Here is a 57,671-nt window from a genome sequence, read left to right on the forward strand (position 1 = left end):
ATCCACCTCGACATTGTCATACAGCCATTGCAACGGGCGCTTGCCGCTCCAGGCCAGGCAGTCGTCGACTTCTTTTTGCTGTTCAGCGATGTGGATATGCACCGGGCAGGCCTTGTCACTGGCGGCCAGCACGGTGTGGATTTGTTCGGGGGTGACGGCGCGCAGGGAATGGAAGCACAGGCCCAGTTGCTGCGCTGGTTGTGCCGCCAGAATGGGCTGCAAGCGGGCTTGCAGGTCCAGGTAGTGTTCTGTGCTGTTGATAAACCGTCGCTGGCCTTCATTTGGCGCCTGGCCACCAAAGCCTGCGTGGGCGTAGAGCACCGGCAGCAAGGTCAGGCCGATCCCGCTGCTGGCGGCCGCCTGGCTGATCTGGCGGGACAGTTCCGTACGGTCGGCATAGGGCTGGCCGCTGAGATCGTGATGCACATAATGAAACTCGGCCACTGAGGTGTAGCCGGCCTTGAGCATTTCGATATACAGCTGGCGCGCGATGACCTGTAACTGCTCGGGGTTGATCTTGCCGACCATGCGGTACATCAAATCGCGCCAAGTCCAAAAGCTGTCATTGGGGTTGCCAGCCACTTCGGCCAAGCCCGCCATGGCGCGCTGGAACGCGTGGGAGTGCAGGTTCGGCATGCCCGCCAACACCGGGCCTTTGAGCCGTTCGGCGCCTTCTGCACTGGCATTGGGCTCAACCTTTGTCAGCAGGCCATCGGCGCTGACTTCAAGACGTACATCATTGGCCCATCCATTAGGCAGCAGTGCGCGTTCGGCAAAGAAAGCGGACATGATCAAGGCACCCCGGTCGTGTGTTTATTTGTATATACATATACAGACGTTTGCCTGCTCGGTAAACTCCGGCAATCTATGCATCTTTTTTCCCCCGCAAGGATTCCCTGTGCCGACTCCGCCCGCCAACTCTTCGCTGGCTGCCCACATGGACGAAAGTCCGGCGCCCTTGTATGCCCGCGTCAAACAGATGATCAGCCAGCAGATCCTCAACGGCAACTGGCCGCCCCATTACCGCGTGCCGTCGGAAAGCGAGCTGGTCAGCCAGTTGGGCTTCAGCCGCATGACCATCAACCGCGCCCTGCGCGAGCTGACCGCTGAAGGTTTGCTGGTGCGCATGCAAGGCGTCGGTACGTTCGTGGCTGAGCCTAAAAGCCAGTCAGCCCTGTTTGAAGTGCACAACATCGCCGATGAAATCGCCTCCCGCGGGCATCGGCACACCTGCCAGGTGATCACCCTGGGCGAAGAGGCCGCCGGCTCCGAGCGCGCCGTCGCCTTGGAAATGCGCGAAGGCGGGCGGGTGTTCCACTCGTTGATCGTGCATTACGAGAACGACATTCCCGTGCAAATCGAAGACCGTTTCGTCAACGCCCTGGTCGCGCCGCAATACCTGCAGCAGGACTTCACCCAGCAAACCCCGTATGCCTATTTGAACCAGGTCGCGCCGTTGACTGAGGGCGAGCATGTGGTTGAGGCGATCCTCGCCGATGCCGCCGAGTGCAAGTTGTTGCAGATCGAGCCGAGCGAGCCGTGCCTGTTGATTCGCCGACGCACCTGGTCGGGTCGCCAGCCGGTGACTGCGGCGCGGTTGATCCACCCCGGTTCCCGTCACAGCCTCGAAGGACGCTTCAGTAAATGAGTAAGATCAACGTCTGGCGTGCCGCCGACTACGTGCGCATGCCGTGGAAGAACGGCGGCGGCAGTACCGAAGAAATCAGTCGCGACGCCGGCACCGGCCTGGAGGGCTTTGGCTGGCGTTTGTCGATTGCCGATATCGCCGAGTCGGGTGGGTTTTCCAGCTTTGCCGGTTACCAGCGCGTGATCACGGTGATCAAGGGCGCGGGCATGGTGTTGACCGTAGACGGCGAGGAACAGCGCGGGTTGTTACCGTTGCAGCCGTTCGCGTTCCTGGGTGAAAGCCAGGTTTCGTGCCGCTTGATCACCGGGCCGATCCGCGACTTCAACCTGATCTACTCGCCACAGCGTTACCATGCACGCTTGCAGTGGGTGGATGGTGTGCAGCAGTTTTTCAGCTCCGCGCAGACGGTGCTGGTGTTCAGCGTGGCGGATGAAGTGAAGGTGCTGGGCGAGAAGCTCGGCCACCATGATTGCCTCCAAGTGGACGGTAACACGGGCCTGCTGGATATCTCTGTCACTGGCCGCTGCTGCATCATCGAACTGACCGCGCGCGGTTAAAAACTGTGGGAGCAGGCAAGCCAGCTCCCACATTTGTTTGTGCGCTGTTCCCAAGACCGCGCACCAATTTGTTACCGAACGCCCCAGCGTGACGCAAAGCCACGCTGTCGTGACAAATCCTCTCTGCTGTAAAACGCCTCCGTAAGAAATTTCATCAAGCCGCCAAGCCTTGATTATCAAGGCGTGTGCGCACCTGCGAAAAAAATCTGCAGAGCTCATTTCAAAAGTTGGCCGCTCGATTGCATATGCTTGTACATACAAGTAAAGATGTGTGCGTAAGACCTCGCACCATCCATGTCCGCGCATCGTTCGCCGAGGAGTCCTAGCTGTGACCAAGCCTACAAAATACCGTGACGTCGAAATCCGCGCCGCCCGCGGTAACAAGCTCACCGCCAAAAGCTGGCTGACCGAAGCGCCGCTGCGCATGCTGATGAACAACCTCGACCCCCAAGTGGCCGAGAACCCCAAGGAACTGGTGGTGTACGGCGGTATCGGCCGTGCGGCGCGTAACTGGGAGTGCTACGACCAGATCGTCGAGAGCCTCACCAATCTTAACGACGACGAAACCCTGCTGGTGCAATCCGGTAAGCCGGTCGGCGTGTTCAAGACCCACAGCAACGCCCCGCGCGTGCTGATCGCCAACTCCAACCTGGTGCCGCACTGGGCCAGCTGGGAGCATTTCAACGAACTGGATGCCAAGGGCCTGGCCATGTACGGCCAGATGACCGCCGGCAGTTGGATCTACATCGGCAGCCAAGGCATCGTTCAAGGCACCTACGAAACCTTCGTCGAAGCCGGCCGCCAGCACTACAACAGCGACTTGACCGGCCGTTGGGTGCTCACCGCCGGCCTCGGCGGCATGGGCGGCGCGCAGCCATTGGCCGCGACCCTGGCCGGCGCCTGCTCGCTGAATATCGAATGCCAGCAAGTCAGCATCGACTTCCGCCTGAACAGCCGTTACGTCGACGAGCAGGCCACCGACCTCGACGACGCCCTGGCGCGCATCGCCAAATACACCAAGGAAGGCAAGGCCATCTCCATCGCGCTGCTGGGCAACGCCGCAGAGATCCTGCCAGAACTGGTCAAGCGTGGCGTGCGCCCGGACATGGTCACCGACCAGACCAGCGCCCACGACCCACTCAATGGTTACCTGCCGGCCGGTTGGACCTGGGACGAATACCGCGCCCGCGCCAAGACCGAGCCGGCCGCTGTGATCAAGGCCGCCAAGCAGTCGATGGCCGTACACGTTAAAGCCATGCTGGAATTCCAGAAGCAAGGCATCCCGACCTTCGACTACGGCAACAACATCCGCCAGATGGCCCAGGAAGAGGGCGTGGAAAATGCGTTCGACTTCCCAGGTTTCGTACCGGCCTACATCCGCCCACTGTTCTGCCGTGGCATCGGCCCGTTCCGCTGGGCGGCGCTGTCCGGTGACCCACAAGACATCTACAAGACCGACGCCAAAGTCAAAGAACTGATCCCGGACGACGCCCACCTGCACAACTGGCTGGACATGGCCCGCGAGCGCATCAGCTTCCAGGGCCTGCCGGCACGTATCTGCTGGGTCGGCCTGGGCCAGCGCGCCAAGTTGGGCCTGGCGTTCAACGAAATGGTGCGCAGCGGCGAGCTGTCCGCGCCGGTCGTGATTGGCCGTGACCACCTGGACTCGGGCTCTGTCGCCAGCCCGAACCGCGAAACCGAAGCCATGCAGGACGGCTCCGACGCTGTGTCCGACTGGCCACTGCTCAACGCCTTGCTCAACACCGCGAGCGGCGCCACCTGGGTCTCGCTGCATCACGGTGGTGGTGTGGGCATGGGCTTCTCCCAGCACTCGGGGATGGTGATTGTCTGCGACGGTACTGACGAAGCGGCCGAGCGGATTGCCCGCGTGCTGCACAACGACCCGGCGACCGGGGTGATGCGCCATGCCGATGCGGGTTATCAGATTGCTATCGACTGCGCCAAGGAGCAGGGCCTGAACCTGCCGATGATCAAGTAACGGCTGACGTAGAACCTGTGGGAGCTGGCTTGCCTGCGATGCAGACGACGCGGTCTGACAGTAAGACCGAGGCGATGCTATCGCAGGCAAGCCAGCTCCCACAGAAGAGCAAGATGCATACAAAACAATCCATCAGAGGTTGAACAACATGGCTGCAAACGACACCACCCCGTTGATCGAGAAACGTTCGATCGACTACATCCCGGAAGCGGAAAGACATGGTCGTCTATTCAGTCAATTCACCCTGTGGATGGGTGCCAACCTGCAGATCACTGCGATTGTCACCGGGGCGTTGGCCGTGGTGCTGGGCGGTGATGTGTTCTGGTCGTTGATCGGCTTGCTCATCGGTCAACTGATCGGCGGTGGCGTCATGGCGCTGCATGCGGCGCAAGGGCCCAAGCTTGGCCTGCCGCAGATGATTTCCAGCCGGGTGCAGTTCGGCGTTTACGGCGCGGCCATTCCGATCGTGCTGGTGTGCTTGATGTACCTGGGCTTCACCGCCACCGGTACCGTGCTGTCGGGCCAGGCGCTGGGCCAGTTGTTCGGGGTCAGCGACAGCGTAGGCATCCTGATCTTCGCCAGTGTCATCGTGCTTGTTACGGTGCTGGGTTACCGGGTGATCCACTTCATCGGCCGTGTCGCGAGCGTCATTGGCGTGATTGCCTTTGTGTACCTGTTCAGCCGCCTGATGAGCCAGACCGACGTTGGCGCGCTCCTGCAAATCCGCCACTTCAGCTGGAGCAGCTTCCTTTTGGCCGTGTCACTTGCGGCCTCCTGGCAGATCGCCTTCGGCCCTTACGTGGCGGACTACTCGCGTTATCTGCCGAGCCGCACGTCATCGGTGAAAACCTTTCTGGCTGCTGGCGCAGGTTCGGTCATCGGTGCCCAAGTGGCGATGGTCCTCGGCGTGTTTGCCGCGGCCATGTCCAACGGGCAGTTTGCCGGCCACGAGGTGGCGTACATCGTGGGCTTGAGCGGCACGGGGGCCACCGCTGCGTTGCTGTATTTCAGCATCGCGTTCGGCAAGGTCACCATCTCGACGCTCAATTCCTACGGCAGCTTCATGTGCATCGCCACTATCATCAGCGGCTTTCGTGGGCGCCTGGAAGTCACGCGGCTGCAGCGTCTGGTGTTCGTGCTGTTGATTGTCGGCACGGCCACGCTGATCGCGTTGCTCGGCCAGCATTCGTTCCTCGGTGCATTTAAGTCGTTCATCTTGTTCCTGCTGGCGTTCTTTACGCCCTGGAGTGCGATCAACCTGGTGGATTACTACTGCATCACCCGCGAGCGTTATGACGTGCCGGCGCTGGCCGACCCGAACGGTCGCTACGGCCGCTGGAACCTGCTGGGCATCAGCGTCTACGTATTCGGCGTGCTGGTGCAGTTGCCGTTCATCTCCACCAAGTTCTACACCGGCCCCCTGGTGGCCGCGCTAGGGGATGTGGATATCTCCTGGATCATCGGCCTGGTACTGCCGGCGGCCCTGTATTACGTGTGTGCGAAAAAATGGCATGGCACGGTACCCGATCACCTGATCCTGCCAAAAGAGCAGGGCGCTTCACCCATAACAAACGAGCTGGCTGCACAAGCCTGATGGGACGTGGACAGGGCAGGACGCCTACTGACTGCCGTAATCCATTTCATGATTGGGAGCGTCACAACAATGACTATGAATAAGACCTTGCTGGCTACTTTGTTCGCCGCTGGCGTGCTGGCAAGTGCCGGCGCCCAGGCGGCCGGCTGGTGTGAATCCGGCAAGCCGGTGAAATTCGCCGGCCTGAATTGGGAAAGCGGCATGTTGCTCACCGACATCCTGCAAACCGTGCTGGAAAAAGGCTACGACTGTAAAACCGACAGCCTGCCGGGCAACTCCATCACCATGGAAAACGCGCTGGGCAGTAACGACATCCAAGTGTTCGCCGAGGAGTGGGTAGGGCGCAGCGAGGTCTGGAACAAAGCCGAGAAGGCCGGCAAAGTCGTGGGCGTCGGGGCTCCGGTGGTCGGCGCGGTCGAAGGCTGGTACGTGCCGCGCTATGTGATCGAAGGCGACGCCAAGCGCAAGCTGGAAGCCAAGGCGCCGGACCTGAAAAACATCGCCGACCTGGCCAAGTACGCCTCGGTGTTCAAGGACCAGGAAGAGCCGTCCAAGGGCCGTTTCTACAACTGCCCGGCCGGCTGGACCTGCGAGCTGGACAACAGCGAAATGCTCAAGAGCTACGGCCTGGAAAGCACCTACACCAACTTCCGCCCGGGCACCGGCCCGGCGCTGGATGCGGCGGTGCTGTCGAGCTACAAGCGCGGCGAGCCGATCCTGTTCTACTACTGGTCACCGACACCGCTGATGGGCCAGGTCGACCTGGTCAAGCTGGAAGAAAAGCCCGGCGTGGATAAAAGCGTGAGCATCAAAGTCGGCCTGTCCAAGACTTTCCACGAGCAAGCCCCGGAACTGGTGGCCGTGCTGGAAAAGGTCAACCTGCCCATCGACCTGCTGAACCAGAACCTGGGCCGCATGGCCAAGGAGCGGATCGAGTCGCCGAAACTGGCGAAAATATTCCTCAAGGAACATCCTGAAGTCTGGCACGCCTGGGTGAGCGAAGACGCAGCCAAGAAAATCGACGCGGCCTTGTAGGTCAAGGGTGCACGGCTACCCTCAAGGGTGGCCGGGCGGCTGGCCACAACCCACTGGATCGAGAGCACGATATGTTTCCTGAGAGTTTTACCTTTTCCATCGCCGACTGGGTCAACGGTTGGGTGGACGCACTGGTCACCAACTACGGCGATGTGTTCCGGCACATCTCCGACACGCTGCTGTGGGCCATCGTCAACCTGGAAGGCCTGCTGCGCGCGGCGCCCTGGTGGCTGATGCTGGCCATCGTCGGCGGTATTGCCTGGCACGCCACCCGCAAGGTGGTGACCACCGCGGTAATTGTCGGCTTGCTGTTCCTGGTGGGCGCGGTTGGCCTGTGGGACAAACTGATGCAAACCCTGGCATTGATGATGGTGGCCACGGTGATCTCGGTGTTGATCGGCATCCCCTTGGGCATCCTGTCGGCGCGCAGTAATCGCCTGCGTTCGGTGCTGATGCCGTTGCTGGACATCATGCAAACCATGCCCAGCTTCGTGTACCTGATCCCGGTGCTGATGCTGTTCGGCCTGGGCAAGGTCCCGGCGATTTTCGCCACGGTGATCTACGCCGCGCCGCCGCTGATCCGCCTCACAGATCTGGGTATTCGCCAGGTCGATGGCGAAGTCATGGAAGCTATCAACGCCTTCGGTGCCAACCGCTGGCAGCAACTGTTCGGCGTGCAATTGCCGCTGGCGCTGCCAAGCATCATGGCCGGTATCAACCAGACCACCATGATGGCGCTATCGATGGTGGTGATCGCCTCGATGATCGGTGCCCGTGGCTTGGGTGAAGACGTGCTCGTCGGCATCCAGACCCTCAACGTCGGCCGTGGCCTTGAAGCCGGGCTGGCGATCGTGATTCTTGCAGTGGTCATCGACCGCATTACCCAGGCTTATGGCCGCCCACGGCATGAGGCGAGCAAATGACGACTGTCAGCAAAATCGAAGTCAAAAACGTCTTCAAGATTTTCGGCGCGCGCGCCCAGGATGCGCTGGCCATGGTCGGCCAGGGCAAGACCAAGGACCAGGTACTGGCCGAGACCGGTTGCGTGGTCGGCGTCAATGACCTGTCCCTGAGCATCGGCACCGGTGAGATCTTTGTGATCATGGGCTTGTCGGGTTCGGGCAAATCCACCCTGGTGCGCCACTTCAACCGCCTGATCGACCCCACCAGTGGCGCGATCCTGGTGGACGGCGAAGACATCCTGCAACTGGACATGGAAGCCCTGCGCCAATTCCGTCGGCACAAGATCAGCATGGTGTTCCAGAGCTTCGGCCTGCTGCCGCACAAGAGCGTGCTCGACAACGTTGCCTACGGCCTCAAAGTACGTGGTGAGACCAAGCAGGTTTGCGCCGAACGTGCGTTGCACTGGATCGAAACCGTGGGCCTCAAGGGCTACGAAAACAAATACCCGCACCAGCTGTCCGGCGGCATGCGCCAGCGCGTGGGCCTGGCCCGCGCCTTGGCGGCCGACACCGACATCATCCTGATGGACGAAGCCTTCAGCGCCCTCGACCCGTTGATCCGCGCCGAGATGCAGGATCAATTGCTCGAGCTGCAAAAGACCCTGCACAAGACCATCGTATTCATCACCCACGACCTCGACGAGGCTGTGCGCATCGGTAACCGCATTGCGATCCTCAAGGACGGCAAGCTGATCCAGGTCGGCACCCCGCGAGAGATTCTGCACTCGCCGGCGGATGAGTATGTGGACCGCTTTGTTCAGCGGCGGGCGGCGGTGGTCTGATCCGGGCTGTGTGGTGAATCGGCTGGCGCCATCGCAGGCAAGCCAGCTCCCACACTTGATTGGGTTCACATCGGTCAAATGTGGGAGCCGGGCTTGCCCGCGATGAGGCCGGCAATGCTGTAGAGATTATGAAGAGGTCAACGATGTCCCAGGCAACAACAATCATCATCGCCGACACCCCAATGCGCTGGCAGGACGTCACCGCCGTCGCCCGCCACGGCGCCATGCTCGAACTCTCCGGCCACGCCTGGGCGCGCATCGACAATGCCCAAGCCATCGTGCAACGCATCGTCACCAGCGGTGAGCGCGCCTATGGCGTGAACACCGGCCTGGGCGCGCTGTGCAACGTCTCGCTCAAGACCGAGCAACTGAGCCAACTGTCGCGCAACACGCTGCTGAGCCACGCCTGCGGCGTCGGCCCGGTGCTCAGCGATGAGCAGACCCGCGCGATCATCTGCGCGGCGATCATCAACTACAGCCACGGCAAGTCCGGCCTGCATCCGCAGGTGGTGCACGCGCTGCTGGCGCTGCTCAACCACGGCATCACCCCGCAAGTGCCGTCCCAAGGCTCGGTGGGGTATCTGACCCACATGGCCCATATCGGCGTGGCCCTGCTGGGCGTCGGCAATGTGAGCTACCGCGGCCAGATCGTCACGGCGCAACACGCGTTGCACGCTGAAGGTTTGCAGCCCGTGGTACTCGGCGCCAAGGACGGCCTGTGCCTGGTCAACGGCACGCCGTGCATGACCGGCCTGAGCTGCCTGGCCCTGGCCGATGCGCATCACTTGCTGCAATGGGCCGACGTGATCGGTGCCATGAGTTTCGAAGCCCAGCGCGGCCAGATCGACGCCTTCGACGAAGCCATCATCGCCCTCAAGCCGCACCCGGGCATGCAGCACGTAGGCATCAACCTGCGTGCCCTGCTCGACGGCAGTGAGGTGATTGCCAGCAGTAAAGGTATTCGCACCCAGGACGCCTTGAGCATTCGCTCGATCCCGCAGATCCACGGCGCGGCCCGCGACCAGGTGGAGCACGCCACGCGCCAGATCGAGACCGAACTCAACAGCGCCACCGACAACCCGCTGGTGCTGGGCACGCCGGACAATTACCGCGTGGTGTCCCAGGCCAACCCCCACGGGCAGTCCGTCGCGTTGGCGGCCGACATGCTCGCCATCGCCATGGCCGAGATCGGCTCGGTGGCCGAGCGCCGCCTGGACCGCCTGGTCAACCCGCATGTCAGCGGCCTGCCAGCCTTTCTGGTGAGCAACCCGGGCGTCAACTCCGGAATGATGATCGTGCAGTACGTCGCCGCGTCCTTGTGTGGGCAGAACCGCCAGTTGGCGCAACCTGCGGTGCTGGACAACTTCGTCACCTCGGGCCTGCAGGAAGACCACTTGAGCATGGGCACCAATGCCGCGCTCAAGCTGCACCAAGTGCTGGCCAACGTCACCCAGATTCTTGCCATCGAGTACCTGCTGGCGGCCCAGGCTTTCGAGTTTCTCAAGGACCAGCGCTTCGGCGCCGGTACCGACCGCGCCTGGCGGCTGCTGCGCGAAGTGGTCCCCGCCTATGAACAGGACCGCTGGCTGGCGCCGGATATTGCCGCCGCTGCCCAGTTGCTTAAAGACACTGCATTACCGAATTTGCACTGAACACCTAAGAACAATTCACAAGGAGAATGAATGTGACTGCGCTAAACCTGATTCCAGGCCAACTGAGCCTCGCCCAACTGCGTGCCATCTACCAGCAGCCAGTAACCCTCAGCCTGGATGACAGCGCCTCGGCCCAGATCGAAGCCAGCGTTGCCTGTGTGGAGCAGATTCTCGCCGAGAACCGCACCGCCTATGGCATCAACACCGGTTTTGGCCTGTTGGCCTCGACCCGCATCGCCAGCGAAGACCTGGAAAATCTCCAGCGCTCCCTGGTGCTGTCCCATGCTGCCGGCGTCGGTGAGCCGATCAGCGATGCGCTGGTGCGACTGGTCATGGTGCTCAAGGTCAACAGCCTGAGCCGTGGCTTCTCCGGGATTCGTCGCCAGGTGATCGACGCGCTGATCGCGCTGATCAACGCCGAGGTGTACCCGCACATTCCACTTAAAGGTTCGGTCGGCGCCTCCGGTGACCTGGCGCCGTTGGCACACATGTCCTTGGTACTGCTTGGCGAAGGCAAAGCGCGTCACAAGGGCGAATGGCTGGAAGCCACCGAGGCACTGAAAGTCGCCGGCCTCACGCCGCTGACCCTGGCCGCCAAAGAAGGCCTGGCCCTGCTCAACGGCACCCAGGTGTCCACGGCCTATGCCCTGCGTGGCCTGTTCGAAGGCGAAGACCTGTTCGCCGGCGCCCTCGCGTGCGGCGGCCTCACTGTGGAAGCGGTACTGGGTTCGCGCTCGCCGTTCGATGCGCGTATTCATGCGGCGCGTGGCCAGCGCGGCCAGATCGACTCGGCAGCGGCCTATCGCGACCTGCTCGGTGAGAGCAGCCAGGTGTCCCAATCGCACCAGAACTGCGACAAGGTGCAAGACCCGTATTCCCTGCGTTGCCAGCCGCAGGTCATGGGCGCCTGCCTGACCCAATTGCGCCAGGCCGCCGAGGTGCTGGTGGTAGAAGCCAACGCGGTGTCGGATAACCCGCTGGTCTTTGCCGCCGAGGGCGATGTGATTTCCGGTGGCAACTTCCACGCCGAACCCGTGGCCATGGCTGCCGACAATATGGCGCTGGCCATTGCCGAAATCGGCTCCCTGAGCGAGCGCCGGATCTCGTTGATGATGGACAAGCACATGTCGCAACTGCCGCCGTTTCTGGTGAGCAATGGCGGGGTGAACTCGGGCTTCATGATTGCCCAGGTGACTGCCGCAGCGCTCGCCAGCGAGAACAAGGCGCTGGCCCATCCCCATAGCGTCGACAGCTTGCCGACCTCGGCCAACCAGGAAGACCACGTGTCCATGGCCCCGGCTGCGGGCAAGCGTTTGTGGGAAATGGCCGAGAACACCCGGGGCATCCTCGCGGTGGAATGGCTCGCGGCGTGCCAGGGCCTGGACCTGCGCGACGGCCTGAAGACCTCGCCCAAGCTGGAAAAAGCCCGTGGCATCCTGCGCGGCAAAGTGGCGTTCTATGACAAGGACCGTTTCTTCGCCCCGGACATCAACGCCGCCAGCGAACTGCTCGCCAGCCGCTGCCTGAATGAGCTGGTGCCGGCCAAGTTGCTGCCAAGCCTCTAAGAGCGACATTGACCCATGTGGGAGCTGGCTTGCCTGCGATAGCGGTAGGTCAGCAACCCATCTGTTGACTGATACACCGCTATCGCAGGCAAGCCAGCTCCCACAGTTTGAATGTTTGCAGCTTTGAATTTTCTCGGGATAAGAATAACTAGGGAAGAGAAATGCACCAGCCAGAAAAAGGTTTGAAACGCGGGCTCAACGCCCGACATATTCGCTTCATGGCCCTGGGTTCCGCGATCGGCACCGGGCTGTTCTATGGCTCGGCCTCCGCCATCCAGATGGCCGGCCCCGCCGTGCTGCTGGCCTACCTGATCGGCGGCGCCGCCGTCTTCATGGTGATGCGCGCCCTCGGTGAGATGGCCGTGCACAACCCGGTGTCCGGCTCCTTCGGCCACTACGCCAGCACCTACCTGGGACCGATGGCCGGGTTTATCCTCGGCTGGACCTACGCCTTTGAAATGATCATCGTCTGCCTCGCGGACGTCACCGCGTTCGGCATCTACATGGGCTTCTGGTTTCCCGAAGTGGCCCGTTGGGTCTGGGTGCTGGGCATCGTGTTTTTGATCGGCGGCCTGAACCTGTGCAACGTCAAAGTCTTTGGCGAGATGGAGTTCTGGCTGTCGCTGCTCAAGGTCGGCGCGATTGTGGCGATGATCCTCGGCGGCTTCGGCATCATGTTGTTCGGCATTCACTCGGCAGGCGAAACCCAGGCCAGCGGTCTGAGCAACCTGTGGGCCCACGGTGGCTTCATGCCTAACGGCATCGGCGGGTTGATTGCCTCGTTTGCGGTGGTGATGTTCGCCTTTGGCGGCATCGAAATCATCGGCATCACCGCCGGTGAAGCCAAGGACCCGCAGCGCGTGATCCCCAAGGCGATCAACGCGGTGCCGCTGCGTATCCTGCTGTTCTACGTGCTTACCCTGTTCGTGTTGATGGCGATCTACCCGTGGCCGCAGATCGGCAGCCAGGGCAGCCCGTTCGTGCAGATCTTCAGCAACCTGGGGATTGGCTCGGCGGCGACTATCCTTAACATCGTGGTGATCTCGGCGGCGGTGTCGGCGATCAACAGCGACATCTTCGGCGCCGGGCGCATGATGTACGGCCTGGCTCAACAAGGGCAGGCGCCCAAGGGCTTCGCGCAATTGTCCAAACAGGGCGTACCGTGGATGACCGTGGTGGTCATGGGCGCCGCCTTGCTCGGCGGTGTGGTGCTCAACTACCTGATCCCGGAAAACGTGTTCCTGCTGATCGCCTCGATTGCCACCTTCGCCACCGTGTGGGTCTGGCTGATGATCCTGTTTACCCAGGTCGCCATGCGCCGCTCCATGACCAAGGCGCAGGTCGCCGAACTGAAATTCCCGGTGCCGTTCTGGCCCTATGCGCCGGCAGCGGCCATTGTGTTCATGCTGTTTGTGTTTGGTGTACTCGGTTACTTCCCGGACACCCAGGCGGCGTTGATGGTGGGCGCCGTGTGGATCGTGCTGCTGATCATCGCCTACTGGCTGTGGGTCAAGCCTGCCGCCGGGCAAACGGCCAAGGTCGATTACGACCCGGTTTTGTCTCATCGATAACTTAGGGAGGCGTTGATGAAAACGCTTTGGCAACACTGCCACGTCGCAACCATGGCCAACGGCAAATACTCGATCATCGAGGATGCCGCCATGGTGACTGCCGGCTCGCTCATCGAGTGGGTCGGCCCTCGCAGCCAGGCGCCGACGGCGGATTACGCCCCGGTGCATGACCTGCGAGGCGCGTGGGTTACCCCGGGGCTGATCGACTGCCACACCCATGCGGTGTTTGGTGGTAATCGCAGCGGCGAATTCGAGCAGCGCCTCGAAGGCGTCAGCTACGCCGAGATCGCGGCCAAGGGCGGCGGCATTGCCAGTACGGTGCGCGCAACCCGTGCGGCGAGCGAAGATGAGCTGTTCTCGAGTGCCGAAAAGCGCCTGCGCAGTTTGCTGCGTGACGGCGTGACCACGGTGGAGATCAAGTCCGGCTACGGCCTGGACCTGGCCAACGAACGCAAGATGCTGCGCGTGGCCCGGCGTCTGGGTGAAGCACTGCCGGTCAGCGTGCGCGCCACCTGCCTGGCCGCCCACGCGTTGCCGCCGGAGTACAAAGACCGTGCCGACGACTACATTGAGCACATCTGCAAGGAGATGCTGCCGGCGCTGGCAGCAGAAGGGCTGGTGGATGCGGTGGATGCCTTCTGTGAATACTTGGCCTTTTCCCCCGAACAGGTCGAGCGCGTATTCAAGGTTGCCCAACAGCTTGGCTTGCCCGTGAAGCTGCACGCCGAGCAGCTCTCATCGCTGCACGGCTCCAGCCTGGCGGCGCGCTACCAGGCTCTGTCGGCCGACCACCTGGAATTCATGACCGAAGAAGACGCCATCGCCATGGCCGCTGCTGGCACCGTCGCCGTGTTGCTGCCGGGCGCTTTTTACTTCCTGCGTGAAACCCAACTGCCGCCGATGGAGGCCCTGCGCAAACACGGCGTGAAGATCGCTATCGCCAGCGACCTCAACCCCGGCACCTCGCCGGCACTGTCGGTGCGGCTGATGCTGAACATGGCCTGCACCCTGTTCCGCATGACCCCGGAAGAAGCCCTGGCCGGCGCCACGCAACACGCGGCCACCGCGTTGGGGCTGGGTGATACCCATGGTTCCCTGGAAGTGGGCAAGGTCGCGGACTTTGTCGCCTGGCAGATCGACCGCCCCGCCGACCTGGCCTACTGGCTGGGTGGCGAACTGGATAAACGCGTCGTGCGCCACGGCGTCGATGTCACTGTTTGAGAGGATGTTGTTGTGGATAAGGTTCTGACATTCAAACAAGGCCGTGTACCGCTGCTGATCAGCATGCCCCACGCCGGCCTGCGCCTCACCCCTGCGGTCCAGGACGGGTTGATCCCCGAGGCGCAAAGCCTGCCGGACACCGACTGGCATATCCCCCTGTTGTATGACTTTGCCGAAGAACTGGGCGCCAGCACCCTGGCTGCGCAGTACTCGCGGTTTGTCATCGACCTCAACCGGCCTTCCGACAACACGCCGCTGTATGCCGGCGCTACTACCGGCCTGTACCCCGAGACGCTGTTCGACGGCGTGCCGTTGTTCCGTGAAGGGCAAACGCCCTCCGACGAAGAGCGGGCCAGCTACCTGCAAAAAATCTGGGGGCCGTACCACCGTCAACTGCAAGAAGAACTGGCACGCCTCAAGGCCGAGTTCGGTTATGCGTTGCTGTTCGACGCGCACTCGATCCGCTCGGTGATCCCGCACCTGTTTGACGGCAAATTGCCGGACTTCAATTTGGGTACCTTCAACGGCGCTGCGTGCGACCCGCAGCTGGCCAGCCAGCTGGAAGCCATCTGCGCCCAGCATCCGCAATACACCCATGTGCTGAATGGGCGCTTCAAGGGCGGCCATATCACCCGTCACTACGGCAACCCGGCGCAGGATATCCATGCGGTGCAGTTGGAGTTGTGCCAGAGCACCTATATGGAGGAGTTCGAGCCGTTCCGTTATCGCCATGATTTGGCCGAGCCGACGCAGGTGGTGTTGAGGCAGTTGCTGGAAGGGCTGTTGGCTTGGGGGCAGAAGCACTACCGGTAATTGTTGGTGCTGCTGCAATAGCTTTCGCGAGCAAGCCCGCTCCCACGCTTGACCGCGCTCTATCATGAGAATGCGCTCCAAATGTGGGAGCTGGCTTGCCTGCGATAACGGTGGTTCAGCACCACTTTTATCAACTGACACACCGCCATCGCGGGCAAGCCAGCTCCCACACTGTCGCCAAGACCGAAGCTTCTACCCGCGATGACTCATCCCAGGCTGGCCTGCGCCAAACCTACAACTGCATGTGCTATCGCTCCGAAGCGCCTGATCCAGCAGAAGGCTGGCCCACGGTTATTTGCGGGCTCGCGGCCAGGTGCCGGAGGTGGTTCGGCTGTATGACTATCTGCTCGGTTATCTGAGGCGCCAACTGCTGACACAGGTCTAAGTGCTCAAGGACATGCTCATTGCACAATTCGGGTTTATGATGCCAAACGGCAAAATAATAGACGTCCCCCCAGGGATGAACCCGACACCCTACGGAGCACGCAATGCAGACTTGGTACCCGCAGATCAAACCCTACGCCCGGCACGATCTGGCTGTCGATGACACCCACACCCTGTATGTCGATGAAAGTGGCTCCCCCGAAGGCTTGCCTGTCGTGTTCATCCATGGCGGCCCCGGCTCCGGTTGCGACGCCCAGAGCCGCTGCTATTTCGACCCGAACCTCTACCATATTGTCACCTTCGACCAGCGTGGCTGCGGCCGTTCCACGCCTAGGGCGAGCCTGGAGAACAACACCACCTGGGATCTGGTCGCCGACCTTGAACGCATCCGCGAGCACCTGGGCATCGACAAATGGGTGCTGTTCGGCGGCTCCTGGGGCTCGACCCTGGCCCTGGCCTATGCGCAAACCCATCCCGAGCGTGTGCTCGGCCTGATCGTGCGCGGCATCTTCCTCGCCCGCCCCCAGGATATTCGCTGGTTCTACCAGGAGGGCGCGAGCCGTCTGTTCCCGGATTACTGGCAGGACTACGTGGCCCCGATCCCGGTGGAGGAGCGCCACGACATGATCGCCGCTTACCACAAGCGCCTGACCGGCAATGACCAGATCGCCCAGATGCACGCGGCCAAAGCCTGGTCGGGCTGGGAAGGCCGCATGCTGGGCCTGTGCCCGAGCCCACAGCATGTGGAGCGGTTTTCCGAGCCGCAGCGCGCCTTGTCCATCGCACGTATCGAATGCCATTACTTCACCAGCAACTCCTTCCTGGAACCCAACCAGCTGATTCGCGATATGCACAAGATCGCCCATCTGCCTGGCGTCATCATCCATGGCCGCTACGATATGATCTGCACGCTGGATAACGCCTGGGAGCTGCATCAGGCCTGGCCCAACAGTGAGTTGCAGGTGATCCGCGAGGCCGGGCATGCGGCCTCCGAGCCGGGTATCACTGACGCGCTGGTACGCGCGACCGGTGAAATGGCCCGACGCCTGCTCGACCTGCCGCCTGAAGAAGCATGAAGGGCCTGTTGCAGAGGGTGCGTGGTGCCCGAGTCGAGGTCGCGGGTGAGGTGGTAGGCTCAATCGACCAGGGTTTGCTGGTGCTGGTCGCCGTCGAGCCTTCAGATACGCCCGAAAGCGCCGACAAACTGCTGCACAAGCTGCTTAACTATCGGGTGTTCAGTGACGAGGAGGGCAAGATGAACCTGTCCCTCAAGGACATCGGCGGCGGTTTGCTGCTGGTGTCGCAGTTCACCTTGGCGGCGGATACCAAAAGCGGGTTGCGGCCCAGCTTCTCCACAGCGGCTCCACCGGCCCTGGGAGCGGCGCTTTTTGATCACTTGTTGTTACAAGCGCAACAATTGCATGGCAAGGTGGCGTCAGGGCGTTTTGGCGCGGATATGCAGGTGCATTTGGTCAATGATGGCCCTGTGACCTTCCTCTTACAGACATGAATGTATGAAAAACGACGTTAATGCCTAAAAACGCAGGGTTTCGCTACAAATACTTCGCTGCCCCTGATGCGTTGTCTCGCGGGCTACTAGATAATCGCGCGCTACGGGGATCAGCTTTGTTTGGTCCATTTTTGACTTAGGTAGAGCCTTGTCCGACAACCGCGTGGGGAATCATTTTGCCCCAGAGGAGTCGGAACATTGCTCGCCAACCTGGCATATAGATAGCTGGCAGTTGGTTTTTTGATCTGTTTTCGGCGAGGGTTGCTCGTGATTGTTAGTCCCTGTAATGCACCAAAATTGTCTGCCAAACGGTTACGAAACGCACTGGTGACGGGCTCCGCCCTGTTTTGCCTGTTCGGCGCGGGTCAACTGTGGGCGTTCAGTCTGGATGATGTGTCGGCCAAGGCAAAAGAGCTGGCCGGGCAGAAATACGAAGCTCCGCGCAGCAATTTGCCGAACGAATTCCGCGAAATGAAATTCGCGGATTACCAGAAAATTCGTTTCCGCAATGAAAAAGCCGAGTGGGCCGATCAGAACACCCCGTTCAAGCTGTCCTTCTATCACCAGGGGATGCATTTCGACACCCCGGTGAAAATCAACGAAGTCACCGCCGACAGCGTGCATGAAATCAAGTACGACCCGACGCGTTTCGATTTCGGCGATGTGAAATTTGATCCTAAAGCCACCGAACAGTTGGGTTACGCCGGTTTCCGTGTGCTTTTCCCGATCAACAAGGCTGACAAGCAAGACGAAATCATGACCATGCTCGGCGCCAGCTATTTCCGCGTCGTGGGCAAAGACCAGGTGTATGGCCTGTCTGCCCGTGGCATGGCGATCGACACCGCATTGCCGTCTGGCGAAGAATTCCCGCGTTTCACCGAGTTCTGGATCGAGCGTCCAAAGCCGGGTGACAAGCACCTGGTGATCTTTGCGCTGCTGGATTCGCCACGTGCCACTGGCGCTTATCGTCTGATCCTGCGCCCTGGCACCGACACCGTGGTGGACGTCAAATCCCAGATGTTCCTGCGTGACAAGGTCAGCAAGCTGGGCGTTGCGCCGTTGACCTCGATGTTCCTGTTCGGCGCCAACCAGCCGTCCAAGGTCCTCAACTACCGTCGCGAGCTCCACGATTCCAGCGGCCTGTCGATCCACGCTGGCAATGGCGAGTGGATCTGGCGCCCGCTGAACAACCCTAAACACCTGTCTGTCAGCAACTTCAGCGTCGAGAACCCGCGTGGGTTCGGCCTGTTGCAGCGTGGTCGCAATTTCAGCCACTACGAAGACCTGGACGACAACTACGACAAGCGCCCAAGCGCCTGGATCGAACCTGAAGGCGATTGGGGCAAAGGCTCCGTCGACCTGGTCGAGATCCCGACCGCCGATGAAACCAACGACAACATCGTGGCCTTCTGGAGCCCGGCCGAACTGCCGGAAGTCGGCAAGCCGCTGGACGTAGCCTACCGTCTGCACTGGACATTGGACGACGCAGCTTTCCATTCGCCGGACAGTGCCTGGGTCAAGCAGACCCTGCGTTCTACCGGTGACGTGAAGCAATCCAACCTGATCCGTCAGCCCGACGGCAGCGTGGCCTACCTGGTGGACTTCGAGGGCCCGTCCCTGAAGAAACTGCTGCCGGACGCGCCGGTACGTAGCCAGGTGAGCGTGGGCGATAACGCCGAACTGGTTGAAAACAGCGTGCGTTACAACGAACACACCAAAGGCTGGCGCCTGACCCTGCGTATGAAGATCAAGGACGCAAGCAAGCCGACCGAAATGCGTGCGGCGCTGGTGCAAGATATCGTGCAGCCTGAGCCTGAGTCGGTTTCCAACCATGTGCTCAAGGCCGACAAAGTCTTGGCCAAGCAGCATGAGAAGCAGGCCAAGAAAGACGCCAAGGACAAGGAAGCCAAACAGCCTGAGGCTGCCCCAGCCACACCGGAGCCGATCAAGACCGAGCAAGTCCTGACCGAAACCTGGAGCTATCAGTTGCCTGCCGATGAGTAATTCTCAAGTCAAGCCAGAGACTCTGTCCGAGTACCTGGCGCATCTACCCATGACGGCTGAGCAGCGCGCCGAGCTGGCGGGCTGCACGTCCTTCAGCGAGTTGCACGAACGTCTGTCGTCCAAGACCTTCGACGCACCGACCGACGCTGCCCAAGCGTCGGTTGGCCGCCGCTTGACCCTCAACAGCGCCGAAGAGCTGGAAGACGCCGAGATGCTGGCGCTCGATGCCAGCGGTCGCGTGTGCCTGAAGGCCACGCCGCCGATCCGTCGGACCAAAGTGGTGCCCGAGCCTTGGCGCACCAACATCCTGGTGCGCGGTTGGCGCCGGATGACCGGTCGCACCAACCCGCCCAAGCCACCGAAAGATGAGCGGGTACTGCCGGCTGCGCGCTGGCGTACCGTCGGCTCGATCCGTCGTTACATCCTGTTGGTGCTGATGCTGGGCCAGACCATCGTGGCCGGCTGGTACATGAAAGGCATCATGCCGTACCAGGGCTGGTCGCTGGTCGACTTCGACGAAATTCGCAACCAGACCCTGCTGCAAACCGCCACCCAGGTACTGCCTTACGCCCTGCAAACCAGCATCCTGATCATGTTCGGGATTCTGTTCTGCTGGGTGTCGGCCGGTTTCTGGACCGCGCTCATGGGCTTCCTGGAGCTGCTGACCGGGCACGATAAATACCGTATCTCCGGTAAAAGTGCCGGCGACGAGCCGATTCCCAAGGATGCGCGCACCGCGCTTGTGATGCCGATCTGCAACGAAGACGTGCCGCGTGTATTCGCCGGTTTGCGTGCAACGTTCGAATCGGTGGCCGCGACCGGTGACCTGGATCGCTTCGATTTCTTCGTGCTCAGCGACAGTAACGACGCCGACATCTGCATCGCCGAACAGCAAGCCTGGCTCGACGTCTGCCGCGAAGCCGGTGGTTTCGGCAAGATCTTCTATCGCCGTCGCCGCCGCCGCGTTAAGCGCAAGAGCGGCAACCTCGACGACTTCTGCCGTCGTTGGGGCGGTGACTACAAGTACATGGTCGTTCTCGACGCCGACAGCGTGATGAGCGGCGAGTGCCTGACCAGCCTGGTGCGCCTGATGGAAGCCACGCCGGATGCCGGGATTATCCAGACCGCGCCGCGTGCGTCGGGCATGGACACCCTGTATGCGCGCATGCAGCAGTTCGCCACTCGCGTGTACGGCCCGCTGTTTACTGCCGGCCTGCACTTCTGGCAGTTGGGTGAGTCCCACTACTGGGGCCACAACGCCATTATCCGTATGAAGCCGTTTATCGAGCACTGCGCCCTGGCGCCGTTGCCAGGTAAGGGTGCGTTTGCCGGTGCGATTCTTTCCCACGACTTCGTTGAAGCGGCGCTGATGCGCCGTGCCGGCTGGGGCGTGTGGATTGCCTACGACCTGCCGGGCAGCTACGAAGAACTGCCGCCGAACCTGCTGGATGAACTCAAGCGTGACCGCCGCTGGTGCCACGGTAACCTGATGAACTTCCGCCTGTTCCTGGTTAAAGGCATGCACCCGGTGCACCGTGCGGTGTTCCTCACCGGCGTGATGTCCTACCTGTCGGCGCCGTTGTGGTTCTTCTTTTTGGTGCTGTCCACGGCGTTGCTGGCGGTGAACACGCTGATGGAGCCGCAGTACTTCATGGCTCCGCGCCAGTTGTACCCGCTGTGGCCACAATGGCACCCGGACAAGGCGGTGGCGCTGTTCTCCACCACCATCGTGCTGTTGTTCCTGCCTAAACTACTCAGCATCATCCTGATCTGGGCCAAGGGCGCCAAAGAGTTCGGTGGCAAGTTCAATGTGACCCTGTCGATGCTGCTGGAGATGCTGTTCTCCATGCTGCTAGCGCCGGTGCGGATGATTTTCCACACCCGTTTCGTCCTCGCTGCGTTCCTCGGCTGGGCCGCTACTTGGAACTCGCCACAACGTGACGACGACTCCACGCCATGGAGCGAGGCGGTCAAGCGCCACGGTCCGCAAACCGTGCTGGGCTTTTTGTGGGCGCTGCTGGTGGTGTGGTTGAACCCAAGCTTCCTGTGGTGGCTGGTGCCGATCGTCGGTTCGCTGATGCTGTCGATCCCGGTGTCGGTGATTTCCAGCCGGGTCAAGCTGGGCCTCAAGTCTCGCGACGAGAGCCTGTTCCTGATCCCTGAGGAATACAATCCGCCGCAAGCCCTGCTGTCGACCGAGAAGTACACCCACGAAAACCGTTGGCACGCTCTCAACGACGGCTTTGTGCGTTCGGTGGTCGACCCGCAGCAGAACGCCCTGGCCTGCGCCTTGGCGACCTCGCGGCACCGGGAGGCCGAGCCCATCGAGTACCTGCGCATGGAGCGTGTTCGCCACGCGTTGAAAGTCGGCCCGGCCGGCCTCAACAACAGCGAACGCCTGGCCTTGCTCAGCGACCCGGTGGCCCTGGCTCGCCTGCATGAGCAGGTGTGGAGCGAAGGTCATGCCGAGTGGCTCGGCGCTTGGCGTGCCTCGATCAAGGCCGATCCGCACGCGCCATTGCTGCCCCTGCAACCACAGTCGCCCCAGGCCCAACCGGCCTGATTCAGGCACCCCCGAAGGCTCACTTCGGGGGTGTTTCAAACGTTGGTCCTACAGCGTTTTTAGCCCCTTCCTTTTTATTCCTAACTCCTTGTTATTTCGAAACAAAAGACCTTTGTTCGAAGCGTATTGCCGTGCCTGCGGCTGGGTTAGGATCGCCCCCCACATTGGACTCGCCACGGGGGCATTCATGATCAAAAGGTATTGTTTGGCATTGCTGATGGGCTTTTTGCTGGGGGGACACGCGGGCCTGCTTTACGCGGGCGCGCTGGACAACGCTGTGCGCCGTGGCGTACTTAAAGTCGGCACCACCCCCAATAACGTGCCGTTCGAAATGCTCGATAGGCAGGGACGCATCGTCGGCTTTGAAATTGACTTGCTCCACGCCATGAGTCGCGCGCTGGGTGTAGAGCTGGAGTTGGTGGCGGTGCCCTACACGGAGTTGCTGCCAGGGCTGACGGCAAACAAATTTGATCTGATTGGCAGCGGCATGACGGTCACCCAAGAGCGCAACCTCAAGCTCAACTTCAGTGACTCGTTTATCGTGGTGGGCCAGACGGTGCTGCTGCATCCGCGCCTGGGCGCGAAGGTGTCCAGTATTGAAGAGCTGGACGACGCCAGTTACCGCGTCGTTACCATCCAAGGCACCACCGGCGAAGCCGCTGCGCAGCGCTTTCTCGTATCCGCTCGGCTCAGCAGTGTGGCTGACCCGGAAGAGGGCGTGCGGCAGGTGGTGGAAGGCAAGGCCGATGCTTTTATCCATGATGCGCCCTACAACCTGATCGCAATGAGTCGGCCACAGAACAGTGCCTTGTTGGCACTGGAGCAACCTTTTACCTTTGAGCCCTTGGCGTTTGGCCTGAAAAAAGGTGATTACGACAGCCTCAATTGGATCAACCACTTTCTCAATCAGATCGCCCAGGACGGCACCTACGATCGCCTGCATGACAAGTGGTTAAGGGACACGGCCTGGATCGCCGAGATCGACTGATCGTCATAACTGCTTACACATCAATTCCTAAGCGAGAGGCTGCGCGCAAGCGTCTGCTCCTGCTCTGGGCCTGGCCGCTGTCAGTGTTTTCCGATACACGCCGATAACATTTACCGGTGAAACCTTTGTGGCGGGCAACGAGTGGGTTAGGATCGCTCCCCGAAATGGCGCAGCCCTTTTGTGCGCCCACCTTATAAGAATCGTTCAGGGGTCTTGATGATGAAAAAGTATCTTTCGATGCTGATGCTTGGCGTCACCGCGCTGGTCGCTGCCACCGTGGCACAGGCCGGCGCCATTGATGAGGCGGTCAAGCGCGGCACGTTGAAAGTCGGCATGGACCCCACCTACATGCCGTTCGAAATGACCGACAAGCGCGGTGAAATCATCGGTTTCGAGGTCGACATCCTCAAGGCCATGGCCAAGTCCATGGGCGTCAAGCTGGAGCTGGTGTCCACCGGCTATGACGGCATCATCCCGGCCTTCCTGACCGGCAAGTTCGACATGATCGGCAGCGGCATGACCCTGACCCAGGAACGCAACCTGCGCCTGAACTTCAGCGAACCCTTCATCGTGGTCGGCCAGACGCTGCTGATCCGTAAGGAACTGGAAGGCACCATCAAGTCCTACAAAGACCTGAACGACGAGAAATACCGCCTGACCTCCAAGCTCGGCACCACCGGTGAGATGGTGGCCAAGAAGTTGATCTCCAAAGCCAAGTACCACGGCTACGACAACGAGCAGGAAGGCGTGCTCGACGTGGTCAACGGCAAGGCTGATGCGTTCGTCTACGACGCACCGTACAACGTGGTGGCCGAGAAGAAAGTCGGTAACGGCAAGCTGGTGTTCCTGGACGAACCCTTCACCTTTGAACCCCTGGCGTTCGGTTTGAAGAAAGGCGATTACGACAGCATCAACTTCATCAACAACTTCCTGCACCAGATCCGTAACGACGGCACCTACGATCGCATCCATGACAAGTGGTTCAAGAGCTCCGAGTGGCTCAAGGACATGGAATAAGGCCTCACTGGGCACCGCGTCGCGCCCTTCGCGAGCAAGCCCGCTCCCACATTTTGACCGCATTTTGATGTTACAACTCGGTCAAGTGTGGGAGCGGGCTTGCTCGCGAAGGCGGCATGACAGGCGACAAAAAACTGGAAAGTGAAATGAAACAGAAAAAAGCCCAATGGCCCTGGCACCTGCTCACGGTGGTCGTGCTGGTCGGCCTGGCGGGTGCCTTGTATTACGCCACCTCGTTGATGTCCTACGAATGGCGCTGGAACCGCGTCCCGCAGTACTTCGCTTATCAAGCCGAAACTTCCCAGCGCGCCGCGGATATTTCCACCGTGGTCGAGTTGGTGCGCAACGGCGATACGGCCGAAGTCACCCTGCGCAACGACGCCGGTGTCGAGCAAAAGCTCACGGTTGCCGATAACAGCCTGCAAGTGGCGCGCGGCGACGACGTGGCTGAAGGCGATGTGGTCGGCGTGACCCGGCAATGGGCATTGGGGCCGTTGATGTGGGGCTTGTGGACCACATTGTGGCTGTCGGTGGTGTCTGGCATCCTGGGTTTGGCGATTGGCTTGGCGACCGGGCTGTGCCGGCTGTCGAAGAACCCTACCTTGCGCGACCTGTCGACGATCTACGTCGAGCTGGTGCGCGGTACGCCGCTGCTGGTGCAGATCTTCATTTTCTATTTCTTTATCGGCACGGTGCTCAACCTGTCCCGGGAGTTCGCCGGGATCGCCGCGCTGTCGTTGTTCACCGGTGCCTACGTGGCAGAAATCGTGCGCGCTGGCGTGCAGTCCATCACCCGTGGCCAGGACGAAGCGGCGCGCTCCCTGGGCTTGAGCGCCAGCCAGTCGATGCGCCACGTGGTACTGCCGCAGGCGTTCAAGCGCGTGCTGCCGCCCCTGGCCGGGCAATTTATCAGCCTGGTCAAGGACACCTCCCTGGTGTCGGTGATCGCGATTACCGAGTTGCTCAAGAGCGGCCGCGAGGTGATCACCACCTCGTTCTCGCCGTTTGAGATCCTGTTCTGTGTGGCGGGCTTGTACCTGCTGATCAACCTGCCGCTGTCGAAGATGGCCAGCCGGCTTGAGCGGAGGCTCGCCCAAAGTGATTGAAGTGCGCGATCTGGTAAAAGTCTTCGATACCCGTGGGCAGGTGGTGCGCGCGGTGGATCACGTCACCACCCAAGTGGCCAAGGGCGAGGTGCTGGTGGTTATCGGCCCTTCGGGCTCCGGCAAGTCCACTTTCCTGCGCTGCCTTAACGGCTTGGAGGCGTTCGACTCAGGTTCGGTGAGCATCGACGGCCTGCAACTGGCCGACCCCAAGACCGACGTGAATGCCTACCGCCGTGAAGTCGGCATGGTGTTCCAACACTTCAACCTCTTCCCCCACATGACCGTGCTGGAAAACCTGTGCCTGGCGCAAAAGGTCGTGCGCAAGCGTGGCAAGCCAGAGCGCGAGGCCAAGGCCCTGGCGCTGCTGGAAAAGGTCGGTATCGCGCAGAAGGCCCACGAGTTTCCATCGCGCCTGTCTGGCGGCCAGCAGCAACGTGTCGCCATTGCCCGGGCCCTGGCGATGGAGCCCAAGGTGATGCTGTTTGACGAGCCCACCTCGGCCCTCGACCCGGAAATGGTCGGTGAAGTGCTGGACGTGATGAAGACCCTGGCCCTGGAAGGCATGACCATGGTGTGCGTCACCCACGAGATGGGCTTTGCCCGGGAAGTGGCAGACCGGGTGTTGTTTTTCGACCACGGCAAATTGCTGGAAGACGCTGCCCCGGCCGAGTTCTTCAATGCGCCAAAAGACCCCCGCGCCCAAGCCTTCCTGCGCCAGGTCCTATGACTGTAGGAGCGAGCTTGCTCGCGAAAACCTTCAACGATAACGCAGCGCACCCTGAATGAACGCAGCGGCCTTGGGTTTTTCGCGAGCAAGCTCGCTCCTACAGGGGTGGTGTTTCAGAGCTTGAATTTGTCGACCAGGGTCTGCAAATCCAGGCTCAACCTGGTCAACTGAACACTCGCCGCCGCCGTTTCCTCGCTGGCGGCGGCAGTCTGTTCCGACACGTCCCGTACCTTCAACACACTGCGGTTGATCTCCTCGGCCACGGCGCTTTGCTGTTCGGCTGCGGCGGCGATCTGCGGGTTCATTTCCTGGATGATCGTCACCGTGCGGGCAATGGCAATCAGGGCATCACCGGCGTCGCGGGTCAGGGCGACGCTGTTGTCTGTCAGGCTGCGACTGCTGTCCATGATGTCCGCCACCTGTTGGGTGCCGTTATGCAGGCCGAGGATCAGCCCTTCGATCTCCTCGGCCGATTCCTGAGTGCGTTGGGCCAGGCTGCGCACTTCGTCGGCGACCACCGCAAAGCCTTGGCCGGCAGTGCCCGCACGCGCCGCTTCAATGGCGGCGTTCAGGGCCAGCAGGTTGGTCTGCTGAGACACGGACTTGATCACGTCCAGCACACTGGCGATCTTCTGGCTCTCCTGTTGCAACGCGAGCATCGCGCGTCCCGACAGCGCCATTTCACTGGCCAGGTTGCCAATCTGCTCCACGGCCTGGGTGACCACCTGCTCACCGGCGCCGGCCTGCTGGTCGGCTTCATTGGCTGCCACCGAGGCGCGTTCGGCGTGGCGCGCCACTTCCTGGGCAGTGGCGAGCATTTCATTCATTGCCGTCGCCACCTGGTCGGTTTCGTCTTTCTGCTCGTTGAGACCGCTGCGGGTCTGCTCGGTGACCGTGGATAACTGTGTAGCCGCCCCGGCGATCTGCCGGGCACTGTCGCCGATACTGCTGATCAGGCTACGTAGGCTGCGGGTCATTTGCCCGATGCTTTGCTGCAACTGGCCAAGTTCGTCACGACGGTCGACCGCCATGTCATGGCTGAGATCGCCCTCGGCAACGCGGTGCGCGGCGCTAAGGATCTCCCGCAATGGCGCTGCAATCTGCCGGGCGATCCACCAGGCGGCCAGCGCGCCGAGTGCCAGGGCGGCCACTGTCACGCTGATCAGCAATGTACGGGTGTGGTCTGCCTCGTCGTTTCGCTTGGTGTTTTGGCTTTGGCTCAACTGGTTGCTGTTTTCGCGCAGGTCATTGAGTTGCTGTTCGAAGCGGTTTTGCACGGTCTCCACATTGAGCTGGGCTTCCTTGAGCTTGATCAACTGCTCGCGATAGTTAGCCAGGTCGGTCTTGAGCAGTGCTGAGTCCACCGGCAGTGCTGTGACGGCCAGTTGCGCGATCTCCAGAGCGTCCAGCGCCTTGCCGATGGCCTCTGCATACATCGCCAGCGATTGCGCGGCCCAGGCGGGGCTCTGGGCGCGATCTTCGGCCAGCTCCATGGCCTGGCGCAGTTGCTCGATGGCATCGAGGGCCTTCTCGTCGTTCTGGTCAGGCAGGTCACTGGCAAATTGGGCGAGGGTATCGCTGGCTTGCAGAGCGATTTTTTTCAGCGCCGGGCGGATGCGCTCGCGCTGTTCGATCAAGGGCGGCAGTTGCGCCAGTGCCGCCTTGAAGTTGCTTGCAAGGCTCTTGGCTTCTTCAAGTCGCTGCAGGTCAGCTGGATCTTTCAGGCGGTTTGAAAGGTCGGCCAGGTGCTGGTCGATCCGCTCGATTTTCGCGGCCATTTTGCCCAGGCTATCGCTGTCTGTCAGGGTGCGGTACACGATGCGGTCGGCGCGCATGGCCTCGGCGTCGACCGCCAGTTGCCCCAGGGTCGTCAGGCTGTTGGATCGGTAAAGCACGGCGTTCAAGGCTTGCCAGCCGGTGGCGGCGATCAGGAAACTGAGAATCAGCACTTGGCCAAAACCCAGGGCGAGCTTGAGGCGGACGCTGGCATTGACCAGCACGCGGGTCAGCCGAGGAAACATGGTGAACCTCCGAATCAGAGAAAGCGTTTGGCGACACCTGAAACGCTAATTCGATTCGGGCCCGTGGAGGGCTGATAACTGCGTAGGAAATTTCACAAGATGCGGCGGCTTTGGTAAGCCGCCGCGTAGGGTAATTCAGACCCGGAAGCGCCCGACCAAGGTCTGCAGGTAGATCCCCAGGCGCGCCAGTTCGGCACTGGAGGACGCGGTTTCTTCGCTGGCCGACGAAGTTTGCTCGGAGATATCCCGCACATTCAACACGCTGCGGTTGATCTCTTCAGCCACGGCGCTTTGCTGCTCGGCGGCGGTGGCGATCTGCGAGTTCATCGCCTGGATGGTCGAGACAGTGCGGGTGATATTGCCTAGCGCGTGGCCGGCGCGGCGCGTCAGCTCAACACTGCTCTCGGTCAGCCCGCGGCTGTTGTCCATGATGGTTGCCACCTGCTGGGTACCACTTTGCAGGCCGACGATCAGCTCTTCGATCTCTTCAGTGGACTTCTGCGTGCGCTGGGCCAGGCTGCGCACCTCGTCGGCCACCACGGCAAAGCCGCGACCGGCTTCACCCGCACGCGCGGCCTCAATGGCGGCGTTAAGGGCCAGCAGGTTGGTTTGCTGGGCCACGGATTTAATCACGTCGAGCACGCTGCCGATCTTGTCGCTTTCGCGCTTGAGCTCACCCATGGCCACTGTGGAATTACCCACTTCGGTGGCCAGGCGCTCGATCTGGGCGATGGCTTCCCCCACCACCTGGTCGCCTTCACGGGCTTGCTGGTCGGCGGCCACGGCGGCTTCCGAGGCCTCTTCGGCGTTGCGCGCCACTTCCTGCACGGTGGCGGCCATCTCGTTCATGGCGGTGGCCACCTGGTCGGTCTCGACCTTCTGGCTGTTGACCCCGGCGCTGGTTTGTTCGGTCACGGCCGACAACTGTTCGGCGGCACTGGCGATCTGGGTGACACCGTCGCTGATCCCGCCGATCAACTCGCGCAGGCCCACGGTCATGCTTTGCATGGCGCGCTGCAATTGGCCCAGTTCGTCCTGGCGGCCCGATTCCAGGTTGTGGCTCAGGTCGCCGGAGGCCACGCGCTCGGCGACTTTGAGGGTCTGGTTCAGCGGGATGACGATCTGGCGGGTAATGGCCCAGGCCGCGAAGACGCCGACGATCAGCGCCAGCACGGTGGCAAGCAGCAACAGGTATTTGGCCTGCGCGGCATCTGCGTCACGCACGGCGGTCTGGGAGACGGTGAGTTTTTCACTGTGGCCCAGCAGGATGTCGCCTTGGGCGATCATGGTTTTGAGCGCTGCGGCGCTGGCGACCTGGGAATCGCGATACTGGCTGACGGCGACGCGGTAGGCTTGCAGTGAAGTCCCGGCTTCTTGCAGGTTGGCCTGGTATTGCGCAGGCAACTGGCCTTGCAGTTCGGTGATTTTCTTCAGGGCGTTGTCGATGGCATCCAGGGCCGGTTGCTCGGCTTCGACCTTGCCGCTGTAGGTGTAGCCGCGTACCTGGAAGCGCGACTGCTGGATCAGCTTGCTCTGCTCAACCACGCTGTTGAACTGGGCGACGCTGTCACCTTGCAACAGGGCTTTTTCGATTTCGTTGATCTTGGCGACGGCATTGTCGGCAGTGTCGCCGAGTTTGCTGCGCGCGCCCTCACGCTTGAGGCCCGCCTGGACCATGGCGGCGAAGGCCTTTTTGTATTGGTTCAGGGCTTCCTGCTGCTGCTCGACCAGGGCTTTATCGTCAGGTTGCTCGATCAGCTCGGCAGCGGTCTTCAGGCCACTGTCGAGGTGGGCGAGCAGGCCGTCGACCTTGTCCGTGCCTTGCTCGCCACGGCGCATATCGAAGTCCAGGCGTGCCAGGCGCAGGTCTTTGGTCAGGCCATTGAGGCTGGAAATAAAGCCCAGCTTGTCACCGCGACTGATCACATCCCCCAGGCCGGTCCAGCCGGTAAAGGTGATCAACAGCGTCAGGAGCAACACCAGGCCAAAGCCCACGCTCAGCTTGCGGTTGACGCTTACATTCCCCAGTTTCTCGGCTAACCAACGATACATGCTGCGAACTCCCCTGGAACAAGGCTTGGACTTATTCACAGGCTATCGGCACGGGGGCAGGATACTGTAGCGATGCACATCTAATGTAGCAGCGAGCTTGCTCGCGAAAAACGTCAACGGTAACGCGTGCTTCCTGAGTAAACGCGGCGTCTGTGAGGTTTTCGCGAGCAAGCTCGCTCCTACAGAAGGCGAGATGATCGCTTGATCTGCGGGGGGTTAGAACAGGCGGGCGAGCAGGGCGGTTACGGCGGTTTCGACGCGCAAAATACGTGCACCCAACTGCACCGGCTGCAACCCGGCCTTGGCCAGCAGGTCCACTTCATAGGGAATCCAGCCGCCTTCCGGGCCGATGGCCAGGGTCACCGGTTCTTCCAGGGCTCGGGGGCAAGCCGGGTAATCGCCCGGATGGCCGATCAGACCCAGGGTGCCAGCCGCCATGGCCGGCAGCCGGTCTTCGACAAACGGCTTGAAGCGTTTCTCGATAATGATCTCGGGCAGTACCGTGTCCCGCGCTTGCTCCAGGCCGAGGATCAGTTGCTCGCGCACCGCTTCAGGCTCCAGGAACGGGGTTTGCCAGAAGCTTTTTTCCACCCGGTAGCTGTTGACCAGCACCACCTTGGGCACGCCCATGGCCGCCACTGTTTGCAGCACCCGGCGCAGCATCTTCGGGCGGGGCAGGGCCAGCAGCAAGGTCACGGGCAGTTTGCTCGGCGGCGGTTGGTCGAAGCTCACTTGCAGTTCGGCTTCGGCGGCTTCCAGGCGCAGCAATTGGGCATTGCCCATCAGCCCGCCAATGCGGCCTACGCGCAGGGTGTCACCGACGGCGGCGCGGTGAACCTCCTGCATATGCACCAGGCGCCGATCACGCAGCACTACGCGGTCGGCCGCGATAAAGTCGGCCTCTTCGAGCAGCAGCAGGTTCACGGCTGGGTCGCTGGCGGCTGGTCGTCGTCGACAGGCGCGTCATCCGGGTGTTCGCCACGCTTGCTGATCAAGCCGCTGAACAGGATGCCCACTTCGAAGAGCATCCACATCGGCACCGCCAACAAGGTCTGGGAGAAGATGTCCGGCGGTGTGAGGATCATGCCGACCACGAAGCAGCCGATGATCACGTACGGGCGGATCTTCTTCAGGTACTTGACGTCAACCACGCCGATCCACACCAGCAACACCACCGCCACAGGGATTTCGAATGCCACGCCAAAGGCGAAGAACAGCGTCATCACGAAATCGAGGTAGCTGGTGATATCGGTCATCATTTCCACGCCAGCCGGGGTGGCAGCGGCGAAGAACTTGAAGATCAGCGGGAACACCAGGAAGTAGGCGAAGGCCATGCCGGTGTAGAACAGCAGGATGCTCGACACCAGCAACGGCACGGCGATGCGCTTCTCATGCTTGTACAGGCCCGGCGCGATAAAGCCCCAGATTTGATGCAGGATCACCGGGATCGCCAGGAACAGCGAGACCATCATGGTCAGCTTCAAGGGCGTCAGGAACGGCGACGAGACATCGGTGGCGATCATCGTCGCGCCGGCTGGCAGGTACTGGCGCAGGGGCGTCGAGACGAAGGTGTAGATCTGCTGGGTAAAGGCGAACAGCCCGGCAAAGATGATGAAGATCGCCGCCACGCAACGCAGCAGGCGGGTACGCAGCTCGGTGAGGTGCGAGACCAGCGGCATGTGCTGGTCGTTTTCCGGTTTATCAGCGCTCATGGGGCTCGCGGCGGCAATGTAGGGTCATGGGGGGCGGGCGACGCAACGGGCGTCGGCGCGGGCGTCGTTGGGGCTGGCGCTGCCGGTGCGGCGTCGGCCACAGGGGCTGGCGCGATGCTGTGCTCGGCCACCGGCGTTACCGGCTTGGCCGGCTCTTGCACCGGGGAAAGAATCTTGCGGGCTTCCTGCTCCAACGAGAGGATATGTTCGTTGTGCAATTGCCGGCGGATTTCGTCGGCACCGATTTCCCGTTCAACTTCCTGTTTGATCGCGTTGAAACTGCGCTTGAGGCGCCCGATCCACAAGCCGGCGGTGCGTGCGGCACCGGGCAGGCGTTCCGGCCCCAGTACCAGCAAGGCCACCAGGCCGACGAGCAGCAGTTCAGAGAAGCTGATACCAAACATTAGTCAGTGCTCACGAGTCTTTGCGGGTCGGCTCTTGGACCTTTTCAGCCTGAACGTCGAAGGTACGGCGCTCGGTGATCGGCTGGGTGGCCTGCGGGTGAACAGGCTGGGCCGGTGGCACCGGGTTGGCGCTTGGCTCGGCTGGCTTTTCATCATCGTTCATGGCTTTGCGAAAGCCCTTGATCGACTCGCCCACATCGGTGCCCAGGTTCTTGAGTTTCTTGGTACCGAACACCAATACCACCACCACCAGAATGACGATCCAGTGTTTCCAGTCAAAAATGCCCATGCTTCAAATCCTCAAGTCTTAGTTATTCAGGCGGACGGGCGCGAAGCCTTCTCGGCGTGCCCGGACAAGCCGAAGCGACGGTCCAGTTCATCCAGCACGGCCTGTGGGTGCTGCCCCAGTTGGGCGAGCATCACCAGGCTATGGAACCACAAGTCTGCGGTCTCATAGATTACATCGCTGTAATCACCGCTGATTTGCGCGTCCTTGGCCGCAATGATGGTCTCGACGGATTCTTCGCCGAGTTTTTCCAGAATCTTGTTCAGACCCTTGTGGTACAGGCTGGCGACGTAGGAGCTGTCGGCATCCGCGCCTTTGCGGTCTTCCAGCACCTGGGCCACACGGTTCAGGGTATCGCTCATGTTCAGTGTCCTGCTGGGTAGATGGCGTGCGGGTCTTTGAGCACCGGCTCCACAATCTTCCATTCGCCATTCTCGAACACGCGATAGAAGCAACTGTGGCGGCCAGTGTGGCAGGCAATGCCGCCGATCTGTTCGACCTTGAGGATCACCACGTCGGCATCGCAGTCCAGGCGCAGCTCATGCAGGGTCTGCACGTGCCCGGATTCTTCGCCCTTGCGCCACAGTTTGCCACGCGAACGTGACCAGTAGATGGCGCGCTGCTCGGCGGCGGTAAGGCTCAGGGCCTCGCGGTTCATCCAGGCCATCATCAGCACGCGCCCGGTCTTGTAGTCCTGGGCAATGGCCGGCACCAGGCCGTCATTGTCCCATTTGATCTCATCCAGCCAGTCTTTCATGTTCGGCTCCGGCAATTTGCGACAGTGTATAACCGGATGGGCTATCGACGCACGATCAGATAAACACCCACGGCGACCATGATGCCGGCTGGCCAGTGGCCCAGTTGGTTCAATGGCCCACCAATCGCCAGCATCACCCCGCCCACCAGATGCGCGGCGCCGAGCAGGCGCAGGAACCAATCGTCCTTGCGCTTGCGCCACGGTGGCTCAGGGTCCTTGGCGTGGGGCTGGGACATGCGCTCCAGCAGGTCGCGGGTCATGTTGGCCAGGTGCGGCAGCTGTTCGAACTGGCTGTGCAGGTTGCCCAGCATGGTTTTGGGGCTCATGCGCTCGCGCATCCAGCGTTCCAGGAAGGGTTGCGCGGTGTTCCACAAATCGAGGTCCGGGTACAGCTGGCGGCCCAGGCCTTCGATGTTCAGCAGGGTCTTTTGCAACAGCACCAGTTGCGGCTGCACTTCCATATTGAAGCGCCGCGCGGTCTGGAACAGGCGCATCAGCACCTGGCCGAAGGAAATATCTTTTAACGGTTTTTCGAAGATCGGCTCACACACCGTGCGGATCGCCGCTTCGAATTCATTGAGCTTGGTTTCCGCCGGCACCCAGCCCGAATCAATGTGCAATTGCGCCACACGGCGGTAGTCGCGCTTGAAGAAGGCAAACAGGTTGCGCGCCAGGTAATCCTGGTCTTCGGGGGTGAGGCTGCCGACGATGCCGCAGTCGATGGCGATGTACTGCGGGCTCCACGGGTTGACGGTGCTGACGAAGATGTTGCCCGGGTGCATGTCGGCGTGGAAGAAACTGTCGCGGAACACTTGGGTGAAGAAAATCTCCACACCGCGCTCGGCCAGCATCTTCATGTCGGTGCGCTGGTCGGCCAGGGTCGCAAGGTCGGTGACCTGCACGCCGTAGATGCGCTCCATCACCAGCACTTTTGGCCGGCACCAGTCCCAATACACTTGCGGCACGTACAGCAGTTGCGAACCTTCGAAGTTGCGTCGCAATTGGCTGGCGTTGGCCGCTTCGCGCAGCAGGTCGAGTTCGTCGTAGATGGTTTTTTCGTAGTCGGCGACCACGTCCACCGGGTGCAGCAGGCGCGCATCGGCGGAGAAGCGTTCGGCCGCGCGGGCGAGGACAAACAGCCACGCCAGGTCCTGGCCGATGATCGGCTTGAGGCCTGGGCGAATGACTTTCACCACTACTTCTTCGCCGGTCTTGAGTTGCGCGGCGTGCACTTGCGCCACCGACGCCGAGGCCAGGGGCTCGACGTCGAAGCGGCTGAACACCTCGCTGATCTTCTGGCCCAGCTGTTCTTCGATCAGCGCCATCGACTGCTGCGAGTCGAATGGCGGCACGCGGTCTTGCAGCAGCATCAGCTCGTCGGCGATGTCTTCGGGCAACAGGTCGCGGCGGGTGGAGAGGATCTGCCCGAACTTGATGAAGATAGGCCCCAAGTCCTGCAACGCCAGGCGCAGGCTGGCGCCACGGCTCAACGGCGACGGCTTGCGCGGCAACCAGCGCCACGGCAGCACATAACGCACCGCCAGCAAAAACCACGGCAAGGGCAGGGCAAACAGCAGGTCATCGAGACGGTAGCGGATTACGACGCGCTGGATACGAAACAAACGGCGGACGGCGAGCAGCTTCATGCGTTATCGCTTGGATCAAGGGAACGGCTCAAGCGCTCGAAGCGGGCCTCGAGGCGTTCCAGGTCGATTTTGGCCTTGTCGAGCTCGCGAAAGCGCGCTTGCGCTTCCCGTTGCCCGACCAGGGTGCGCGATTCTTCGCTCAGGTATTCGGCAAGGTTCTGGTTGAGGCTGGCGAACCCTTGCTGATACCAGCGCGAGCGGCTGCGCAGGTGCCCGCTGATCAACTGGGTGGCGACGGGGCCGATCCAGCGCGACAGTTCGTATTCCCAGTCCAGCTCCAGGTCTTGCAGCACGGCGGCCAGGTCCATCAGCACCGCGCTGTCGCCTTCCAGCTCCACCTCGGGGCTGTGGAGGATGGCAGTCTTGTTGCGGCTCAGTGCCAGGTGCAACAGGCTGGAGGCCGGCGCACGCAAGGTGCAATCGGCTTCAGCGGCCCATTGGGTGGCGAGCAGCAGGCCTTCATCGCTGGGCAGGATAAACAGCTGCAAGGCGGGGCTGCGGCAATCGACGGCGATGACTTTGCCGGTCAGGTGCGCGAGCCGCGCCAGGGCGGTGCTGTCCAGGCGCAGTACACGGTTGAGGCCGTGCTCGACGCTGGCGAGAAGACCTTGCAGCAGCATCAGGGCTTGATGCCGCGGTGCAGGGCGACGATGCCGGACGTCATGTTGTGGTAGGTCACGCGGTCGAAACCGGCCTCCACCATCATCGACTTCAGGGTTTCCTGGTCCGGGTGCATGCGGATCGACTCGGCCAGGTAGCGGTAGCTCTCGGCATCGTTGGTGATCAACTTGCCCATCAACGGCATGAAGGCGAAGGAGTACGTGTCGTAGACCTTGGACATCAGCGCGTTGGTCGGCTTGGAGAACTCCAGCACCAGCAGGCGGCCACCCGGCTTGAGCACGCGCAGCATCGAGCGGATCGCGTCTTCCTTGTGGGTCACGTTACGCAGGCCGAAGGCAATGGTCACGCAGTCGAAATGGTTGTCGGGGAACGGCAGCTTTTCAGCGTCGGCCTGGACGAATTCGATATTGCCGGCCACGCCTTTGTCGAGCAGGCGGTCGCGGCCAACCTTGAGCATCGAGCCGTTGATATCGGCCAATACCACCTGGCCGGTGGGGCCAACCAGCTTGGAGAACTTGGCCGCCAGGTCGCCGGTGCCACCGGCGATGTCCAGCACCCGGTTGCCGGTGCGTACGCCCGACAACTCGATGGTGAAGCGCTTCCACAGGCGGTGCATGCCGCCGGAGAGCACGTCGTTCATCAGGTCGTACTTGGCTGCCACGGAGTGGAACACCTCAGCGACTTTTTCCGCCTTTTGGCTTTCCGGGACGTTCTTGAAGCCGAAGTGAGTGGTGGGTTCGGCATCGCTGCCTTTGCGCTGATCAGTCATATCGCTGTCACCAAAAGAGAATGCGGGACATGATAATCCCCAAGGCCTACTTTGTCTTGGCAAGGCTGCAGGTAAGATAGGCGCTCATCGAGACCTTTTGCCGCATGGCGGGTGTTCTGAGTCGTTATAAAGAGGAGTCATTGCAATGGCCCGTATTACCGTTGAGCGTGAACACACCCTGGGAAAAGAACAGGCGCGGGCCAAGGCTGAGCAATTGGCGCGCAAACTCGAGGATAAATATGGGGTGGAGTCCTCATGGGCTGGCGACACCCTGAAGCTCAAGCGCTCCGGGGTTAAAGGCACGGTATTGGTGGCCGATGATTCGCTGCGCATTGATGTGGAACTTGGCCTGTTGATGTCGGCCATGAGTGGCACGATCAAGTCCGAAATCGAAAAAGCCCTGGATAAGGCCCTGGCCTGATACGCCTGTGCTTAGGGTGCCGATTCTAATTTTAAACCCTACTTTGTGCCCAAGCCCTCAACTCCTGCGGGCTGTCCGCCACCCAATTCTGTGTGAGGTGCACCATGGCCAAAGTTATTTTGAAGAAAAAAATCGACGTTCAGACTACCCCTCTGAGTGAGGTTAAAAGCTATGCCCGCAAGATCTGGCTGGCGGGTCTTGGTGCCTACGCCAAGGTCGGCAGCGAGGGCAGCGAGTACTTCAAGGAACTCGTTAGAAGTGGTCAACGTGTTGAAAGTAAAGGTAAAAAAGTTGTAGTTGAACAACTTGATGCCGCCAACAGTCAGATTGACCAAGTAAAGAGTAACGTCTCCGGCGTCAAAGGCCTGGTTGAAGTTCAACTGGATAAAGTTGAAAAAGCTTTTGATACTCGTGTCGCCAGTGCCTTGAATCGGATCGGCATTGCGTCTAAACATGACGTGGAGACACTCTCTGCTAAGCTCGAAGAGCTGACGGCATTGCTCGAACGTGTCGCGCGTAAACACTAAGGAGACATCGGGATGGCTGTTAAAAAGACTACTCAGAAAGAAGGCAGCTCGTGGGTCGGGAAAGTTGAAGAATATTCCCGCAAAATCTGGCTCGCTGGTTTAGGCGTGTACTCGAAGATCGACAGTGACGGCAGCAAACTCTTCGAGACCCTGGTTAAAGACGGCGAGAAAGCCGAGAAGTTGACCAAGAGCACGGTTGGTAAAAAAGTCGACGCTGCCAAGGCGAGCGCGGGTTCCGCCAAGTCGAGCATTTCGGATACCTGGGGCAAGTTGGAAGAGACTTTCGACAAACGCCTCAACAGTGCTATTTCGCGACTGGGCGTACCGAGCAAGGCGGAGTTGAAGGCGCTGCACAGCAAGGTCGATACCTTGACCAAGCAAATCGAAAAACTCACCGGCGCCAAAGCGGCTCCCGCCAAGACTGCCGCCGCCAAGCCTGCAGCAAAACCGGCGGCCAAACCAGCAGCTAAAACCGCAGCTGCAAAACCCGCCGCCAAAACTGCCGCCAAGCCTCTGGTTAAAGCCGCCGCCAAACCGGCTGCAAAACCTGCCGCAAAAGCGCCAGCCAAAGCTGCTGCAAAACCTGCGGCCAAGCCAGCGGCTAAAACCGCTGCCGCCAAACCTGCAGCCAAGCCTGCCGCTAAGCCAGTGGCCGCTAAAACCGCCGCCAAACCAGCGGCGAAACCGGCTGCCAAACCTGCGGCTAAAACCGCTGCGGCCAAACCTGCTGCCAAGCCCGCCGCTGCGAAACCAGCGGCCAAACCTGCCGCGGCCAAAAAGCCTGCGGTAGCGAAAAAACCGGCAGCCGCCAAGCCCGCCGCAACGGCCAAGCCAGCCACGGCGCCAGCACCGGCCGCTTCTACCGCCAATTCGGTGTCCGCACCGACGCACGCGGCAGCTACCCCGACTACAGCGCCGGCCACCCCGACGCCATCCAGTCAGTCCTGATTTCTACGGGACACAAAAAAACGCCCGGTCTGCGAAGATCGGGCGTTTTTTATGAAGATCCAAGAAACGCCGCATTTCCAATGTGGGAGCGGGCTTGCTCGCGAAGGCGGTGTGTCAGTTGATGCATGTGCAAGCTGATACTCCGCCTTCGCGAGCAAGCCCGCTCCCACACTTCAATCCAGGTCATCCAGATATTTGAGTGCGAACCGCTCGGTCGCCTGCCGCGCCGTCGGCAGCAGATGCGGCGCCACCAGCATCATGATCTGGTACACCACTACCCGCACCTCACCTTCACGGTCCAGGATCCGCTGGTAATCCAGCGAAAACAGCAAAGTCAGGGTGATCTGCTCCACCAGTTGCCCCAACGCCTGGGTATCGCTGACCAGTTGCCCTGCCGCCTTCAGCCGAGCAAGCAATGACGCCAAGGTGCGCTTGAGCGCCGTGAGCAGGTGACGGATCCCCTTGGCCAGCTTGGGCAAGCGCCCGGCCAGGTTCGACAGGTCCTGGAACAGAAACCGGTAGTGGGCCATGCGCTCGACAATCAGGTGCAGGAACAGCCAGTAATCCTCGGCCTCCAGTTGCGCATCGACGGGAGGGTCCAGCAGTGGCGCCAGCTCAGATTGAAAACGCTCGAACAGCCCGAGCACCAGGGGCTCTTTGCCATGGAAGTGGTAGTAGAGGTTGCCGGGGCTGATCCCCATTTCATTGGCCACCTCCATGGTCGACACGTTCGGTTCGCCCTTTTGGTTGAACAACTGCAGGGCACATTCAAGGATACGGTCGCGGGTCTTCATCCAGTCTTCTTAAAGTTGATCGCTGAGCTCAGCGCACTCGCACGTAAGTGCCCGGCGCCGCTTCCATCGGTGGGTAATTCTGGTTGCCCAGGGCGGTGAGGGTTTCGCGTTGTACACCGGAGCGTTTTTGCACCCACTCCAGCCACTGCGGCCACCAACTGCCTTCGACGTGCTGGGCGTCGTAATACCAGGCCCGTGGGTCGCTGCTCAGCTTGGGGTTCTCGACGTAGTTGGCCTTGGGGTTGCCCGGTGGGTTGAGGATGCTCTGGATATGCCCGCTGTTGGACAGCACAAAGCGCCGCTCGCCACCCAGCAGTTGCGTGGAGCGGTACACCGCATCCCACGGGGTGATGTGGTCGTTGATGCCGGCCACGCTGAAGCTGTCCACCGCGACCTTGCGCAAGTCGATGGGCGTGCCGCATACCTCCAGGCCGCCAGGGTGGCTCAGGGGGTTGTGCTTGAAAAAATCCAGCAGATCGCCGTGCAAGGCCGCAGGCAGGCGCGTGTTGTCGTTGTTCCAGTACAGGATGTCGAATGCCGGCGGTTCCTTGCCCAGCAGGTAATTGTTGATCCAGTAATTCCAGATCAGGTCGTTGGGGCGCATCCAGGCAAACACCTTGGCCATGTCGCGACCATCCAGCACGCCTTGCTGGTAGGAGCGGCGCTTGGCGGCCTCCAGGGTTTGCTCATCGGCGAATAGGGTTGCGGGGCTGTCGATCTGGCTGTCCAGCAGGCTTACCAGGTAACTGGCGCTGGAGATGCGCCGCAACTGGCGCTTGGCTTGCAGGTGGCCTTGCAGCGCGGCGATGGTCAGGCCCCCGGCGCAGGCGCCCATCAGGTTGACCTCGCGGGCGCCGGTGATGGCCCGGCACACGTTGAGCGCTTCTTCCAGCGCCGCCACGTAGGTGGACAGGCCCCATTCGCGATGCCGCACGTCCGGGTTACGCCAGCTGACCATAAAGGTCTGCAGGCCGTTTTTGAGCGCGTATTGCACAAAGCTGTTGGCCGGGCTCAGGTCGAAAATGTAGTACTTGTTGATTTGCGGCGGCACCACCAGCAGTGGCTTGGCGTACTGTTTTTCGCTCATGGGCTTGTATTGGATCAGCTCCAGCAGCTCATTGCGAAACACCACCGAACCGGGCGTGGTCGCCACGGTCTTGCCCACTTCAAAGGCGTGCTTGCTGACCTGGCGCGGCAAACCGTTGTTGTGCAGCAGGTCTTCGAACAAATTACTCACGCCACGCACTACGCTGTTGCCGCCGGAGTTGAGCAACTCCTTGATCGCCAGCGGGTTGAGCAGGGTGTTGGAAGGGGACACGGCATCGTTGAGCAGGGCGAAGGCGAACTGCGCGCGGGCGCGATCATCGTCACTGAGGGCGCTGTCATCGATCCACTGCCGTGTCTGTTTTTGCCAGCTCAGATAGGCTTGCAAGCTGCGGCGGTACAGCGGGTTGAGCTTCCAGGTGGGGTCGCTGAAGCGATGGTCCCTGGGGTTGGGTTCGTGCACGGTCACACCCAGCAGCACGCGGCCCAGTTGGCCGCCCAGGGCCAGGGCGTGGCGGGCGGTGTGCATCGGGTTGCGCAGGCCATGCGCGGCCACGGTACGCAGGGTCGACAGCAAGTCCCGGCCACGCAGGCCGGTGATCGCATTTTGTGCGTTGATGAACGTAGCGGGGGTGGGCGCCGGGTTCGTCACGGGTCTTTCTCGCATGAGCCAACACTCCTTCGTCAAGACATCAAGCAGGCACGCCAAACCAGAACCATAGTCGGTTCCTGGCAAGTTGCGCGGTGGTGTGTTCCTTCACACCGCCGGTCGCGGATGTATCACGGCGCGCAGGCGCTCCTCTTCGAGAAACTTCATGATGATCGGCGCCACGGCTTCGGCCCGGGTGATCAGGAACAGGTGGCCGTCATCGATGATGTGCAACTGTGCATTGGGGATGCGCCAGGCGAGCAGGCGCATGTTGACCAGCGGGATCAGCGGGTCATCGTCGCCGGCCAGCACCAGGGTGGGCTGGCGGATCTTGTGCAGCCAATGAATGCTGGTCCAGCCCAACCCGGCAAACAACTGCCAGTAGTAACCCAGCTTGCCGGCCGAGCGCACTTTGCTGGCGTGTTCGGCGGCCAGTTTGGAATCACGGCGGAACGAGCCGCCATAAATCATCGGTGCAATGCGCACCACGTGGGACGGCTGGATGTAACGCCTGGGGCTTGCCATCAGCCACAAAACCTTCGGTTTGCCCGGCACCATGAAGGCCCCGGCCGCCGTGGCCGCCAGGATCAATTTCTTGCAGCGCTCGGGATAGTCATAGGCAAATTGCTGGGCCAGCGCGCCGCCCCAGGACACGCCCACGGCGTTCACTTGGCCGTAATCCAGGTAGTCGAGCATGCGCGCGGTGAGCTTGGCCAGGCCGGGGAAACGGTAGGGCCGGTTCGGCGTCGAGGAACCGCCCACGCCGGGCACGTCGAAGGCGATCACTTCCAGGTCCGGGTCCAGGGCCTGGACGAACGGAAACACCAGCTCAAGGTTGGCGCCGATGCCGTTGAAGATCAGCAGGGGCGTCAAGTGCGGCTTGCCCGGACGCACCGCCGTGCGGATGGTCTGGCCATCCAGGTCGATGGTACGGAAGATGAACGGTTGCGGCATGCTCAAGCCCTGTGAAGTGTTACAGCCGGAATGCGATCAAAAATGTGGGAGCTGGCTTGCTCGCGAATGCGGTATTTCGGTTGGCACATCTGATACTGATACACCGCATTCGCGAGCAAGCCAGCTCCCACATCTGATCTCATTTCAATTACAAAAAGTGCCTAGCGTTCATGTACATAGGTACCCGGCGCCGCTTCGGCGGCGGCATAGGTTTTATTGCCTAATGTCGTCGGGGCTTTTTTCAGTTTCCCCGCCCGCTCTGCCTGCCACACCTGCCAATGCAGCCACCACGAGTCAGTGTGCTTGGTCGCATTCTCCTGCCACTCCAGCGCACTGCCGGCCAGGCCTTCGCTGGTCTGGTAGCGCGCCTTGGGGTTGCCCGGCGGGTTGAGGATGCTCTGGATATGCCCGCTGCTGGACAGCACAAACTCGACTTTGCCGCCGAACAATTGCGCTGACTTGTAGCAGGACTGCCACGGCGTGATGTGGTCGTTGGTGCCGGCCAGGGAATAGATATCGGCGGTGACCTGCTTGAGGTCGATGGGCGTGCCGCACACTTCCAGAGCGTTGGGGCGTACCAGTGGGTTGTTCTTGAACAGTTCGATCAGGTCGCCATGGAACGCCGCCGGCAAGCGGGTGGTGTCGTTGTTCCAGAACAGGATGTCGAATACCGGCGGCTCGTTGCCCAGCAGGTAGTTGTTGACCCAATAGTTCCAGATCAGGTCGTTGGGGCGCATCCAGGCAAAGACCTTGGCCATGTCACGGCCTTCCAGCACGCCGGCCTGGTAAGAGTGGCGCTTGGCCGCTTCCAGGGTCTGTTCATCCACAAACAGCGCCACCTGGGTGTCCAGGGTGGTATCCAGCACGCTCACCAGCAGGGTCAGGGCGTTGACCTTCTTCTGCCCCAGCGCCGCGTAGTGGCCCAACAGCGCGGTGCAGGTGATGCCGCCGGAGCAGGCGCCGAGCATATTCACGTCTTTGCTGCCGGTAATCGCCGTGACCACCTCGACCGCTTCCTTCAGCGCCTCGATATAGGTGGACAGCCCCCATTCGCGCTGGGCCTTGGTGGGGTTGCGCCAACTGACGATAAAGGTCTGCTGGCCATTGCGCAGGCAGAAGCGCGCCAGGCTTTTATCCGGGCACAGGTCGAAGACGTAGAACTTGTTGATCTGCGGCGGCACCACCAGCAGCGGGCGTTCGTGTACCTGTTCGGTAATGGGCTTGTACTGGATCAGCTCCAGTACATCGTTGCGAAACACCACCGCGCCTTCGCTGGTGCCCAGGGTTTTGCCGACTTCGAAGGCGCCCATGTTGACCTGGCTGGGCATGCCGCCGTTATGCACCATGTCCTTGGCCAGGTGGGACAGGCCGTCGAGCAGGCTTTTGCCGCCGGTTTCAAAGAAGCGTTTGACCGCCGCCGGGTTGGCCGCGCTGTTGGTGGGGGCCATGGCTTCGGTCATCAGGTTGATCACGAAATGGCCACGGCTGATGTCTTGTGCCGACAGGTTGCTGTCGTCGATCCAGTCGTGAAGTTCCTTGCGCCACGCCAGGTAAGTCTGCAAATAACGTTTGTAGAGCGGGTTCTGGCTCCAGGCCGGGTCGTTGAAGCGACGGTCGTCGCCCTCGGGCACCAGTGCGGATTTGCCGAACATGACGTTCTTCAATTCGACGCCAAAGTGGGCGACGTGCTTGACGCTGTGCAACGGTTGCTTGATGGCTTGGGTCAGCACCATCTTGGCCGAGGCCAATAAATCCTTTTTGCGTAACGCGATGATCGGGTTCAACCCCAGGGTGTTTTCCGAGGCCTGGCGTTTCAAGTCATCGTTATTCTTGTTACTCATCTACGACGCTCCATTGTCCGAAAGACGAGTACCGGCGATTGCTGCGCACCCAATTTCGATACACGACACCAGCCTGGTACTGCGACTCGGGTGACCGTTGATACCGCATCGTCAAATGCAGGGAACTTGCCAGCTCCATTGGTTACCCGAGTTTATTTTTTTTCGCAAGCGGGCCAATCGTTGGCCACGCGACAGGGCATTCAAGCAGATGAAATTAGAAAATGCGCTCTAAACAGCAAGACCCTTGGGCTAGAGCATCAGCCGCACGACCGACTCACTCGGATCGCGGGTTTTTCCAGCGGCTTTGAGCTCGGCCAGGTAGTCGGCCCACAAAGCGTCCTGACGTACGGCCAACTGATAGAGGTAATCCCAGGTGAACAGTCCGCTGTCATGACCGTCGTCGAAGGTCAATTTCAGTGCGTACTGGCCGGCCGGTTCCAGCTTGATCAACCGGACGTTGAGCTTGCCGAATTGCAGGATGGGTTTGCCGTGGCCCTGGACCTCGGCGGAAGGCGAGTGCACCCGCAGAAATTCAGCGGGCAACTGATAGGTTTCATCCGGCCCGTAGGTCAGGCCGAGGGTGTTGGAGGTTTTGTGCAGGTTTACTGCGGTAGGAAATTTCGACATTGGAGATAACCCTGTAGGAACCGGCTCAAAATGTGAGAGGGACCAATGTGGGAGCCGGGCTTGCCCGCGATGCAGGCACCTCGGTGTTTCAGGAACACTGAGGTGATGCTATCGCAGGCAAGCCAGCTCCCAAACAAGCCACTCTCACATTGAGTGAGGCTTACAGGATATAACGAGACAAGTCTTCGTTCTGCGCCAATTCGCCCAAGTGGCTGTTGACGTAATCAGCATCGATCTTGATCGCTTCGCCATTCTGCGCACCGGCCATGTCGCCGGCACTGAAGGACACTTCCTCCAGAAGACGCTCAAGCAAGGTATGCAGGCGACGGGCACCGATGTTCTCGGTCTTCTCGTTGACCTGCCAGGCGATCTCCGCCAGGCGCTTGATACCGTCTGCCTGGAATTCGATACCCAGCCCTTCGGTTTTCAGCAACTCGCGGTACTGCTCGGTGAGCGAGGCATGCGGCTCGCTGAGGATGCGCTCGAAGTCGCCCGGCGTCAGCGCCTTGAGTTCCACCCGAATTGGCAGGCGGCCTTGCAGCTCGGGCACCAGGTCGCTGGGCTTGCTCAGGTGGAAGGCACCGGAGGCGATAAACAGGATGTGGTCAGTCTTGACCATGCCCAGCTTGGTGTTGACCGTGCAGCCCTCGATCAGCGGCAGCAAATCGCGCTGCACGCCTTCGCGGGACACATCCACGCCGCCGGAGTTGCCGCGCTTGGCCACTTTGTCGATCTCGTCGATAAACACGATGCCATGTTGCTCGACCGCTTCCAGGGCCTTGGCCTTGAGTTCTTCCTCATTGACCAGGCGCCCGGCTTCTTCGTCGCGCACCAGCTTGAGCGCGTCCTTGACCTTGAGCTTGCGGCTTTTCTTCTTGCCCTTGCCCATGTTGGCGAACAGGTTTTGCAACTGGCTGGTCATTTCTTCCATGCCAGGCGGGGCAGAGATATCCACGCCGGACACTTCGGCCACTTCGATCTCGATTTCCTTGTCATCCAACTGGCCTTCACGCAGGCGCTTGCGGAACAGCTGACGGGTGTTGGAATCCGACGAAGGTGCGGCATCTTCGTTGAAACCCATGCGTGCCGGTGGCAACAGGGCGTCGAGGATGCGCTCTTCAGCGGCGTCTTCGGCGCGGTGGCTGACCTTGGTCACTTCCTGTTCGCGCAGCATCTTCAGGGCGGCGTCAGCCAGGTCTCGAATGATCGACTCGACATCGCGGCCCACATAGCCGACTTCGGTGAACTTGGTCGCTTCGACCTTGATGAACGGTGCATTGGCCAGTTTGGCCAGGCGCCGGGCGATCTCGGTTTTACCGACGCCGGTAGGGCCGATCATCAGGATGTTCTTGGGCGTTACTTCAACGCGCAGTTCTTCCGGCAGTTGCATCCGGCGCCAGCGGTTACGCAGCGCAATGGCAACGGCGCGCTTGGCATCGTCCTGGCCGATGATATGGCGGTTGAGTTCATGGACGATTTCGCGGGGAGTCATGGACATAGTGTTTGGCGGCCTCAAGCCTGAATAAGCCCAGGGCTTATTCGGCGAGGTCCTGCTCCTCAATGGTCTGGTTGTGGTTGGTGAACACGCAGATATCGCCGGCGATACCCAAGGCGGTCTCGACGATTTCACGGGCCGACAGGTCGGTTTTCTTCAGCAGCGCGCTGGCCGCAGCCTGGGCGTAGCCGCCGCCTGAACCCATGGCGATCAGGCCATGCTCGGGTTCAACCACGTCGCCGTTGCCGGTGATGATCAGGGAAGCGTCTTTGTTCGCAACCGCGAGCATGGCCTCCAGGCGGCTGAGGGAGCGGTCGGTGCGCCATTCTTTGGCAAGTTCCACAGCGGCGCGCACCAGGTGGCCCTGGTGTTTCTCAAGCTGGCCTTCGAAACGCTCGAACAGGGTAAAGGCGTCGGCGGTTGCGCCTGCGAAGCCGGCAAGCACCTGGCCGTGGTACAGGCGGCGCACTTTCTTGGCGTTGCCTTTCATCACGGTGTTGCCCAGGGAAACCTGGCCGTCGCCGCCCATGACAACTTTGCCGTGGCGACGTACTGAAACGATGGTGGTCAAGGGGAGAGTCTCCACGCAGCGGGGCGAAAATGCCCTGATGGAAACTCATATGGGGGTGGCGAGGGGGATTTCAACCGTAGGAAGGCAGGGCGGACGAGTGGTGTTTATGGGTTCGACACTTACTTGAGCACGCTGCAAACCAAAGTGGGAGCTGGCTTGCCTGCGATATCGGTGCGTCAGTCACTGAAACATTGACTGTCACACCGCTATCGCAGGCAAGCCAGCTCCCACATTAAAACCGGGTTGGCTGCTGGATCAGCGGCTCTGGCGTTGTTGTAACAACAGGTTGCTAAACCCTGCGCCGGCCAATTGCTTTTGCGCCACGGTCAGCTGTTCACGGTTGCTGAACGGCCCCACCAAGACGCGATACCAGGTCGCGTCCTTCACCGTGCCAGACTCCACCGATACCGACTGGCCCAACAGAATGATCTGTGCGCGTACACGGTCCGCATCCGCCTGTTTCGGGAACGAACCCGCTTGCAGGAAGAACTTGGTCACCGGCGCAGCCTTGGTGGCTGCCACGGGCGGTGCTGGCGGCGGCGTGATGCCGGCCAGCGCGGCCTGGGCGCGGGCGGTGTCGATTTTCGCCGCTTCTGCTGGGGTTACCGGCGTGGTCGGCACCTGTGGCGTCGGCAGGGTTTTTTCCGGCACGGCGTCAGGCGGCACGATCACTTCCGACTCCGGCAGCAGCGTGTAGAAGTCGTACTTGGGCTTTACCGGTGCAGTCGGGCTCGGCGCGGTCTTGTTGGCTTCGGCGATTTTCGTGGCCTTTTGCTGCTCCTGTTTGACGCGCTTGACGTCATCGCCCTGGCCGGGCTCCAGCTTCATCAGAAACACGATAAATGCGCCGACCGTAAGGCCGATGGCCATCCACAGCCAACCCGGAATCGGTTGCTTCGCCGGGGCCTGGTAGCGGCTGGCGCCGCGCTTGGGTGCAGGTTTTTTCTTGGCAGCCAACTTACATACGCTCCAGAGTTTCCAGGCCCAAGAGTTCCAGGCCTTGCTTGAGGGTGCGTCCAGCCAATGCGGCAAGGCGCAGGCGACTTTGTTTCTGGGCTTCGTCGTCGGCGGTCAGGATCGGGCAGTTCTCGTAGAAGCTGGAGAACAGGCCGGCCACTTCGTACAAATAGGTGCACAGGATGTGCGGCGTGCCTTTTTCGCCAACGCTGTTGAGCACTTCGCCAAATTGCGCGAGCTTGGCCGCCAGTTCCTGTTCATGGGCGGCGTCCAGCGCAATCTGGCCTTGGACTTCGCTGAAGTCTTTGCCCAGTTTGCGGAATACACCGGCCACGCGAGTGTAGGCGTACAGCAGGTACGGTGCGGTGTTGCCTTCGAAGTTGAGCATCAGGTCGAAGTTGAAGCTGTAGTCGCTGGTGCGGTGCTTGGACAGGTCGGCGTATTTCACCGCGCCAATGCCCACGACGCGGGCGATGTTGCGCAGGTCGGCCTCGGCCAGCTCCGGGTTCTTTTCCTTCACCAGGTTGTAGGCACGTTCCTGGGCTTCGGTCAGCAGGTCGATCAGCTTCACGGTGCCGCCGTCACGGGTCTTGAACGGGCGGCCATCGGCGCCGTTCATGGTGCCAAAGCCCATGTGCTCCATGTGCATCGGGTGGGTGACGAAACCGGCGCGCCGCGCCACTTCGAACACCTGCTGGAAGTGCAGGGCCTGGCGCTGGTCGACGAAGTACAGCGCACGGTCAGCCTTGAGCACGCCACTGCGGTAACGCACGGCGGCCAGGTCAGTGGTGGCGTAGAGGTAGCCGCCATCGGCCTTGACGATGATCACCGGCAGCGGCTCGCCGTCGGCGGTCTTGAATTCTTCGAGGAACACGCACTGGGCGCCGTTGCTCTCGACCAGCAGGCCCTTGGCCTTGAGGTCGTTGACCACGTTGATCAGGTCGTCGTTATAGGCGCTTTCGCCCATCACGTCGGCCATGGTCAGTTTCACGTTGAGCAGCTCGTAGATTTCCTGGCAGTGAGACAGGGAAATCTCACGGAAGCGGTTCCACAGCGCCAGGCACTCTTGGTCGCCGGCCTGTAGCTTGACCACCAGGCCACGGGCGCGGTCCGCGAACTCTTCAGACTCGTCGAACCGCTTTTTGGCGGCACGGTAGAAGTTTTCCAGGTCGGCCAGTTCGTTGCTGGTGATCGGGTTTTCTTGCAGGTAGGCCATCAGCATGCCGAACTGGGTACCCCAGTCGCCCACGTGGTTCTGGCGGATCACGGTGTCGCCGAGAAACTCCAACACCCGTGCCACGCCGTCGCCAATGATGGTGGAGCGCAGGTGGCCCACGTGCATTTCCTTGGCCAGGTTCGGCGCCGACAGGTCAATGACCACGCGCTGGCTGTCGCCGGCCTTGCGTGCACCGATGCGGGCATCGGCCAGGGCGGCATCCAGGCGCGACGCCAGGGCCTGGGTGTTCTGGAAGAAGTTGATAAAGCCTGGGCCTGCGATTTCGGCCTTGGTGACACTGGCGTCAGCCGGCAGGGCTGCGATGATTTTTTCGGCCAGGTCGCGCGGCTTCATGCCGGCCGGCTTGGACAGCATCATCGCGATGTTGCTGGCGAAGTCGCCGTGGGTCTTGTCGCGGGTGTTCTCCACCTGGATCGCCGGCGACAGGCCTTCAGGCAACACACCTTCGTTGACGAGTTGGGTGAGGGCTTGTTGGATCAGCTGGCGAATGGTGTCTTTCATGGTGTTCTCTTTCGACCGCAAGCGGCGGCGCGCGATGCGCAGGTGGAAAAACTGGGCATTATCCGTGGCGAGGGCGGGCTTGCCAACCGTTCAGACTATATGGCGGACCTGCGGGCCTCTTCGCGGGCAAGCCCGCTCCCACATTTAAGGGTATTCACATTTCATAATGTGGGAGCTGGCTTGCCTGCGATGACGTAATTACCCTCAATACAAATCTACCGGGTCTACATCCAACGACCATCGCACCTGCCGACCGCTGGGCAGTTGCTCCAGCTCAAGCATCCAGCGACTTAATAGCCGATGCAGCGGTGCGCGGGAGGTTGCCTGCAAGAGTAGCTGAGCCCGATAACGTCCGGCGCGTCGCTCCATGGGCGCTGGCACCGGGCCGAGTAATTCGATGCCACTGAGGGCCAGCTCGCCCAATAAACGTTCGGCCGCGCTGCAGGCCTCATCAAGAAAGCCTTCGGCCTGCCCGGGTTTGTGGGCTTCGGCACGCAGCAGCGCCAGGTGTGCAAAGGGCGGCAGGCCGGCGGCGCGGCGTTCGCTCAAGGCTTGCTCGGCGAAGGCAAAGTAGCCTTGTTCCGTCAGTTGAATCAGCAGCGGGTGGTCGGCCAGGTGCGTCTGGATAATCACCCGGCCTGGCTCTTCGGCCCGCCCGGCGCGCCCTGCTACCTGCACGATCAACTGCGCCATGCGCTCGCTGGCGCGAAAATCGCCGGAAAACAGCCCACCGTCGGCATCCAGGATCGACACCAGGGTCACCCGTGGGAAGTGATGCCCTTTGGCAAGCATCTGCGTGCCCACCAGAATGCACGGTTGGCCCTTGTGGATGGTGGTGAACAGTTGATTCATGGCGTCCTTGCGCGACGTGCTGTCGCGGTCGACCCGCAGCACCGGGTAGTCCGGGAACAGAATGCCCAGGCGTTCTTCGGCGCGCTCGGTGCCGGCGCCCACGGGCCGCAGGTCCACCTTGCCGCACTGTGGGCAATGGCGCGGTACCCGTTCCACATGGCCGCAGTGATGGCAGCGCAACTCGCCGTGGCGCTGGTGCACGGTCATGCGCGCATCGCAGCGCTCGCACCCAGACATCCAGCCGCAGTCATGGCACAGCAGCGTTGGGGCAAAGCCGCGGCGGTTGAGAAACACCAATACCTGCTGGCCGGCGGCGAGGGTCTGGCCAATGGCCTGTTGCATCGGGCCGGAAATGCCGCTGTCCAGCGGGCGGCTTTTCACGTCCAGGCGCAGGAAACGCGGTTGTTTGGCGCCGCCAGCGCGCTCGTTCAAGCGCAGCAGCCCGTAACGGCCGGTGTAGGCGTTATGCAGGCTTTCCAGGGAAGGCGTGGCCGAGCCCAGCACAATCGGGATGTCTTCCTGGCGCGCGCGCACCAGCGCCAGGTCGCGGGCGTGGTAGCGCAAACCTTCCTGCTGTTTATAGGAGCCATCGTGCTCCTCGTCGACGATGATCAGCCCGGGGTTTTTCATCGGCGTGAACAGTGCTGAACGCGTGCCGATAATAATGTCGGCCTCGCCGTCCCGCGCCGCCAGCCAAGACTCCAGGCGTTCACGGTCATTGACTGCCGAGTGCACCAGGGCGATACGGGCATTGAAGCGTTGCTCGAAACGCGCCACGGTCTGCGGGCCCAGGTTGATCTCCGGGATCAGCACCAGTGCCTGCTTGCCGGCCTGCAGGGTCTCGCGGATCAGTTGCAAATAGACTTCGGTCTTGCCACTGCCGGTGACACCGGCCAACAGGAACGCGTGGAAACTGTCGAAACCGGCGCGAATCGCCTCATACGCGGCGCGTTGCTCGGGGTTCAGCGGCAACTCCGGTTGGGCCAGCCAGTGTTCGTGGCGCGGGTCCGGGGCGTGCTTGCGAATTTCCACCTGCACCAGGCCCTTGGCCAGCAGCAGGTCGAGGCTGTCTTTGCTCAGCATCAGCTTGCTTAATAGCTGGTGGGCCACGCCGTGGGGATGCTGCGCCAAGGTGGCCAGGGCCTCACGCTGGCGCGGGGCGCGGGCGATGCGCGGGTCATCGAGGCGTGCGCCGGGCACCATCGACCAGAAACGCTCCTGGCGCGCTTCGGCCAGTTCGCCCTGGCGCAGCAGCACAGGCAGCGCCCAGCTCAAGGTATCGCCCAGGCTGTGTTGGTAATACTGCGCGGTCCACAGGCACAGCTTGAACAGTGCGGGCGGCAGCGGCGGCGTGGCGTCGAGCAAGGCAATCGCCGGCTTGAGCTTTTCGGCAGGCACTTCGCTGTGGTCGGCGACTTCCACCAGAATACCGATCAGTTCCCTGCGCCCGAATGGCACGCGCACACGCATGCCCGGTTGCAACTGCGCACGCGACACGCCGGGCGGGGCCCGGTAATCGAACAGGCGGCGCAGGGGCGAGGGCAGGGCTAGGCGCAAAATGGCGTCGGGCACGCGAGGAGTCTCATCTATTAAGGCAAGCGGTGGCGCAGGGGCGCGAGCCTAGCAGACCGGGGGTGTCCCGTCTTCAGTACTGGAACCGGATGTTGTGGGAGCTGGCTTGCCCCAATCGCCTACCGTAGGAGCGGGCTTGCTCGCGAAAAACGTCAACGATAACGCGTGCTTCCTGAATCAACGCGGCGTCTGTGAGTTTTTCGCGAGCAAGCTCGCTCCTACAAAAAGCCCTTGACTGACTGGCATTGCAGCAAGCCCGGCTCCCACATAGATGGCGCAGTGCCAGGGTTTTCTGATGAAAGGTGTTTTTTGGCCATTGCCGTCGCTTGCGCGATTAAAAAGGTCTGGTAGAATCCGCGGCCTAATTACGTGCGGTATTCGACAATAGTGTCGAGTGGCGGCACGCTAGCCTGAGGAAGTGCCATGAAAGCCGATATCCATCCAGCGTACGAAACCATCGTAGTTACCTGCAGCTGCGGCAACAAGTTCGAAACTCGTTCGAACCTGTGCAAGCCACTGGGTACTGACGTATGCAACGAGTGCCACCCGTTCTACACCGGTAAGCAGAAAACTCTGGACACCGGCGGCCGCGTACAGCGCTTCGCAGATCGCTTTGGTGCTTTCGGCAAGAAGCCTGCTACTCCAGCAGAGTAAGGTTCAAGAGCCTTATGGGCTTTTACCCGCTGTTGAAAAAGGCGTCCCTTGTGGGCGCCTTTTTTGTGCCTGGGATTTGGCTGGCGACCGCTCAGGCCCAAGCATTCTGCCCCGCCCCGGCGGCCATCGCCCGGGTCGAGGTGCAGCGTGTGGTGGATGGCGACACGGTGCGGCTCAAGGATGGTCGCAGCGTACGCATGATCGGCCTCAACGCGCCGGAAACCGGCAAGAAGGGTCGCCCTGACGAGCCATTTGCCGTCGCCGCGCGCCAGCGCCTGCAGGCGTTGGTCAAGGCCAGTGATGGGCGTCTCGGCCTGGTGCCGGGGCGTGAAGCCAAAGATCATTACGGGCGCACCCTGGCTCACCTCTACGGCGCCAATGGCGAGAACCTGGAGGCACAGCTGCTGGCCGAGGGCCTGGGGTACCAAGTGGGCGTGGCGCCGAATGTGGACCTGGTTGCCTGCCAGCAGGCAGCCGAAAACAGCGCCCGCCAGGCACGGCTCGGTTTGTGGCGCCAATCGCCGGTGCAAAGCGTGGCCAATCTCAAGCGCTCCGGGTTTGCCCTGGTGGCTGGTCGGGTCAGCAAAGTTGAGCGCAATCGCGGCGGAATCTGGATTGAACTGCAGGGTTCACTGGTATTACGCATTGCGCCCGAATTGATCAGCCAATTCGATACGGCCATGCTCAATGGTTTGCAAGGCCGCACCCTGGAGGCGCGTGGCTGGGTGCAGGATCGCGCCCGCCGTGGCAGCCTGAAAAAAGGCCAAGCACGCTGGTTGTTGCCAATAACCGACCCTGGCATGCTGAAATCGACGCTTTGAATAAAAAATTGTAGACATTTTTTATTTCGATTGTGAACAGTTGAGCCCTTGTATCCCGTGGCTCTTGGCCAAAAGTCGTAGCCCAGGGCCCTTGACACCTGTGACTGCCCAGTCTTGTAGGGACTTTACGACACGCGTATCCTCGGCGGTCCGTCGACCAACAGTAAAAGCGGAATGCCGATATGTCTGATTTGAAAACTGCCGCTCTCGAATACCATGCCAATCCTCGTCCAGGAAAGCTGAGTGTAGAGCTCACCAAAGCCACTGCCACTGCCCGCGACCTGTCGCTGGCCTACAGCCCTGGTGTTGCCGAACCCGTACGTGAAATCGCCCGTGACAAAGAGCTGGCGTACAAGTACACCGGCAAAGGCAACCTGGTTGCAGTGATTTCCGATGGCACCGCGATTCTGGGCCTGGGTAACCTCGGCCCATTGGCTTCCAAGCCAGTCATGGAAGGTAAGGGCGTGCTGTTCAAGCGCTTTGCCGGCATCGACGTGTTCGACATCGAAGTCGACTCCGAAAGCCCGCAGGCGTTCATCGACACCGTCAAGCGCATTTCCATCACGTTCGGTGGCATCAACCTGGAAGACATCAAGGCACCTGAGTGCTTCGAGATCGAAAAGGCCCTGATCGAGCAGTGCGACATTCCGGTATTCCACGATGACCAGCACGGCACCGCGATCGTTACCGCAGCCGGCATGATCAACGCCCTGGAAATTGCTGGCAAAACCCTGAGCGAGGCGAAAATCGTCTGCCTGGGCGCCGGTGCCGCGGCCATTTCCTGCATGAAGCTGATCATCAGCATGGGCGCCAAGCTGGAAAACATCTACATGGTCGACAGCAAGGGCGTGATCCAGTCCGAGCGTACCGACCTGAACCAGTACAAGGCGATGTTTGCCCACCCGTCCTCCAAGCGCACCCTGGCTGACGCCCTCGACGGTGCCGACGTGTTCGTTGGCCTGTCCGGCCCGAACCTGCTGAGCGCTGAAGGCCTCAAGTCCATGGCGCCGAACCCTATCGTGTTCGCCTGCTCCAACCCGGACCCGGAAATCGCGCCTGAGCTGGCCCACGCCACCCGCAGCGACGTGATCATGGCCACCGGCCGTTCGGACTACCCGAACCAGGTCAACAACGTATTGGGCTTCCCGTTCATCTTCCGTGGTGCCCTGGACGTTCGCGCCAAGCGCATCAACGAAGAGATGAAAGTGGCCGCTGCCAACGCCCTGCGTGAACTGGCCAAGCTGCCGGTACCTCAGGACGTGTGCGACGCCTACGGTGGCGCCAAGCTGGAATTCGGTCGTGAGTACATCATTCCAAAACCAATGGACAAGCGCCTGATCACCCTGATCTCCGATGCCGTGGCCAAGGCCGCTATCGAGACCGGTGTGGCCACCCTGCCGTATCCGAAGAACTACCCGCTGCAAAGCGTGGATGATGTGTTCAACGGCTAAGCTGTTGTAGCGCACCAACAAAAAGCCCCGGCTCGAATGAGTCGGGGCTTTTTTGTGGCTTGCGATTCACGCGAGTCTTGTGCGGATCCAAGTGTGGGAGCGGGCTTGCTCGCGAATGCGGAGTGTCATTCAATAAATCCAGTAGCTGATACACCGCATTCGCGAGCAAGCCCGCTCCCACATTAGGTCTATGCCAGGCTGCAGAACCCGTTAGAACAAATCGATCGGCGCGCCTTCATCCGCCGGCAGCGGGCTGCCCGGCACTACACCGTTGCCCAGTTCGTTGACCGACGGCGGCGTGTCTTCACTCTTGAACAGCTCGAAGTACGCATTCGGCGTGCTTGGCGAAGCCGCGCGGCCACTGATGGGATCGATGCGCAGGCTAAGGATGCCTTCCGGTTCCGGCTGGGTGTGCAGCGGCTTGTCCTTCAAGGCTGCGCCCATGTAGCTCATCCAGATCGGCAGGGCGACGGTGCCACCGAATTCGCGGCGGCCCAGGCTTTCCGGTTGGTCATAGCCGGTCCACACGGTGGTCACGTAGTCGCCGTTGTAACCGGAGAACCAGGCGTCCTTGGATTCGTTGGTGGTACCGGTCTTGCCGGCGATATCCGCACGGCCCAGGGCCAGTGCGCGGCGGCCGGTGCCCTTCTTGATCACGTCTTGCAGGATGCTGTTGAGGATATAGGTGGTACGGCCATCCACGATGCGCTCGGCAACTGCTGGCGCTTGCGGTTCGGCGGGTGCGCCGGCGTTTGCGGCCGCTGGCGTACCTGGCGTCGGCTCGATGGTGATACCGCCGTTGCTCGGTGCCGCCAGCCCGTCGGTAGCGGCCACGCCATTGACCACGTCGCCGGGTACCCGTGGCGGGTTGGCGGTGAACAGGGTATCGCCATTTCGGCTTTCGATCTTGTCGATCAGGTACGGCGCGATCTTGTAGCCGCCGTTGGCAAAGGTGCTCCAGCCGGTGGCGATTTCCATCGGCGTGAGGGTCGCGGTCCCCAGGGCCAGGGACAGGTTCGGTGGCAGGTCCGACTTGGCAAAGCCAAAGCGCGTCATGTAGTCGATGGTCTTGCCCACGCCCATCGCCTGCAACAGGCGGATCGACACCAGGTTGCGCGACTTGTACAGCGCCTCGCGGATGCGGATCGGGCCGAGGAACGTGTTGGTGTCGTTCTTCGGGCGCCAGACCTTGTCCAGGTATTCATCGACAAACACGATGGGCGCGTCGTTGACCAGGCTGGCGGCGGTGTAGCCGTTGTCCAGCGCGGCACTGTAGACGAACGGCTTGAAGCTGGAGCCCGGCTGACGCTTGGCCTGGGTGGCGCGGTTGTAGTTGCTCTGCTCGAAGGCAAAGCCGCCGACCAGTGCGCGGATCGCACCGTTCTGCGGGTCCAGGGACACCAGGGCGCCCTGGGCGAGCGGCACCTGGCTGAATTTGAGGCTGTCATCCTTCTGGCGTTGCACGCGGATCAAATCACCCACCTGGGCCACGTCGGAGGGCTGCTTGGGCATCGGGCCCATGCTGTTGGTGTTCAGGAACGGACGCGCCCACTTCATGCTGTCCCAGGCTACATGGGCTTCCCCAGAGCGGGTCAGCACTTGGATACCGTCTTTGGATACCTGGGTGACGATGGCCGGGTCCAGGCCGCTGATCGAACGCTGTTTGCCCAATTCGGTGGTCCAGGCACTCAGGGTCTTGCCTGGCAGGCGCGACTCGGGGCCGCGGTATCCGTGACGCTGGTCATAAGTGATCAGGCCTTCATGTACCGAATGGTTGGCGATTTCCTGCAAGTCGCTCGGCACCGTCGTGGTCACGCGGAAACCTTCGGTGTAGGCCTCGCTGCCATAACGACCCACCATCTCGGCGCGGGCCATTTCGGCGATATAGGGTGCATTCACTTCCGGCGTCGGCACGTGATAGCTGGCGTTCAGCGGCTCGGCCACGGCGCTTTCATAAGCGGCCTGGTCGATCTTGCCCAGCTTGTACATGCGGCCCAGGATCCAGTCGCGGCGTTCTTTACTGCGCGCCGGGTTGGCCAGCGGGTTGAAGCGCGACGGTGCCTTGGGCAGGCCGGCAATCATGGCCATCTGCGCCAGGCTGGCGTCACGAATCGACTTGCCGTAGTAAACCTGGGACGCGGCCTCGATGCCGTAGGCGCGGTTGCCCAGGTAGATCTTGTTGACGTACAGCTCGAGGATTTCATCCTTAGTCAGCTGGCGTTCGATCTGCAGCGCCAGCAGGATTTCAGTGGCCTTGCGGGAAAAGCTGCGCTCGCTGGTAAGGAAGAAGTTCTTCGCCACCTGCATGGTGATGGTGCTGCCGCCGGATTGAATGTGTCCGCTTTTTACCAATTGCGTGGCTGCACGCACCAGGCTGCTGGGGTCTACGCCGTAGTGGTTGGCGAAATTATCGTCTTCGGCAGACAGCAAAGCGCTGATGAAATTGGGCGGAATGTCGGCAAAACGGATCGGTGTGCGGCGCATTTCGCCGAACTCCGCGATCAGTTTTTCATCGCTGCTGTAGACCCGCAAAGGAATCTGCAACTGGATACTTCTGAGGGCCTCTACGGAGGGCAAACCCGGACTAAGGTAGAGGTAGGCCCCGCTGAATACGAGCAGCAGCCCGCAGACGATGGCGACAATGGAGTACCCGAAAAACTTCAGCAGACGAATCAAGGCTTTTGGATTTCCAGAGAAAAGAAAGAGTTACGCGTCGGGGCATACATGGCAAACGATGGATCGACCCGGGCAGCAGATAAAAAGCGGGAAAAAACGCTGGGCATTAAAGCATTTTTCGGCTTGGGGCGTCATTCGCGAGCCTTGAACAAGCCGACCGAATGCAAGGTGCCTGGCAGCAATCAGGCGAGATGACAGCCGGTATGACAGGGAAAGTTTTGGGGAGTTTTATGGGAAAGGGATTTTTCAGGCGAAAAGTCGACACGGTGTTGGGGGTCGATATCAATGACAGCGGTATCAAGCTGATCGAACTGGGCCGTTCATCCGGCGGTTTCAGCGTCCAGGGCTATGTCACGCAAGTGCTGCCACCCCACGCGGTGGTCGACGGCACCCTGCTGGACCTGGAGTGTGTGGGCCTCGTGCTGCAACAGGCACTGTCGCGCCTGGGGTCCTCTGCCCGCTACGCCGCCGTGGCGGTTGCAGGCCCGTCGGTGATTACCCGGCTGATTGACATGGACGCCGGCCTCAGCGACGAGGAAATGGCCTGGAAGATCCAGATGGAGGCTGACCAGTTCATCCCTTATCCATTGGATGAAGTGGCCATCGACTTTCAGGTTCAAGGGCCATCGGTTCAAGGCCCGCAGTGGGTAGAGGTGATGCTGGCGGCGTGCCTGCGCGAGCAGGTCGAAGCGCGCGAGGCGGTTTTGGCCATGGCGGGGCTGGTGCCGCGAGTGGTCGATGTAGAAGGGTTTGCATTGCAGCGCGCTAGCCTTCAGGATTTTGCCAGCTTCACGCCGGGTCATAGAGTCGATGGTGCACAATGGGCCTTGGATGCCCAAGGGATGGGAGTGGCTTGCGGGCTGGCCCTGAGGAGTTTCGCTGGATGACACGAATCAATCTTTTGCCTTGGCGCCAGGCCCTGGCGCAGCGCAGGCGCAAATACCTGTTGGTGCTATTGCTGGCCTTTGCCTGCGTGGCGCTCGCGGCACTGTGGTTGGCTGATCAAGTGATCGACCAGGCGATAGACCGGCAGGTAAGCCGCAACAGCCGCCTGGAAGAGCACATCGCCACCCAGGACTCGCGCATCAAAACCATCGACGACCTTCAGGAGCG

General features: G+C 61.3%; 50 protein-coding genes and 2 pseudogenes (2 of these 52 running past the window's edge). 28 read left to right on the forward strand and 24 right to left on the reverse strand.

Features of this window, described 5'->3' with window-relative positions:
* Nucleotides 1-789 carry the 5' portion of a formimidoylglutamate deiminase gene (locus A7K61_RS00530; protein ID WP_069556701.1) on the reverse strand. The gene continues 576 nt to the left of window position 1, outside the view, so 789 of the gene's 1,365 nt are visible here — the first part of the coding sequence; it begins with the start codon at nt 787-789; its stop codon lies beyond the left edge, outside the window.
* Nucleotides 790-937: 148 nt separating this feature from the next.
* Here A7K61_RS00530 and hutC point away from each other — a divergent pair, with 148 nt between their 5' ends.
* From hutC to A7K61_RS00630, 20 genes and pseudogenes are all read left to right on the forward strand, one after another.
* Nucleotides 938-1,648, forward strand: a complete 711-nt coding sequence (gene hutC, locus A7K61_RS00535; RefSeq protein WP_171905445.1) for a histidine utilization repressor — start codon at nt 938-940, stop codon at nt 1,646-1,648.
* Complete coding sequence (locus A7K61_RS00540) at nt 1,645-2,205, forward strand: HutD family protein (RefSeq protein ID WP_044270667.1); 561 nt, start codon at nt 1,645-1,647, stop codon at nt 2,203-2,205. The genes hutC and A7K61_RS00540 overlap by 4 nt, the downstream gene beginning before the upstream one ends.
* 328 nt (nt 2,206-2,533) lie before the next feature.
* Nucleotides 2,534-4,204 carry a urocanate hydratase gene (gene hutU, locus A7K61_RS00545; RefSeq protein WP_014716533.1) on the forward strand — a complete coding sequence of 557 codons (1,671 nt, stop codon included), beginning with the start codon at nt 2,534-2,536 and terminating at the stop codon, nt 4,202-4,204.
* Nucleotides 4,205-4,352: 148 nt separating this feature from the next.
* Nucleotides 4,353-5,798, forward strand: a complete 1,446-nt coding sequence (locus A7K61_RS00550) for a cytosine permease (protein ID WP_047712378.1) — start codon at nt 4,353-4,355, stop codon at nt 5,796-5,798.
* A gap of 69 nt (nt 5,799-5,867) precedes the next feature.
* The gene (locus A7K61_RS00555) at nt 5,868-6,833 is read left to right on the forward strand and encodes an ABC transporter substrate-binding protein (RefSeq protein WP_047712379.1); all 966 of its coding nucleotides are present in this window, start codon (nt 5,868-5,870) and stop codon (nt 6,831-6,833) included.
* Between the two features lie 71 nt (nt 6,834-6,904).
* On the forward strand, nt 6,905-7,756 hold the full coding sequence (locus A7K61_RS00560; protein ID WP_003187838.1) for a proline/glycine betaine ABC transporter permease: 852 nt from the start codon (nt 6,905-6,907) through the stop codon (nt 7,754-7,756).
* On the forward strand, nt 7,753-8,577 hold the full coding sequence (locus A7K61_RS00565) for a glycine betaine/L-proline ABC transporter ATP-binding protein (RefSeq protein WP_003187840.1): 825 nt from the start codon (nt 7,753-7,755) through the stop codon (nt 8,575-8,577). The genes A7K61_RS00560 and A7K61_RS00565 overlap by 4 nt, the downstream gene beginning before the upstream one ends.
* Nucleotides 8,578-8,720: 143 nt before the next feature.
* A complete protein-coding gene (hutH, locus tag A7K61_RS00570; protein ID WP_069556702.1) occupies nt 8,721-10,229 on the forward strand; it encodes a histidine ammonia-lyase in 1,509 nt (502 codons plus the stop codon).
* Between the two features lie 26 nt (nt 10,230-10,255).
* The gene (hutH, locus tag A7K61_RS00575; RefSeq protein ID WP_139129439.1) at nt 10,256-11,794 is read left to right on the forward strand and encodes a histidine ammonia-lyase; all 1,539 of its coding nucleotides are present in this window, start codon (nt 10,256-10,258) and stop codon (nt 11,792-11,794) included.
* A gap of 161 nt (nt 11,795-11,955) precedes the next feature.
* Complete coding sequence (locus A7K61_RS00580) at nt 11,956-13,365, forward strand: amino acid permease (RefSeq protein WP_014716540.1); 1,410 nt, start codon at nt 11,956-11,958, stop codon at nt 13,363-13,365.
* A gap of 15 nt (nt 13,366-13,380) precedes the next feature.
* Nucleotides 13,381-14,586, forward strand: a complete 1,206-nt coding sequence (hutI, locus tag A7K61_RS00585; RefSeq protein WP_069556703.1) for an imidazolonepropionase — start codon at nt 13,381-13,383, stop codon at nt 14,584-14,586.
* Between the two features lie 12 nt (nt 14,587-14,598).
* The gene (gene hutG / locus A7K61_RS00590; protein ID WP_047712382.1) at nt 14,599-15,399 is read left to right on the forward strand and encodes an N-formylglutamate deformylase; all 801 of its coding nucleotides are present in this window, start codon (nt 14,599-14,601) and stop codon (nt 15,397-15,399) included.
* 488 nt (nt 15,400-15,887) lie between these two features.
* Nucleotides 15,888-16,859 (forward strand): prolyl aminopeptidase, encoded by a 972-nt coding sequence (pip, locus tag A7K61_RS00595; RefSeq protein ID WP_069556704.1) that lies wholly within the window; start codon nt 15,888-15,890, stop codon nt 16,857-16,859.
* Nucleotides 16,856-17,293, forward strand: a complete 438-nt coding sequence (gene dtd, locus A7K61_RS00600; protein WP_003187854.1) for a D-aminoacyl-tRNA deacylase — start codon at nt 16,856-16,858, stop codon at nt 17,291-17,293. The genes pip and dtd overlap by 4 nt, the downstream gene beginning before the upstream one ends.
* Before the next feature lie 267 nt (nt 17,294-17,560).
* Complete coding sequence (locus A7K61_RS00605) at nt 17,561-19,297, forward strand: glucan biosynthesis protein G (RefSeq protein WP_003187856.1); 1,737 nt, start codon at nt 17,561-17,563, stop codon at nt 19,295-19,297.
* Nucleotides 19,290-21,868 (forward strand): annotated as a pseudogene (gene mdoH, locus A7K61_RS00610) (glucans biosynthesis glucosyltransferase MdoH); the annotation flags it as partial. The gene A7K61_RS00605 and the pseudogene mdoH, both read left to right, overlap by 8 nt.
* 179 nt (nt 21,869-22,047) lie before the next feature.
* On the forward strand, nt 22,048-22,848 hold the full coding sequence (locus A7K61_RS00615; RefSeq protein ID WP_069556706.1) for a transporter substrate-binding domain-containing protein: 801 nt from the start codon (nt 22,048-22,050) through the stop codon (nt 22,846-22,848).
* 219 nt (nt 22,849-23,067) lie between these two features.
* Entirely contained in the window at nt 23,068-23,865 is a 798-nt protein-coding gene (locus A7K61_RS00620; RefSeq protein WP_032893985.1) for a transporter substrate-binding domain-containing protein, read from the forward strand.
* A gap of 146 nt (nt 23,866-24,011) precedes the next feature.
* The gene (locus A7K61_RS00625; RefSeq protein WP_034134699.1) at nt 24,012-24,971 is read left to right on the forward strand and encodes an amino acid ABC transporter permease; all 960 of its coding nucleotides are present in this window, start codon (nt 24,012-24,014) and stop codon (nt 24,969-24,971) included.
* Nucleotides 24,964-25,698, forward strand: a complete 735-nt coding sequence (locus A7K61_RS00630; RefSeq protein WP_044270688.1) for an amino acid ABC transporter ATP-binding protein — start codon at nt 24,964-24,966, stop codon at nt 25,696-25,698. The genes A7K61_RS00625 and A7K61_RS00630 overlap by 8 nt, the downstream gene beginning before the upstream one ends.
* A gap of 113 nt (nt 25,699-25,811) precedes the next feature.
* Here A7K61_RS00630 and A7K61_RS00635 read toward each other — a convergent pair whose 3' ends face one another.
* The 12 genes and pseudogenes from A7K61_RS00635 to ubiE form a co-directional block, all read right to left on the reverse strand.
* Nucleotides 25,812-27,719: a methyl-accepting chemotaxis protein gene (locus A7K61_RS00635; protein WP_069556707.1), complete on the reverse strand. Its 1,908-nt coding sequence runs from the start codon at nt 27,717-27,719 to the stop codon at nt 25,812-25,814.
* 135 nt (nt 27,720-27,854) lie between these two features.
* Nucleotides 27,855-28,727 (reverse strand): methyl-accepting chemotaxis protein, encoded by an 873-nt coding sequence (locus A7K61_RS34115; protein ID WP_370694792.1) that lies wholly within the window; start codon nt 28,725-28,727, stop codon nt 27,855-27,857.
* Nucleotides 28,713-29,771, reverse strand: a pseudogene (locus A7K61_RS34120) (methyl-accepting chemotaxis protein); the annotation flags it as partial. The pseudogene A7K61_RS34120 and the gene A7K61_RS34115, both read right to left, overlap by 15 nt.
* A 216-nt stretch (nt 29,772-29,987) precedes the next feature.
* Entirely contained in the window at nt 29,988-30,695 is a 708-nt protein-coding gene (locus A7K61_RS00645) for a 16S rRNA (uracil(1498)-N(3))-methyltransferase (RefSeq protein WP_047712388.1), read from the reverse strand.
* Nucleotides 30,692-31,483, reverse strand: coding sequence for a twin-arginine translocase subunit TatC (gene tatC / locus A7K61_RS00650; RefSeq protein WP_003187874.1), 792 nt, complete (start codon nt 31,481-31,483; stop codon nt 30,692-30,694). The genes A7K61_RS00645 and tatC overlap by 4 nt, the downstream gene beginning before the upstream one ends.
* Nucleotides 31,480-31,887: a Sec-independent protein translocase protein TatB gene (gene tatB / locus A7K61_RS00655; protein ID WP_003187876.1), complete on the reverse strand. Its 408-nt coding sequence runs from the start codon at nt 31,885-31,887 to the stop codon at nt 31,480-31,482. Before tatB ends, tatC begins: the two co-directional genes overlap by 4 nt.
* Before the next feature lie 10 nt (nt 31,888-31,897).
* Nucleotides 31,898-32,176, reverse strand: coding sequence for a twin-arginine translocase TatA/TatE family subunit (locus A7K61_RS00660; protein WP_003187877.1), 279 nt, complete (start codon nt 32,174-32,176; stop codon nt 31,898-31,900).
* A 26-nt stretch (nt 32,177-32,202) separates the two neighbouring features.
* Nucleotides 32,203-32,535, reverse strand: coding sequence for a phosphoribosyl-ATP diphosphatase (locus A7K61_RS00665; protein ID WP_003187881.1), 333 nt, complete (start codon nt 32,533-32,535; stop codon nt 32,203-32,205).
* Nucleotides 32,536-32,537: 2 nt separating this feature from the next.
* Nucleotides 32,538-32,930 (reverse strand): phosphoribosyl-AMP cyclohydrolase, encoded by a 393-nt coding sequence (gene hisI / locus A7K61_RS00670; protein ID WP_044270698.1) that lies wholly within the window; start codon nt 32,928-32,930, stop codon nt 32,538-32,540.
* A gap of 41 nt (nt 32,931-32,971) precedes the next feature.
* A complete protein-coding gene (ubiB, locus tag A7K61_RS00675) occupies nt 32,972-34,576 on the reverse strand; it encodes a ubiquinone biosynthesis regulatory protein kinase UbiB (protein WP_032893976.1) in 1,605 nt (534 codons plus the stop codon).
* Nucleotides 34,573-35,196 (reverse strand): SCP2 domain-containing protein, encoded by a 624-nt coding sequence (locus A7K61_RS00680; RefSeq protein WP_019820017.1) that lies wholly within the window; start codon nt 35,194-35,196, stop codon nt 34,573-34,575. The genes ubiB and A7K61_RS00680 overlap by 4 nt, the downstream gene beginning before the upstream one ends.
* Entirely contained in the window at nt 35,196-35,966 is a 771-nt protein-coding gene (gene ubiE, locus A7K61_RS00685; protein WP_003171186.1) for a bifunctional demethylmenaquinone methyltransferase/2-methoxy-6-polyprenyl-1,4-benzoquinol methylase UbiE, read from the reverse strand. Before ubiE ends, A7K61_RS00680 begins: the two co-directional genes overlap by 1 nt.
* A 145-nt stretch (nt 35,967-36,111) precedes the next feature.
* Between ubiE and A7K61_RS00690 the strand changes: the two genes are divergently transcribed.
* The 3 genes from A7K61_RS00690 to A7K61_RS00700 all read left to right on the forward strand — a co-directional run bounded on the left by A7K61_RS00690 (nt 36,112) and on the right by A7K61_RS00700 (nt 37,862).
* Nucleotides 36,112-36,387, forward strand: a complete 276-nt coding sequence (locus tag A7K61_RS00690) for a polyhydroxyalkanoic acid system family protein (RefSeq protein WP_034125562.1) — start codon at nt 36,112-36,114, stop codon at nt 36,385-36,387.
* Between the two features lie 104 nt (nt 36,388-36,491).
* Nucleotides 36,492-36,914 carry a phasin family protein gene (locus tag A7K61_RS00695; protein ID WP_069556708.1) on the forward strand — a complete coding sequence of 141 codons (423 nt, stop codon included), beginning with the start codon at nt 36,492-36,494 and terminating at the stop codon, nt 36,912-36,914.
* A 12-nt stretch (nt 36,915-36,926) separates the two neighbouring features.
* Nucleotides 36,927-37,862 (forward strand): phasin family protein, encoded by a 936-nt coding sequence (locus A7K61_RS00700; RefSeq protein WP_069556709.1) that lies wholly within the window; start codon nt 36,927-36,929, stop codon nt 37,860-37,862.
* Between the two features lie 173 nt (nt 37,863-38,035).
* On the opposite strand, the gene A7K61_RS00705 is transcribed toward A7K61_RS00700, so the two are convergent.
* The 10 genes from A7K61_RS00705 to A7K61_RS00750 all read right to left on the reverse strand — a co-directional run bounded on the left by A7K61_RS00705 (nt 38,036) and on the right by A7K61_RS00750 (nt 50,956).
* Nucleotides 38,036-38,656, reverse strand: a complete 621-nt coding sequence (locus tag A7K61_RS00705) for a TetR/AcrR family transcriptional regulator (RefSeq protein ID WP_044270704.1) — start codon at nt 38,654-38,656, stop codon at nt 38,036-38,038.
* A gap of 28 nt (nt 38,657-38,684) precedes the next feature.
* On the reverse strand, nt 38,685-40,367 hold the full coding sequence (gene phaC / locus A7K61_RS00710) for a class II poly(R)-hydroxyalkanoic acid synthase (RefSeq protein ID WP_069556710.1): 1,683 nt from the start codon (nt 40,365-40,367) through the stop codon (nt 38,685-38,687).
* 90 nt (nt 40,368-40,457) lie between these two features.
* A complete protein-coding gene (phaZ, locus tag A7K61_RS00715; RefSeq protein ID WP_003187895.1) occupies nt 40,458-41,303 on the reverse strand; it encodes a poly(3-hydroxyalkanoate) depolymerase in 846 nt (281 codons plus the stop codon).
* Between the two features lie 161 nt (nt 41,304-41,464).
* Complete coding sequence (phaC, locus tag A7K61_RS00720) at nt 41,465-43,144, reverse strand: class II poly(R)-hydroxyalkanoic acid synthase (protein WP_047712392.1); 1,680 nt, start codon at nt 43,142-43,144, stop codon at nt 41,465-41,467.
* Between the two features lie 249 nt (nt 43,145-43,393).
* On the reverse strand, nt 43,394-43,771 hold the full coding sequence (locus A7K61_RS00725; RefSeq protein ID WP_034125568.1) for a gamma-butyrobetaine hydroxylase-like domain-containing protein: 378 nt from the start codon (nt 43,769-43,771) through the stop codon (nt 43,394-43,396).
* 160 nt (nt 43,772-43,931) lie between these two features.
* Complete coding sequence (hslU, locus tag A7K61_RS00730) at nt 43,932-45,269, reverse strand: ATP-dependent protease ATPase subunit HslU (protein ID WP_044270712.1); 1,338 nt, start codon at nt 45,267-45,269, stop codon at nt 43,932-43,934.
* 37 nt (nt 45,270-45,306) lie between these two features.
* Nucleotides 45,307-45,837 (reverse strand): ATP-dependent protease subunit HslV, encoded by a 531-nt coding sequence (hslV, locus tag A7K61_RS00735; RefSeq protein ID WP_003171209.1) that lies wholly within the window; start codon nt 45,835-45,837, stop codon nt 45,307-45,309.
* Between the two features lie 255 nt (nt 45,838-46,092).
* The gene (locus A7K61_RS00740) at nt 46,093-46,794 is read right to left on the reverse strand and encodes an SPOR domain-containing protein (protein ID WP_003187899.1); all 702 of its coding nucleotides are present in this window, start codon (nt 46,792-46,794) and stop codon (nt 46,093-46,095) included.
* A gap of 1 nt (nt 46,795) precedes the next feature.
* Nucleotides 46,796-48,532 (reverse strand): arginine--tRNA ligase, encoded by a 1,737-nt coding sequence (gene argS, locus A7K61_RS00745; RefSeq protein ID WP_044270713.1) that lies wholly within the window; start codon nt 48,530-48,532, stop codon nt 46,796-46,798.
* 204 nt (nt 48,533-48,736) lie between these two features.
* On the reverse strand, nt 48,737-50,956 hold the full coding sequence (locus A7K61_RS00750) for a primosomal protein N' (RefSeq protein WP_044270715.1): 2,220 nt from the start codon (nt 50,954-50,956) through the stop codon (nt 48,737-48,739).
* Nucleotides 50,957-51,379: 423 nt separating this feature from the next.
* On the opposite strand from A7K61_RS00750, the gene rpmE reads away from it, so the two are divergent.
* From rpmE to A7K61_RS00765, 3 genes are all read left to right on the forward strand, one after another.
* Nucleotides 51,380-51,610, forward strand: coding sequence for a 50S ribosomal protein L31 (rpmE, locus tag A7K61_RS00755; protein WP_003187904.1), 231 nt, complete (start codon nt 51,380-51,382; stop codon nt 51,608-51,610).
* Nucleotides 51,611-51,624: 14 nt separating this feature from the next.
* Complete coding sequence (locus A7K61_RS00760; protein ID WP_069556711.1) at nt 51,625-52,431, forward strand: thermonuclease family protein; 807 nt, start codon at nt 51,625-51,627, stop codon at nt 52,429-52,431.
* A 182-nt stretch (nt 52,432-52,613) separates the two neighbouring features.
* Nucleotides 52,614-53,882 (forward strand): malic enzyme-like NAD(P)-binding protein, encoded by a 1,269-nt coding sequence (locus A7K61_RS00765; protein WP_047712395.1) that lies wholly within the window; start codon nt 52,614-52,616, stop codon nt 53,880-53,882.
* A 210-nt stretch (nt 53,883-54,092) separates the two neighbouring features.
* Here the strand turns inward: A7K61_RS00765 and A7K61_RS00770 are convergent, their stop codons facing one another.
* Nucleotides 54,093-56,555 carry a penicillin-binding protein 1A gene (locus A7K61_RS00770; RefSeq protein ID WP_371914711.1) on the reverse strand — a complete coding sequence of 821 codons (2,463 nt, stop codon included), beginning with the start codon at nt 56,553-56,555 and terminating at the stop codon, nt 54,093-54,095.
* A gap of 233 nt (nt 56,556-56,788) precedes the next feature.
* Between A7K61_RS00770 and pilM the strand changes: the two genes are divergently transcribed.
* Together pilM and A7K61_RS00780 are read left to right on the forward strand one after the other, a co-directional pair.
* Nucleotides 56,789-57,445, forward strand: coding sequence for a type IV pilus assembly protein PilM (gene pilM, locus A7K61_RS00775; protein WP_044270723.1), 657 nt, complete (start codon nt 56,789-56,791; stop codon nt 57,443-57,445).
* Nucleotides 57,442-57,671, forward strand: partial view of a PilN domain-containing protein gene (locus A7K61_RS00780; protein ID WP_044270725.1) — the 5' end (the start) only. The gene runs 322 nt beyond the window's last position; 230 of the gene's 552 nt are visible here — the first part of the coding sequence; its start codon is at nt 57,442-57,444; its stop codon lies beyond the right edge, outside the window. The genes pilM and A7K61_RS00780 overlap by 4 nt, the downstream gene beginning before the upstream one ends.

This window comes from Pseudomonas sp. AP42, from assembly GCF_001728935.1.
Lineage (GTDB): Bacteria > Pseudomonadota > Gammaproteobacteria > Pseudomonadales > Pseudomonadaceae > Aquipseudomonas > Aquipseudomonas lactis.

What these genes read in the sequence shown, in the direction of transcription:
- hutC (WP_171905445.1), top strand. Translation starts at nt 938, where the DNA reads ATGGACGAAAGTCCGGCGCCCTTGTATGCCCGCGTCAAACAGATGATC.
- A7K61_RS00540 (WP_044270667.1), top strand. Translation starts at nt 1,645, where the DNA reads ATGAGTAAGATCAACGTCTGGCGTGCCGCCGACTACGTGCGCATGCCG.
- A7K61_RS00550 (WP_047712378.1), top strand. Translation starts at nt 4,353, where the DNA reads ATGGCTGCAAACGACACCACCCCGTTGATCGAGAAACGTTCGATCGAC.
- A7K61_RS00555 (WP_047712379.1), top strand. Translation starts at nt 5,868, where the DNA reads ATGACTATGAATAAGACCTTGCTGGCTACTTTGTTCGCCGCTGGCGTG.
- A7K61_RS00560 (WP_003187838.1), top strand. Translation starts at nt 6,905, where the DNA reads ATGTTTCCTGAGAGTTTTACCTTTTCCATCGCCGACTGGGTCAACGGT.
- A7K61_RS00565 (WP_003187840.1), top strand. Translation starts at nt 7,753, where the DNA reads ATGACGACTGTCAGCAAAATCGAAGTCAAAAACGTCTTCAAGATTTTC.
- hutH (WP_069556702.1), top strand. Translation starts at nt 8,721, where the DNA reads ATGTCCCAGGCAACAACAATCATCATCGCCGACACCCCAATGCGCTGG.
- hutH (WP_139129439.1), top strand. Translation starts at nt 10,256, where the DNA reads ATGAATGTGACTGCGCTAAACCTGATTCCAGGCCAACTGAGCCTCGCC.
- A7K61_RS00580 (WP_014716540.1), top strand. Translation starts at nt 11,956, where the DNA reads ATGCACCAGCCAGAAAAAGGTTTGAAACGCGGGCTCAACGCCCGACAT.
- hutI (WP_069556703.1), top strand. Translation starts at nt 13,381, where the DNA reads ATGAAAACGCTTTGGCAACACTGCCACGTCGCAACCATGGCCAACGGC.
- pip (WP_069556704.1), top strand. Translation starts at nt 15,888, where the DNA reads ATGCAGACTTGGTACCCGCAGATCAAACCCTACGCCCGGCACGATCTG.
- dtd (WP_003187854.1), top strand. Translation starts at nt 16,856, where the DNA reads ATGAAGGGCCTGTTGCAGAGGGTGCGTGGTGCCCGAGTCGAGGTCGCG.
- A7K61_RS00615 (WP_069556706.1), top strand. Translation starts at nt 22,048, where the DNA reads ATGATCAAAAGGTATTGTTTGGCATTGCTGATGGGCTTTTTGCTGGGG.
- A7K61_RS00620 (WP_032893985.1), top strand. Translation starts at nt 23,068, where the DNA reads ATGAAAAAGTATCTTTCGATGCTGATGCTTGGCGTCACCGCGCTGGTC.
- A7K61_RS00625 (WP_034134699.1), top strand. Translation starts at nt 24,012, where the DNA reads ATGAAACAGAAAAAAGCCCAATGGCCCTGGCACCTGCTCACGGTGGTC.
- A7K61_RS00635 (WP_069556707.1), bottom strand. Translation starts at nt 27,719, where the DNA reads ATGTTTCCTCGGCTGACCCGCGTGCTGGTCAATGCCAGCGTCCGCCTC.
- A7K61_RS34115 (WP_370694792.1), bottom strand. Translation starts at nt 28,727, where the DNA reads ATGCAAAGCATGACCGTGGGCCTGCGCGAGTTGATCGGCGGGATCAGC.
- tatC (WP_003187874.1), bottom strand. Translation starts at nt 31,483, where the DNA reads ATGAGCGCTGATAAACCGGAAAACGACCAGCACATGCCGCTGGTCTCG.
- tatB (WP_003187876.1), bottom strand. Translation starts at nt 31,887, where the DNA reads ATGTTTGGTATCAGCTTCTCTGAACTGCTGCTCGTCGGCCTGGTGGCC.
- A7K61_RS00660 (WP_003187877.1), bottom strand. Translation starts at nt 32,176, where the DNA reads ATGGGCATTTTTGACTGGAAACACTGGATCGTCATTCTGGTGGTGGTG.
- A7K61_RS00665 (WP_003187881.1), bottom strand. Translation starts at nt 32,535, where the DNA reads ATGAGCGATACCCTGAACCGTGTGGCCCAGGTGCTGGAAGACCGCAAA.
- hisI (WP_044270698.1), bottom strand. Translation starts at nt 32,930, where the DNA reads ATGAAAGACTGGCTGGATGAGATCAAATGGGACAATGACGGCCTGGTG.
- ubiB (WP_032893976.1), bottom strand. Translation starts at nt 34,576, where the DNA reads ATGAAGCTGCTCGCCGTCCGCCGTTTGTTTCGTATCCAGCGCGTCGTA.
- A7K61_RS00680 (WP_019820017.1), bottom strand. Translation starts at nt 35,196, where the DNA reads ATGCTGCTGCAAGGTCTTCTCGCCAGCGTCGAGCACGGCCTCAACCGT.
- ubiE (WP_003171186.1), bottom strand. Translation starts at nt 35,966, where the DNA reads ATGACTGATCAGCGCAAAGGCAGCGATGCCGAACCCACCACTCACTTC.
- A7K61_RS00690 (WP_034125562.1), top strand. Translation starts at nt 36,112, where the DNA reads ATGGCCCGTATTACCGTTGAGCGTGAACACACCCTGGGAAAAGAACAG.
- A7K61_RS00695 (WP_069556708.1), top strand. Translation starts at nt 36,492, where the DNA reads ATGGCCAAAGTTATTTTGAAGAAAAAAATCGACGTTCAGACTACCCCT.
- A7K61_RS00700 (WP_069556709.1), top strand. Translation starts at nt 36,927, where the DNA reads ATGGCTGTTAAAAAGACTACTCAGAAAGAAGGCAGCTCGTGGGTCGGG.
- A7K61_RS00705 (WP_044270704.1), bottom strand. Translation starts at nt 38,656, where the DNA reads ATGAAGACCCGCGACCGTATCCTTGAATGTGCCCTGCAGTTGTTCAAC.
- phaC (WP_069556710.1), bottom strand. Translation starts at nt 40,367, where the DNA reads ATGCGAGAAAGACCCGTGACGAACCCGGCGCCCACCCCCGCTACGTTC.
- phaZ (WP_003187895.1), bottom strand. Translation starts at nt 41,303, where the DNA reads ATGCCGCAACCGTTCATCTTCCGTACCATCGACCTGGATGGCCAGACC.
- phaC (WP_047712392.1), bottom strand. Translation starts at nt 43,144, where the DNA reads ATGAGTAACAAGAATAACGATGACTTGAAACGCCAGGCCTCGGAAAAC.
- A7K61_RS00725 (WP_034125568.1), bottom strand. Translation starts at nt 43,771, where the DNA reads ATGTCGAAATTTCCTACCGCAGTAAACCTGCACAAAACCTCCAACACC.
- hslU (WP_044270712.1), bottom strand. Translation starts at nt 45,269, where the DNA reads ATGTCCATGACTCCCCGCGAAATCGTCCATGAACTCAACCGCCATATC.
- argS (WP_044270713.1), bottom strand. Translation starts at nt 48,532, where the DNA reads ATGAAAGACACCATTCGCCAGCTGATCCAACAAGCCCTCACCCAACTC.
- rpmE (WP_003187904.1), top strand. Translation starts at nt 51,380, where the DNA reads ATGAAAGCCGATATCCATCCAGCGTACGAAACCATCGTAGTTACCTGC.
- A7K61_RS00760 (WP_069556711.1), top strand. Translation starts at nt 51,625, where the DNA reads ATGGGCTTTTACCCGCTGTTGAAAAAGGCGTCCCTTGTGGGCGCCTTT.
- A7K61_RS00765 (WP_047712395.1), top strand. Translation starts at nt 52,614, where the DNA reads ATGTCTGATTTGAAAACTGCCGCTCTCGAATACCATGCCAATCCTCGT.
- pilM (WP_044270723.1), top strand. Translation starts at nt 56,789, where the DNA reads ATGGGAAAGGGATTTTTCAGGCGAAAAGTCGACACGGTGTTGGGGGTC.